General features: G+C 47.3%; 55 protein-coding genes (2 of these 55 running past the window's edge). 35 read left to right on the top strand and 20 right to left on the bottom strand.

Annotated features, from left to right (window positions below):
• The 3 genes from MHB43_RS30300 to MHB43_RS30290 all read left to right on the top strand — a co-directional run.
• On the top strand, positions 1-1,081 hold the 3' portion of the coding sequence (locus MHB43_RS30300) for an adenine deaminase (RefSeq protein WP_405130975.1). It extends 659 nt beyond the left edge of the window; only the last 1,081 of its 1,740 coding nucleotides appear in the window; its start codon lies off the left edge, out of view; its stop codon occupies positions 1,079-1,081.
• Between the two features lie 129 nt (positions 1,082-1,210).
• Positions 1,211-1,531 (top strand): transposase, encoded by a 321-nt coding sequence (locus tag MHB43_RS30295; protein WP_405117721.1) that lies wholly within the window; start codon positions 1,211-1,213, stop codon positions 1,529-1,531.
• Positions 1,528-2,391, top strand: a complete 864-nt coding sequence (locus MHB43_RS30290; protein WP_405132428.1) for an IS3 family transposase — start codon at positions 1,528-1,530, stop codon at positions 2,389-2,391. The genes MHB43_RS30295 and MHB43_RS30290 overlap by 4 nt, the downstream gene beginning before the upstream one ends.
• Before the next feature lie 88 nt (positions 2,392-2,479).
• On the opposite strand, the gene MHB43_RS30285 is transcribed toward MHB43_RS30290, so the two are convergent.
• The 3 genes from MHB43_RS30285 to MHB43_RS30275 all read right to left on the bottom strand — a co-directional run bounded on the left by MHB43_RS30285 (position 2,480) and on the right by MHB43_RS30275 (position 3,630).
• Positions 2,480-2,668 (bottom strand): hypothetical protein, encoded by a 189-nt coding sequence (locus MHB43_RS30285; protein WP_145149558.1) that lies wholly within the window; start codon positions 2,666-2,668, stop codon positions 2,480-2,482.
• Between the two features lie 115 nt (positions 2,669-2,783).
• Complete coding sequence (locus MHB43_RS30280) at positions 2,784-3,215, bottom strand: SMI1/KNR4 family protein (protein ID WP_133386174.1); 432 nt, start codon at positions 3,213-3,215, stop codon at positions 2,784-2,786.
• A gap of 151 nt (positions 3,216-3,366) precedes the next feature.
• Entirely contained in the window at positions 3,367-3,630 is a 264-nt protein-coding gene (locus tag MHB43_RS30275; RefSeq protein WP_051447285.1) for a hypothetical protein, read from the bottom strand.
• A gap of 288 nt (positions 3,631-3,918) precedes the next feature.
• On the opposite strand from MHB43_RS30275, the gene MHB43_RS30270 reads away from it, so the two are divergent.
• The 3 genes from MHB43_RS30270 (at position 3,919) to MHB43_RS30260 (ending at position 6,859) form a co-directional block, all read left to right on the top strand.
• Positions 3,919-4,656, top strand: a complete 738-nt coding sequence (locus tag MHB43_RS30270) for an HAD family hydrolase (RefSeq protein ID WP_221825608.1) — start codon at positions 3,919-3,921, stop codon at positions 4,654-4,656.
• Between the two features lie 384 nt (positions 4,657-5,040).
• Complete coding sequence (locus MHB43_RS30265) at positions 5,041-5,520, top strand: Dps family protein (RefSeq protein WP_405130974.1); 480 nt, start codon at positions 5,041-5,043, stop codon at positions 5,518-5,520.
• Positions 5,521-5,647: 127 nt separating this feature from the next.
• Positions 5,648-6,859 carry a nitric oxide synthase oxygenase gene (locus MHB43_RS30260; protein WP_405130973.1) on the top strand — a complete coding sequence of 404 codons (1,212 nt, stop codon included), beginning with the start codon at positions 5,648-5,650 and terminating at the stop codon, positions 6,857-6,859.
• A 48-nt stretch (positions 6,860-6,907) separates the two neighbouring features.
• Here the strand turns inward: MHB43_RS30260 and MHB43_RS30255 are convergent, their stop codons facing one another.
• Positions 6,908-8,263, bottom strand: a complete 1,356-nt coding sequence (locus MHB43_RS30255) for an MFS transporter (protein WP_405130972.1) — start codon at positions 8,261-8,263, stop codon at positions 6,908-6,910.
• A 255-nt stretch (positions 8,264-8,518) separates the two neighbouring features.
• Here MHB43_RS30255 and MHB43_RS30250 point away from each other — a divergent pair, with 255 nt between their 5' ends.
• Genes MHB43_RS30250 through MHB43_RS30235 form a run of 4 tightly spaced genes read left to right on the top strand, consistent with a single transcriptional unit; the run spans position 8,519 to position 12,305 of the window.
• On the top strand, positions 8,519-9,628 hold the full coding sequence (locus MHB43_RS30250) for an ABC transporter ATP-binding protein (RefSeq protein ID WP_036612848.1): 1,110 nt from the start codon (positions 8,519-8,521) through the stop codon (positions 9,626-9,628).
• Entirely contained in the window at positions 9,618-10,451 is an 834-nt protein-coding gene (locus MHB43_RS30245) for an ABC transporter permease (RefSeq protein WP_074092623.1), read from the top strand. Before MHB43_RS30250 ends, MHB43_RS30245 begins: the two co-directional genes overlap by 11 nt.
• Complete coding sequence (locus MHB43_RS30240; RefSeq protein WP_062836831.1) at positions 10,426-11,235, top strand: ABC transporter permease; 810 nt, start codon at positions 10,426-10,428, stop codon at positions 11,233-11,235. The genes MHB43_RS30245 and MHB43_RS30240 overlap by 26 nt, the downstream gene beginning before the upstream one ends.
• On the top strand, positions 11,232-12,305 hold the full coding sequence (locus tag MHB43_RS30235; RefSeq protein WP_036667861.1) for a PotD/PotF family extracellular solute-binding protein: 1,074 nt from the start codon (positions 11,232-11,234) through the stop codon (positions 12,303-12,305). Before MHB43_RS30240 ends, MHB43_RS30235 begins: the two co-directional genes overlap by 4 nt.
• Before the next feature lie 299 nt (positions 12,306-12,604).
• Here the strand turns inward: MHB43_RS30235 and MHB43_RS30230 are convergent, their stop codons facing one another.
• The 6 genes from MHB43_RS30230 to MHB43_RS30205 form a co-directional block, all read right to left on the bottom strand.
• Positions 12,605-13,105 (bottom strand): hypothetical protein, encoded by a 501-nt coding sequence (locus tag MHB43_RS30230; protein ID WP_405130971.1) that lies wholly within the window; start codon positions 13,103-13,105, stop codon positions 12,605-12,607.
• Between the two features lie 250 nt (positions 13,106-13,355).
• The gene (locus tag MHB43_RS30225; protein WP_405130970.1) at positions 13,356-14,252 is read right to left on the bottom strand and encodes an Abi family protein; all 897 of its coding nucleotides are present in this window, start codon (positions 14,250-14,252) and stop codon (positions 13,356-13,358) included.
• Between the two features lie 172 nt (positions 14,253-14,424).
• Complete coding sequence (locus MHB43_RS30220; RefSeq protein ID WP_091036009.1) at positions 14,425-15,426, bottom strand: cation diffusion facilitator family transporter; 1,002 nt, start codon at positions 15,424-15,426, stop codon at positions 14,425-14,427.
• A gap of 143 nt (positions 15,427-15,569) precedes the next feature.
• Complete coding sequence (locus MHB43_RS30215) at positions 15,570-16,166, bottom strand: SMI1/KNR4 family protein (RefSeq protein WP_405130969.1); 597 nt, start codon at positions 16,164-16,166, stop codon at positions 15,570-15,572.
• A 321-nt stretch (positions 16,167-16,487) separates the two neighbouring features.
• Positions 16,488-17,258 carry a DODA-type extradiol aromatic ring-opening family dioxygenase gene (locus tag MHB43_RS30210; protein ID WP_405130968.1) on the bottom strand — a complete coding sequence of 257 codons (771 nt, stop codon included), beginning with the start codon at positions 17,256-17,258 and terminating at the stop codon, positions 16,488-16,490.
• Positions 17,258-17,932, bottom strand: coding sequence for an alpha/beta hydrolase (locus MHB43_RS30205; protein WP_405130967.1), 675 nt, complete (start codon positions 17,930-17,932; stop codon positions 17,258-17,260). Before MHB43_RS30205 ends, MHB43_RS30210 begins: the two co-directional genes overlap by 1 nt.
• Before the next feature lie 228 nt (positions 17,933-18,160).
• On the opposite strand from MHB43_RS30205, the gene MHB43_RS30200 reads away from it, so the two are divergent.
• A complete protein-coding gene (locus MHB43_RS30200; protein WP_405130966.1) occupies positions 18,161-18,526 on the top strand; it encodes a glyoxalase superfamily protein in 366 nt (121 codons plus the stop codon).
• 67 nt (positions 18,527-18,593) lie between these two features.
• Positions 18,594-19,133 (top strand): helix-turn-helix domain-containing protein, encoded by a 540-nt coding sequence (locus MHB43_RS30195; protein ID WP_405130965.1) that lies wholly within the window; start codon positions 18,594-18,596, stop codon positions 19,131-19,133.
• A gap of 291 nt (positions 19,134-19,424) precedes the next feature.
• Here MHB43_RS30195 and MHB43_RS30190 read toward each other — a convergent pair whose 3' ends face one another.
• From MHB43_RS30190 to MHB43_RS30170, 5 genes are all read right to left on the bottom strand, one after another.
• A complete protein-coding gene (locus MHB43_RS30190) occupies positions 19,425-20,144 on the bottom strand; it encodes a 3-ketoacyl-ACP reductase (RefSeq protein WP_405130964.1) in 720 nt (239 codons plus the stop codon).
• 78 nt (positions 20,145-20,222) lie between these two features.
• Positions 20,223-21,122: a DUF4097 family beta strand repeat-containing protein gene (locus MHB43_RS30185; protein WP_405130963.1), complete on the bottom strand. Its 900-nt coding sequence runs from the start codon at positions 21,120-21,122 to the stop codon at positions 20,223-20,225.
• Positions 21,119-21,712: an HAAS signaling domain-containing protein gene (locus MHB43_RS30180; RefSeq protein ID WP_405130962.1), complete on the bottom strand. Its 594-nt coding sequence runs from the start codon at positions 21,710-21,712 to the stop codon at positions 21,119-21,121. Before MHB43_RS30180 ends, MHB43_RS30185 begins: the two co-directional genes overlap by 4 nt.
• Positions 21,705-22,034, bottom strand: coding sequence for a PadR family transcriptional regulator (locus MHB43_RS30175; protein WP_036667851.1), 330 nt, complete (start codon positions 22,032-22,034; stop codon positions 21,705-21,707). The genes MHB43_RS30180 and MHB43_RS30175 overlap by 8 nt, the downstream gene beginning before the upstream one ends.
• A gap of 298 nt (positions 22,035-22,332) precedes the next feature.
• Positions 22,333-23,877, bottom strand: coding sequence for an FAD-dependent oxidoreductase (locus MHB43_RS30170; RefSeq protein WP_405130961.1), 1,545 nt, complete (start codon positions 23,875-23,877; stop codon positions 22,333-22,335).
• 369 nt (positions 23,878-24,246) lie between these two features.
• Between MHB43_RS30170 and MHB43_RS30165 the strand changes: the two genes are divergently transcribed.
• Positions 24,247-27,069 carry a glycoside hydrolase family 3 C-terminal domain-containing protein gene (locus MHB43_RS30165; protein WP_405130960.1) on the top strand — a complete coding sequence of 941 codons (2,823 nt, stop codon included), beginning with the start codon at positions 24,247-24,249 and terminating at the stop codon, positions 27,067-27,069.
• Between the two features lie 73 nt (positions 27,070-27,142).
• Here MHB43_RS30165 and MHB43_RS30160 read toward each other — a convergent pair whose 3' ends face one another.
• From MHB43_RS30160 to MHB43_RS30150, 3 genes are all read right to left on the bottom strand, one after another.
• Positions 27,143-27,982, bottom strand: coding sequence for a methyl-accepting chemotaxis protein (locus tag MHB43_RS30160; protein ID WP_405130959.1), 840 nt, complete (start codon positions 27,980-27,982; stop codon positions 27,143-27,145).
• A gap of 216 nt (positions 27,983-28,198) precedes the next feature.
• Positions 28,199-28,708, bottom strand: a complete 510-nt coding sequence (gene nrdG, locus MHB43_RS30155; protein ID WP_405130958.1) for an anaerobic ribonucleoside-triphosphate reductase activating protein — start codon at positions 28,706-28,708, stop codon at positions 28,199-28,201.
• Entirely contained in the window at positions 28,705-30,666 is a 1,962-nt protein-coding gene (locus MHB43_RS30150; protein ID WP_405130957.1) for an anaerobic ribonucleoside triphosphate reductase, read from the bottom strand. Before MHB43_RS30150 ends, nrdG begins: the two co-directional genes overlap by 4 nt.
• A 481-nt stretch (positions 30,667-31,147) precedes the next feature.
• Here MHB43_RS30150 and MHB43_RS30145 point away from each other — a divergent pair, with 481 nt between their 5' ends.
• Both MHB43_RS30145 and MHB43_RS30140 read left to right on the top strand, forming a co-directional pair.
• Positions 31,148-32,785, top strand: a complete 1,638-nt coding sequence (locus tag MHB43_RS30145; RefSeq protein ID WP_221825564.1) for a histidine kinase dimerization/phospho-acceptor domain-containing protein — start codon at positions 31,148-31,150, stop codon at positions 32,783-32,785.
• 155 nt (positions 32,786-32,940) lie between these two features.
• Positions 32,941-33,879, top strand: a complete 939-nt coding sequence (locus tag MHB43_RS30140; RefSeq protein WP_405130956.1) for an aldo/keto reductase family protein — start codon at positions 32,941-32,943, stop codon at positions 33,877-33,879.
• Between the two features lie 141 nt (positions 33,880-34,020).
• Here MHB43_RS30140 and MHB43_RS30135 read toward each other — a convergent pair whose 3' ends face one another.
• On the bottom strand, positions 34,021-35,133 hold the full coding sequence (locus tag MHB43_RS30135) for a GGDEF domain-containing protein (RefSeq protein ID WP_405130955.1): 1,113 nt from the start codon (positions 35,131-35,133) through the stop codon (positions 34,021-34,023).
• Between the two features lie 272 nt (positions 35,134-35,405).
• On the opposite strand from MHB43_RS30135, the gene MHB43_RS30130 reads away from it, so the two are divergent.
• The 20 genes from MHB43_RS30130 to MHB43_RS30035 all read left to right on the top strand — a co-directional run bounded on the left by MHB43_RS30130 (position 35,406) and on the right by MHB43_RS30035 (position 56,430).
• Entirely contained in the window at positions 35,406-35,801 is a 396-nt protein-coding gene (locus tag MHB43_RS30130; RefSeq protein ID WP_036612807.1) for a Fur family transcriptional regulator, read from the top strand.
• The gene (locus tag MHB43_RS30125; protein ID WP_150365790.1) at positions 35,777-36,583 is read left to right on the top strand and encodes a winged-helix domain-containing protein; all 807 of its coding nucleotides are present in this window, start codon (positions 35,777-35,779) and stop codon (positions 36,581-36,583) included. The genes MHB43_RS30130 and MHB43_RS30125 overlap by 25 nt, the downstream gene beginning before the upstream one ends.
• 252 nt (positions 36,584-36,835) lie before the next feature.
• Positions 36,836-38,299, top strand: a complete 1,464-nt coding sequence (locus tag MHB43_RS30120; RefSeq protein ID WP_313771530.1) for a catalase — start codon at positions 36,836-36,838, stop codon at positions 38,297-38,299.
• Between the two features lie 209 nt (positions 38,300-38,508).
• The gene (locus tag MHB43_RS30115) at positions 38,509-38,925 is read left to right on the top strand and encodes a BlaI/MecI/CopY family transcriptional regulator (RefSeq protein WP_221825553.1); all 417 of its coding nucleotides are present in this window, start codon (positions 38,509-38,511) and stop codon (positions 38,923-38,925) included.
• Position 38,926: 1 nt separating this feature from the next.
• Complete coding sequence (locus MHB43_RS30110; RefSeq protein WP_221825552.1) at positions 38,927-39,787, top strand: M56 family metallopeptidase; 861 nt, start codon at positions 38,927-38,929, stop codon at positions 39,785-39,787.
• 49 nt (positions 39,788-39,836) lie between these two features.
• Entirely contained in the window at positions 39,837-40,250 is a 414-nt protein-coding gene (locus MHB43_RS30105; RefSeq protein ID WP_221825551.1) for a DoxX family protein, read from the top strand.
• A gap of 297 nt (positions 40,251-40,547) precedes the next feature.
• A complete protein-coding gene (locus MHB43_RS30100) occupies positions 40,548-41,249 on the top strand; it encodes a pirin family protein (protein ID WP_405130954.1) in 702 nt (233 codons plus the stop codon).
• A gap of 44 nt (positions 41,250-41,293) precedes the next feature.
• Entirely contained in the window at positions 41,294-41,629 is a 336-nt protein-coding gene (locus MHB43_RS30095; RefSeq protein WP_076209715.1) for a hypothetical protein, read from the top strand.
• A 175-nt stretch (positions 41,630-41,804) separates the two neighbouring features.
• Positions 41,805-43,397 (top strand): spore germination protein, encoded by a 1,593-nt coding sequence (locus MHB43_RS30090; RefSeq protein WP_221825548.1) that lies wholly within the window; start codon positions 41,805-41,807, stop codon positions 43,395-43,397.
• A 4-nt stretch (positions 43,398-43,401) separates the two neighbouring features.
• Positions 43,402-44,601: a Ger(x)C family spore germination protein gene (locus tag MHB43_RS30085; RefSeq protein ID WP_237177311.1), complete on the top strand. Its 1,200-nt coding sequence runs from the start codon at positions 43,402-43,404 to the stop codon at positions 44,599-44,601.
• Complete coding sequence (locus MHB43_RS30080; RefSeq protein ID WP_221825544.1) at positions 44,594-44,815, top strand: hypothetical protein; 222 nt, start codon at positions 44,594-44,596, stop codon at positions 44,813-44,815. The genes MHB43_RS30085 and MHB43_RS30080 overlap by 8 nt, the downstream gene beginning before the upstream one ends.
• A 33-nt stretch (positions 44,816-44,848) precedes the next feature.
• Positions 44,849-46,051: an endospore germination permease gene (locus MHB43_RS30075; RefSeq protein ID WP_339180128.1), complete on the top strand. Its 1,203-nt coding sequence runs from the start codon at positions 44,849-44,851 to the stop codon at positions 46,049-46,051.
• Between the two features lie 130 nt (positions 46,052-46,181).
• Positions 46,182-47,012, top strand: coding sequence for a uroporphyrinogen-III synthase (locus MHB43_RS30070; protein WP_339180125.1), 831 nt, complete (start codon positions 46,182-46,184; stop codon positions 47,010-47,012).
• A 206-nt stretch (positions 47,013-47,218) separates the two neighbouring features.
• A complete protein-coding gene (locus MHB43_RS30065) occupies positions 47,219-48,718 on the top strand; it encodes a cobyrinate a,c-diamide synthase (protein ID WP_339180122.1) in 1,500 nt (499 codons plus the stop codon).
• Positions 48,719-48,896: 178 nt separating this feature from the next.
• Positions 48,897-49,619, top strand: a complete 723-nt coding sequence (locus MHB43_RS30060; RefSeq protein WP_339180119.1) for an SDR family oxidoreductase — start codon at positions 48,897-48,899, stop codon at positions 49,617-49,619.
• A gap of 42 nt (positions 49,620-49,661) precedes the next feature.
• A complete protein-coding gene (locus MHB43_RS30055; RefSeq protein WP_076209723.1) occupies positions 49,662-50,300 on the top strand; it encodes a ThuA domain-containing protein in 639 nt (212 codons plus the stop codon).
• A 72-nt stretch (positions 50,301-50,372) separates the two neighbouring features.
• Positions 50,373-50,753 carry a phasin family protein gene (locus MHB43_RS30050; protein WP_076209724.1) on the top strand — a complete coding sequence of 127 codons (381 nt, stop codon included), beginning with the start codon at positions 50,373-50,375 and terminating at the stop codon, positions 50,751-50,753.
• Entirely contained in the window at positions 50,754-52,424 is a 1,671-nt protein-coding gene (locus MHB43_RS30045) for an ABC1 kinase family protein (RefSeq protein WP_405130953.1), read from the top strand.
• Positions 52,425-52,940: 516 nt separating this feature from the next.
• On the top strand, positions 52,941-54,392 hold the full coding sequence (locus tag MHB43_RS30040) for a SulP family inorganic anion transporter (RefSeq protein ID WP_221825538.1): 1,452 nt from the start codon (positions 52,941-52,943) through the stop codon (positions 54,390-54,392).
• 430 nt (positions 54,393-54,822) lie between these two features.
• The gene (locus MHB43_RS30035; protein ID WP_237177322.1) at positions 54,823-56,430 is read left to right on the top strand and encodes a DEAD/DEAH box helicase; all 1,608 of its coding nucleotides are present in this window, start codon (positions 54,823-54,825) and stop codon (positions 56,428-56,430) included.
• A gap of 490 nt (positions 56,431-56,920) precedes the next feature.
• Here MHB43_RS30035 and MHB43_RS30030 read toward each other — a convergent pair whose 3' ends face one another.
• Positions 56,921-57,671 carry the 3' portion of a hypothetical protein gene (locus MHB43_RS30030; RefSeq protein WP_405130952.1) on the bottom strand. Its footprint extends 176 nt past the window's final position, so the window shows 751 of its 927 coding nt (coding positions 177-927); its start codon lies beyond the right edge, outside the window; it ends in the stop codon at positions 56,921-56,923.

The following is a 57,671-nucleotide window of genomic DNA, read 5'->3' as shown; positions in this document are numbered from 1 at the left end:
ATTACAGGCGCGGATTGCGGCAGGTATGTTTATTGAAATTCAAGAGAAATCAATGACCCCGGAAGTCATGGAGTACCTGATTCAACATGATGTGGCGCAGCATTTCTGCTTCGTAACAGATGATGTAATGCCGGATTCACTGGTGGAGCGTGGTCATCTGGATCATATCGTACGCAAGGCAATTCAGATGGGGATGCGTCCGGAAGACGCGATTTATGCAGCAACATCAACCCCTGCTTCCCGGATGAAAATGACCGATCGTGGCAGCGTTGCCCCAGGCAAAGTGGCCGATTATGTGTTGTTATCTAACCTGGAGGAGCTCGCTATTGATCAGGTGTACAAAAACGGCCGCAAAGCTTATGACGATTACGAACCGTATAAGCAGGAACGCATAACCGGGCAGTTCCCACCTCACTTCTATAAGAGTGTACAGTTGGAGAAGCTGGGCGTAGCGGATTTTGCAATTCAGTTGTCAGACCCAAAAGTCAGTGGATCAGGGGTTGATCTCGCTGGTGAAGGTGAGTACCAATGCCGTGTCATGATGGTCAAGGATGGTTCTACTTTTGTGGAAGAGCATATTGCATCGGTTCAGTCCTCAGATGGCGAATTGCAGTGGGAAGAAAGTGGATATGCGCAGATCGCGACCTTTGAACGTTATGGCGTGAACGGCAATCGTGCACGTGGCCTGATCGGTGGAGACACCATCAAACGCGGCGCCATTGCAACGACATATTCACACGACAATCACAACCTGCTGGTTGTAGGACGTAATCGTGAAGATATGATATTGGCAGCTAACACGGTAATTTCGAGCCAGGGTGGGTTCTGTGTGGTGGAAGATGGCAAGGTGCTGTCCCATCTGGAACTTCCTGTAGGTGGCATTTTGACGGAAGAACCACTTGCAGTGGTTTCCCATCAAGTGAAGGAATTGAGAGCAGCGATGTTGTCTCTTGGATATGTGCATTACAACCCAATCATGTCGATCAGCACCCATTCCCTTGCGGTAAGTCCCGCGTTGAAGATTACGGACCATGGCTTGATTGATGTGAATGCAGGTAAGGTTGTATCGTTGATTGTATAGTTTGAAGACACATATGTCGTGATGCACATGAAAAAACACCCTATTTGGTATTATCCCCTTTAAGTAGACACTTGAAAAAGCCTTCATGTTATCATGAGGGTTCAAGTGACACTTGGAGGGGATATTTTTATGGCAAAAAAAGGACAAACATTTCAGACGTATACCGAAGAATTTAAATTGAATGCGGTTAGATCCTATGTCGAAGGGTCTTCAAGTTATAAAGTGGTAGCTGAACGCGAAGGAATTCGAAACTGTTCACAACTGAAGGTGTGGGTGAAAAAGTGGAAAAACGGGGAATCGTTCGATGAGCGAAAAAACAATGTTCCGAATCCAATGAAAGGACGTCCCCGTACTGCCTTTAGCAGTGTAGAAGAAGAACGTGACTACCTTCAAGCACAGGTGGATTATTTAAAAAAGCGGTATCCAAATCTAGTAAAGGAGAAGCGCTGAGCCAACGGGAGAACTACGATATCATAGACGAATTGCGCTGCTCGCATAGCATTACACGCCTATTATCGATTACAGGAATACCCCGTTCCAGTTATTACAAATGGCGAGCAACACAGCCGCAGCGAGACGCAAGACAAGACCGTGATCGTGAGATCAAAGAACACATGATGGCTATTCATTTTGCAAACCGAGAGTTTGGTTATCCTCGCATGACAACGGCGCTCTGGGAGGCTGGTCTGAACGTTAATCACAAGAAAGTATGGCGAATCATGCGGGAACTATCGATCCAATCGGTCATTCGTAAGAAGCGGAAGAAGTCCAGCTATACGCCATCTGTGATTTATCCGAATCGCCTGAAGCGCAAATTTCATGCCACAGCCCCCCAGCAAAAAATGGTGACGGATATTACTTATATTTCGGATGGAAACACATTCGTTTATCTGTCTGTCATTCAAGACTTGTTCAACAACGAAATTGTAGCTTGGCAATTATCTAAACGGAACGATGTTCAGCTCGTATTGGATACGGTGGAACAATGGACACAAAAAAGAGACGTTTCGGAAGCCGTGCTCCATTCGGATCAAGGCTTCCAATACACGTCTCAGGCGTACAACACACGATTAGAAGCATTCGGCGTGAAGGGCAGCCACTCTCGCAAAGCAACCTGCCTGGATAACGCATGCATCGAATCCTTCTTTTCGCATCTCAAGACAGAGAAGCTGTACCTTAACCAGTGTAATTCAGAAGCAGAGATTCGACAAGCCGTGGAAGATTACATGTACCATTACAACTACCGACGATTTCAAGCCAAACTCAAACAGCGCGCACCGATTGAATATCGATGCGCACTGGCAGCATAGCTTTTTTCATCTGTCTACTTGACAGGGGTATGACCAATTTCACAATTGTGAGCTAGGGTGTTTTTGTCTGTGCTTATTGGAATTATTATTATTTTAGCAACTTCTCTGGGTTCTTCACTTTAATGGAAACAACTTCGCCACAATCCAGACAAACCGTGTACATTTTTTCCACACCGAGAGTCATTTTCTTATCCAATGGACGAAGGTTGATGTAATCCGATGCTTCTACGAAAGATGTTCCTCCGCAATCATGACATTTCTTTTCTGATGTACTCATAAGTTCATTCCACCTTTTATTCATTTGTAATGTGTTCATTAATATAATATTCATTAAATGGAAATACAAAATTATCTAATTATTCATCGTAGATTAGGGTCCGTTAGTCCGTAAATTAAATTTTTATTTTGCCTTCTAAAGTCCACTCCAAATATTTGGACACTGAAGGTGCGACCCATTTTCGGCTGTCATTTTCATGATTCCACACAAACACGTCATCTCTACACGTTCCATCCCCTGTCACAGGAAAAGCAAATAAATCCCCAATCCCACTTTCCCCGAAGAAGAGCAGGTGATCAAAGGGCATGTAGTAATCTTGGGAGTGGTCATCCCGATAATGTCTGTTTTCATTCTTAATTCGATCTTCTGACCAGATAAGTCCCAAATCGTAAATAGCTCTGACTCCATTGGTTTCGAGCAATATTTCTTTTAATTCACGAGGGAGCGTAACCTGTAAGGAGTCTTCCATCTTTGCAATGTCATCACCAGATGCAGGGGGACTGAACGTATACTCCTTCGAAATGCTATGAAGATGCTCTTTCCACATGAATAAAGGCCTCCTCGATATATTCTAACTGTCAGTAACGAATGAAACGGTATGTAATTGATTGAAAAAAGAAGTCCTTCTTAACTTAAAAGGCTACTGTTTTTGATGTAGCGCAGTAATGTTATGTAAGGACTACTCTTCTAACTCCAGTTTACCAAGTTAGCCAACCGCTCGTTCGTTTATAGTTGTGCAGAAGATCGTATTGCTCGTGGTGCATGAGACGCTTCATTTTGGTTCTATACAGACGATAATCATGTTTACGATCGGGTTTACTTTCTTTGTTGTAATGCGTGCTCTTGATTCCTTTACGGTGATCTTTCAGCTTTTCTTTTCTTGGATCAATGAACTTCTTGTTGTGTCTCTGTGCAAAAGCTGTTTCATTTTCCCATGATTGAATCTCTTCCTGTGTGAACATCTTCATCCCCGTTGTACCGGGCTAGATTTTGGCTTGAGTAGCCAGTGCCTTGAGCACAACTAATAGGAGAAGAATTTTGGGTTGAACATCGTCATCACCTCAGATTTAATCATCCTTATTTTAACATATAAAGCCGTCCGATCAATTCTGGTCTAAGCGTTATTATGGGTACTGTTCTGGAGTAGAGATGATCACGCAACAAATCCCTTTTGGACGAGGCATAGGAATACATATATAGTAGTAAGAAAAGAGTGTTTGGACGCAAAAGCAGGAGGATAGACAACCATTATGAGTGAAATAGATAATGCTAAAACCATATTTTTCGACGTGGATGATACGTTATATGATCACTTGCAGCCACTTTGTGGCGCGTTGCAGGACGTTCTCGGCCTGCCCGATGAGTTCCCTTATGCTGAGGCCTATCATCGTTTTCGTTATTATAGTGACTGGCTGTCTGCACAAGAAGATCTGTCCGCTGTACCAGAAGCGGATGCAGTAGAGCGAATGCGCCGTCGGAGGTTTGAGTTGACGATGGAAGAGTTCGGACTCCCCCTACAATCGGGACAGGCTGAAGAACTACAAGCACAGTATCTGAGCAGACAGTTTGAGATTGTACCTTTTGAAGGAGCGTATGAGCTGATCAGAAGGCTTCAGGCAGAAGGCCATACCGTTGGTCTAATCACCAATGGAGAAGGAGAGCATCAGCGCCGCAAGCTTGAAGCACTGGATGTGCTTAGTCTCGTGGACGAGCATCTGGTCTTCATCTCCGGTACAACTGGTTATGCAAAGCCGGATCGCAGGTTGTTTGAATATGTGAGTAAGCATTCCGGGACAGATGCCCGTTCCAGCTATTACATTGGCGACTCGTGGCGTAATGATGTGGTAGGTGCGGTCGATGCGGGGTGGACAGTCATCTGGTTCAACCATCGGGAGGCGCTGCCGGAGTCCGATCATCAACCTCATTTTGTAGCACGGAGCTATGAAGAGATCAGTCGTATCCTGACTTTTGAGTTTGTTAAGCAATAAAATTGTACAGGTGGGTTCATGCAGTCCTATCATCTCGCTGAGATGAAGGGCTGTTTTTACGTTATTTGAACTGTGAGAATATTCGCAGTATGTGAGCGTAATTAAAGGTATAAATAAAAAGTGGGATCTGGTGCAGGCAGTACTACACACCCTCATTAATCAGCCGTGTGGGCAGTGTAACTCCACTTTTTATAATGATATAGGATGAAGCTGTACTTCATGGAATCTTCATGTACAAGACAGTGCAAATGCCTTCCCAAACAGGATATGCGGTGTTATAATTAAAACAAGATTTAGATTAAGTCTAAATTAAAACTAACGAATCAAAGTAGTCCATAACAATCAATCAAATTCTATTTTTATATTCGAGAGGGGATAAATTCCATGAGCACAATCCAAACTAGAAACAACACTTTTGCTAACAACGCCACAGCACTTCAAGAGGTCCTGAACCGTCAGATCGCAGGTTGGTCCGTACTGTACACGAAACTGCATAACTTCCACTGGTATGTCCAAGGGCCACATTTCTTCACATTGCATGCCAAATTCGAAGAGCTGTACAACTTGGCTACGGCAAATATGGACGAAGTTGCAGAACGTTTGCTTGCTATTGGTGGACGTCCGGTGGCTACAATGACTGAACAACTGCGTCTGTCTCCGATTGAAGAGGTACAAGGCCAGTTGTCTGCTGAGCGTATGGTAGAGTCGGTGGTTGATGATCTGCGCACGATGGTGGAAGTGATTGGCCAAGGCATTCACGAAGCAGGAGAAGCGGAAGATAATGCAACCGAAGATATGCTAATTGGATTCACCGCTGCACTGGATAAAGAAGTCTGGATGTTAAACGCATTTCTGGGCAAATAAGCAAAGTCACCCTACATCCTGACAACGATATGTAGAGTCCGTGAACAAAGTGTCCGTTCGCTTACAAATCCGGTGTGCTTGCCGTATAATGATGGCATTCAAGATGTACAGAATGGTGGAATGAACGATGCGGTCAGACCTGGAACAATTGCAGGAAGAAGCTGAACGGTTTATATATACATGTTATGAAGAGCTGGGCCATTCGCGTGAAGACGCGCAGGTCCGGCTTGCTGTCGTTATGGGCGAGATCGAAGTAACGGGTACCTATGTGCATACCACAGAAGAATTGGAGCAAGGTTGTAAAATGGCATGGCGGAACAGCAACCGCTGCATCGGGCGGCTGTTCTGGGATAAATTGCGAATCGTGGACGCACGCCATGCCGATACAGCAGGAACGGCAGCGGATGCTGTGCTGAATCATATTCATGTGGCATCCAACGGTGGCAAAGTGATTCCGATGATTACCATCCTTCCACCGGATGGGCCGAATGGAACTCCGGTACGTCTCTGGAATCATCAGCTTATTCGTTATGCGGGATATGAGACAGAGCAAGGCATTGTTGGAGATCCTGCTTCGGTGGAATTGACCAAGGCGGCCATGTCACTTGGCTGGCAGGGGGCAGGTAGCTCCTATGATGTGTTACCGCTCATAATTCAGGTGCAAGGACAAGCTCCAGAGTGGTATGTTATACCCGAAGAAGAGATTGTGGAAATTCTTATCGAACACCCGGAACGAGCGGAGCTTGCGGAGCTTGGCATGCGCTGGTACGGTGTGCCGATGATTGCCGATATGCGTCTGGAGATTGGTGGCATATCCTACCCGGCAGCACCGTTCAATGGTTGGTATATGGGTACCGAGATCGGCGCCCGTAATCTGGCAGACACGTTTCGGTATAACAAGCTGCCTGCAGTGGCGGCAGCATTTGGATTGAATACGTCGAGTGAAACGACCTTGTGGAAGGACCGTGCGTTGGTAGAGCTGAATGTGGCTGTGCTGCATTCGTTCAAAAAAGCAGGCGTGAGCATTGTGGATCACCACACGGCAGCAGCGCAATTTGCTATGTTTGAACAGCGGGAAGAGAAGGCTGGGCGTGAACTGACCGGGGATTGGGTGTGGCTGATTCCGCCAGTGTCTCCGGCGACAACGCATATTTTCCACAGCTCCTATCGCAATGAGATCGTGAAGCCGAACTTTTTCCATCAGGATCAGGCGTATACCCTGAAAGATGGCGTGGCATCTGCCGCAGAGCCGCGAAGCAGCGAGCAGCAGAATGCACAGATAGAGAATCACCAGCCACAGGCCGGAGATGCACCAATGAAATGCCCGTTTGCACATTAATTGTGCAGGCGGGTTATTTTTTGTGATCCTTTTTTATAAAACGAAGAACTACGCCTCTTTCAATCGATACCGACTGCGCATCACGGCCTGAACTATAATGGCAGCAGCAATCAGCACCAGGTTGAACACAAACACGGAGTAAAGCGATCCAACTTCCGTAAGCAACGCAGCAACCAGTGGAGATACGATGGAGCCGATCTCGGCCGCAGAGACAATTTTGCCTATGACAGAACTTCGACTCTCGTCTGGGATGTGATCACCAATATGGGCAAAGAACGAATCCATGTAACATGCACCGCCAACCCCGCCAATGAGCATGCCAACGTAGACCCATAGATGGGAGGACGTGCTTAGAAATACAGCAACTTCGATTCCAATCAGGAACATGCCGAGCATGCAAAGCAACAGGCGATCGCCCATCCGGTCAGAGAGATAACCAACAAAGGGAGCAGCGGCAAGCGTAGAAATCCCGGAGACGGTGAAGGCGAGACTGGTGGCAAATGGGTCCCAATGCATGATGTGAGCTGCATACAGTGCGAAATAGGTGAGGAATACCGCGTAGGCGCTCATCTCCAGAAAATGTACCGTGCCGTAACCGATAAGCTGCTGCCGCTGTGTGAGCCTTGTAGACAAACCTTGAGTATGCTTTGCGTCAGACGGTGATGAAGATAAAGGAGGTTCAGTGGATGCAGCAAAAGGGTGGGATTCACTGATGGTGGAATCTACAACAACGTTATCCGTGGAGAGTGGCGAATGTGATGATTTGTCGATAGGTTCTTGTGTCACTGTAGCCGAAGGATCCTCTATTAGATGATCACTTAACGTATCCCCAGATCCATGATTGGCTCTAGCTTGTGTCGTCGTCTTCATCCCCATCGCAGCGACCACGGCCATCAGACAACATACGGTAACGAGCAAAAAAGGAACCGATAGCGGCCAATGCAAAGCCAGCCAGCCACTTATGACGGGACCGAGTACCATACCGCCGCCCTCACTGCTACTGATATATCCATTGTATAGGCCGCGGTTGTCTACATTGCCCCCATCCCCGATGATGGAACGTACGACCACGGTAAGGCCCGTGGAAGCGAGCCCCTGTAGAAGTCGGAGCAGGCCGAATAACACCACAGCTTTAGACAGCGCGAAGCCACCCATACAGACTGCCAGCAGGATCAGCATCAGGACGAGCGCATTTTTCCCTCCGAGTTTTTTATAAATTGCCGCTGCAGGAATGCCACCAATTACTTTCCCCACATAAAAAAGTGCAAAAATAACCCCCATCATCCAGCCGGACAGGCCGAATTCCTCAATAAACAAAGGAAACAGGGGCAGGATCATGAATCCGCCCATCTGACTTAGGAAACAAATGGTCATTAGTAAAGGCAGGTTACGACGAATTTCCAAGAGCCAAGACTCCTCTCACACATAAAATGGAATCCCTAATATGCTTTATTTTCCAAATGAATGCGTAGATATCGACATATACCCGTAATGTATGCAGGATTTATGAAAATAAGAAGAAATGACACGTGGTGTTTACATCAAAACCATTGCGGATATACCTGAATCATATATAATAGATGGGTTATCAATAAGGAAACATGGACGAAAGTGTACAGACTTAAGATGTACCTCAAGTATAAGGGGGCGATGTGAAGCATGTCAGAACAACAACCGATTATCCGCTTCGAAGCGGTGACTCAGCAATACGATCAGGATGAAGCCGTATTGAAGGCAGTCAGCTTTGAGATTGAGCGGGGTAAATTTTATACGCTTCTTGGCCCGTCAGGGTGCGGGAAAACAACGATATTGCGGCTGATTGCCGGCTTTGCGGAGCCGACACAGGGCAGTATTTATTTTAACGGGGCGCTCATCAACCGAGTGCCTGCCCACCAACGGCAGGTGAATACCGTATTTCAGGATTACGCGTTATTTCCACATTTGAATGTATTTGAGAACGTAGCTTTTGGTTTGCGGATCAAAAAGATGAAAACAGCTGAAATTCGCAGCAAAGTGTTGGAAGCCCTCAAATTCGTCAATCTGTCCGGTTATGAAAACCGTGAAATTGGTGAAATGTCTGGCGGACAACGGCAACGTGTTGCGATTGCACGCGCCATTGTGAACGAACCTGAAATTCTCCTGCTGGACGAGCCTTTGTCAGCACTCGATCTGAAGCTGCGGACCGAAATGCAGTACGAGTTGCGGGAGCTGCAACAGCGACTGGGTATTACGTTTATCTTTGTTACGCATGATCAGGAAGAGGCTCTAGCGATGTCGGACGAGATCTTTGTCCTGAATGGCGGCGTGATTCAACAGAGCGGTACACCGAATGATATCTATGATGAGCCGATTAACCGCTTTGTGGCGGACTTTATCGGGGAATCGAACATTGTATCGGGCAAAATGAAGCAGGACTTTGTGGTGGAATTCGCTGGCGCACAGCACGAGTGTGTCGATCAGGGTCTCCAGCGGGACGAGCCGGTAGAGATTGTCATTCGTCCAGAGGATCTGGAGATTACAACGGAAGACCAAGGCAAGCTCAAGGTTAATGTGGACTCCCAGTTATTCCGTGGGGTGCATTACGAGATATCCACGTACGACGATGCGGGCAATGAGTGGCTTGTTCATTCAACCAAGAAAGCCGTTGTAGGCGCGCGGATTGGACTCTATTTTGACCCGGAAGCGGTACACGTCATGCGCTTTAACGAGACCGAGGAAGAGTTCGATAAACGACTCGAAGCCTATCAAGAGGCCGCTCATGCAGACTAAGGCCAGCACACGCAATGCGTATCTGATTCCATATGTATTATGGATGGTGTTGTTCGTTGTGGCGCCGGTTCTGCTGGTCATCTATTACTCGTTCTTCGACGTTGAAGGGAACTTCACGTTTGGCAACTACGCCCGGTTCTTCACACCGGTGTACTTGCAGATGACGCTCAGTTCGTTCTGGTATGCATTTCTGATTACGGCCTTCTCGCTGCTGATCTCCTACCCGACGGCGTATATGCTGACCCGGACGAAGCACAAGCAGCTATGGTTGCTGCTGATTATTCTGCCAAGCTGGATCAATCTCTTGTTAAAAGCGTACGCCTTCATCGGCCTGTTTGGAACGTACGGTCTGACCAACTCCCTGCTTGAAGTGGTGGGTATTGGCACACAGCAGATTCTGTTCACCGACTTCAGCTTTATCTTTGTCTCGGTGTACATCTTCATTCCATTCATGATCCTGCCGATCTTCAATGCGCTGGAAGAAATGAATCCATCGTTGATCTATGCGGCGCGCGATCTGGGAGCCTCATCGTGGCTGACATTCCGCCGGGTTATCTTTCCACTGACGATTAGTGGAGTAAAATCAGGCTGTCAGGCTGTATTTATTCCTGCGCTGTCTCTGTTCATGATTACCCGCCTCATTGCGGGAAACCGTGTGATTACGCTGGGAACAGCGATTGAACAGCATTTTCTCGTCACCCAGGACTGGGGGATGGGTTCTACGATTGCCGTCTTTTTGATTATTGCGATGGCGATTATTATGTTCCTGACTGGATCAGGCAAGAAGGAGGTGCGTAATGGGAAGAAACGGAAAGTTGTCTAACGTCTATCTAGCCGTTGTATTCGCCATATTGTACGCTCCGATTGCGTATCTGATCTTCTATTCCTTCAATAGTGGCGGCCATATGCGCAGCTTCGAAGGATTCACGCTTGAATGGTACAGAGAGGTGTTCGCCGATACTCGGCTGCTCATCATTGTGCTTAACACATTTATCATAGCGTTGCTGTCATCAGCGATCTCCACGATCCTTGGTGTAGCAGGAGCACTGGCGATCTACCATGTGCGTCGCAAACGGACCAAAAATACGCTGCTGTCACTCAATAACGTGCTCATCGTGAGTCCCGATGTCATCATTGGTGCGTCATTCCTGATTCTGTTCACCATGATTGGCATCAAACTGGGCTTCACTTCGGTCCTGTTGTCTCATATCGCATTCAGTGTACCAATCGTTGTAATCATGGTACTGCCGAAGCTGCAGGAGATGAGCCCAACACTGATGGATGCGGCACGCGATCTGGGCGCTGGTTCATGGCAGATTCTGACGCGTGTGGTGCTGCCATACGTGAAACCGGGTATTTTTGCCGGATTCTTCATGGCATTGACGTACTCGCTCGATGATTTTGCAGTAACATTCTTTGTCACGGGTAATGGATACTCCACACTCTCTGTAGAAATATACTCCAGAGCAAGGCAGGGTGTATCGTTGTCAATCAACGCGCTATCAACCCTCTTGTTCCTGCTCACGGTGCTGCTGGTGGTTGGATATTACTTCATTAACCGCCGTGCAACACGGATACCACCCGGAGGAAAGGGGCTGCGTCCATGAAGCAACTGGTACGGACATTTGCGATTGTTTTTGTGGCCGCGTTTGCCCTGATGATCCTGGCTTCGTATCTGAATAAGAGTCAGGGTTATTCTGGCGGCAACACGCTGACCATCTATAACTGGGGCGATTATATCGACCCAGATCTGCTCAAGGAATTTGAGGACGAGACTGGCATTAAGGTTATCTATCAGACGTTTGACTCCAATGAAGCGATGCTGACCAAGATTGAGCAGGGCGGTACTACGTTCGATGTGGCGATTCCTTCCGAATATGCGATTAGCAAAATGAAAGAGGAAGACCTGCTCGTTCCAATTGATCACAGCAAATTGACTAACCTGAGCAACATCGATCCGCGGTTCTTGGACTTGTCCTTTGACGAAGGCAACAAGTACTCGATCCCTTATTTCTGGGGAACAGTGGGGGTTGTGTTCAATCCCGAACTGGTGGATGGGTTGACGTTTGATAGCTGGAATGACCTGTGGGACCCACGTCTGAAAAATCAAATCCTGCTCCTTGACGGTGCACGCGAAGTCATTGGTATGGGTCTCAACAGTCTCGGGTATTCCCTGAACGATACCAACGAAGATCATCTGCAAGAAGCGCTGAAGAAGCTGTCTACATTGACACCTAACGTGAGAGCGATTGTCGGAGACGAGATCAAGATGTTACTCGCGAATGAGGAAGCAGCCGTTGGACTTGTATGGTCTGGAGATGCGTCCGAGATTATGGATGAGAACGACAAGCTGGATTATATGGTGCCGGAAGAAGGCTCGAACCTCTGGTTCGATAACATGGTTATCCCGAAGACGGCAAGTAATATTGAAGGAGCACACCAGTTTATCAACTTCATGCTGGACCCGGATCATGCCGCTCGCAATGCGGAGTATGTCGGATATTCCACACCAAACGCCGAGGCACTTAAGCTACTGCCAGAGGACATATCGGAGGATGAGCGCTTTTATCCAGACGAGACACTGACAGGTAAGCTGGAGGTCTACGATAATCTGGGCAAAAAAATGCTCTCGCATTATAACGACCTGTTCCTGGAGTTTAAAATGCACAGCAAATAACCGCCAATAGCGTATGTACAGTTCGTTAGATTTGCAAAAAAACAAAAAGGGTTGCTGCTCGTCATTTCAATTGAATGACAAGCAGTAACCCTTTTTTTGTTACCCGCTTCAGAGCAAAAAGCTCAGGTTATTTTTTCGTGCACACGTTAACGGAGGGGACAGAACAAACGAAGGAAGCCAAGCGGTCGCCTTTATCAACGGATTTTCCCATTGCTAGATGGGATTCAAAAAAATCCGGGGATAACAGCGATCCGAAGTTGTTCTGTCACCGCAGTGATCAAGTGGGAACGAATAAAGGGTTACATGCGCTTTTTGCGACCCACCATGATCCACGCCCCACCCATAATCAACACAATCGCCACGAAAGGCTGGATAAAGCTCAAGCTGCTCAGCATCGTGCCAATCGACATTACAGCGAAGAACAGCAGCGATATCACTGTTAGAATGTTGATGGGGATCAGCAACCATTTGTTCCGACCACCGAACCAGTACAATTCGAACAAACCAACAGCAACAGCCAGAATGAAGCCCGGCCACATTGTACTCCAGTTGTTAAACAGCATGGCAATCTGACACACGATACCAACCGTGAGCAACAACCCACCGGGAACCAGCAGTCCTACCCCTCTGCCAATCATGGAGAAGTACAGCCAGTGGAAGAAAAGCCCGAGTGGAATCACGAATAACGTGGGCCAGAAGTTCGCAAAGATCGTACCCGGACCGAGTGAACCTCCCTGGTTCAGAATCAGGTACACGCCCAGCAAAATGAGAACAGGCGCAAGGATCGTACGTTTAGCCATAATATCTCTCCTTCTCAATACAAGATCAATTTCCGAACGGTTGTATGTAGAGCAATACTTTCGTTACTCACAGCATACCATGAACTGGAAAAGTCTATCCTCCGTCTTTGGAGTTAAAGTGAACCTAGACCAAAGTCTAGGTTCGAAAGATACTCAGCCGCTTTTTCATGCAAACAATCCGTGCCAAACGGTGGTGAACAAGTTACACAGAAAAATGTGATTTAGGCTTGCATGTTGCAAGAGAGAATTATCATTGCTTTCGTAGCAGATGCTCCCAGTTTGTAGGGAATCCCAAAAGGGATATATCAACTATAGTGTAAGCTTCGATTAATGAGGAAAGCTCAGTCACCCAACTATCCCAGATTGTTCTATCCTTTATCAGGTACTTCGCATTGTAGATAGCTCCAAAAAGAAAGGCTTTGTCTAAGCCTAATAATTCATCATTTCGTGTGTATCTTATGGTAACAGGGATTCTATAATTAAAAAGTCTGCTGTAGTGAGCACATCTATTCCTAAAAACAGTTAAGACGTGGAACCAGTTCTCGAGTTCCCTATAACTTATGTTTCGAGAAGGGTAGTATTCTCGATCAATAGATTTCTTGTCAGACGTTTTTAAATTTTTATAGAGTGAGGACATCATAGAAATTGTACTCACTTCAAAGGCCGCCCAGATAGGATATCTATCTTGGTAATTCTCTCTATGATGAGCAATAAGCACTTCTTTGTGCTGTTTTTGAATGCATTTTTGCAAATCCTCCATAAAGCGTTGGTGAAATTGAATTTTAGAAAAATTAGCGGCATTCGTATATCCAAGAGCACCATACTTGTGGGCGAGCTTGTATGAAATTTGTGATCTTAAGGCAATCTCGATGTACTCGACAATCTTCATAAAGTGATTTCTAAGGGCTGCATCATACAAATAATGCTTATACACTTTGTTGAAAGTTGTTCCTTCAATGTAGTTGTCCGAGGTATCCTGTTTAAAAGTTAAGGCATATGCAGTAAACCTGTAATAGTGAATGCGTTTCAGGATTGTAATTGCTTCTACATCATTTTCAATTGTCATTTTTCGGTTTTTAAACTTTTCGAGCTGTTCTTCATATGTAGTAGGCGCTTTCATTTCACGTAGCTGAACATCATCTGGCAAGGAAAATACCCCCATAACGCAAAAATGTCTCGCCCTGTTCCACATGCATAAGCAGAGGTGCGGGCGAGATCTGTTATTAATAATATACGATTCGTTGACTGTTTAATCAACAGTTAAACTTAAATTGAGCAACTACTGAATGGTAAAGCTGAGTCATCCAAAACGGAGCTTGTTATTTCACCACATCCGAATGTTTCTTGCCCCAGCTGTTCACACCGTCATCCTCAATAATGGAGATGGCAGCGTCGGCGATGTCGGGGTTTGTCATCAGTTTCTCCTGAATACGGAACTTGATGTCATCTGCATCGGCAAGACTGAGTCCTTTGGTCAACTCAATCAGACCTTCCACATGATAATAACGGCCTTCCTGAATGATACGCATCATCTGAATATCGGCAACGTGCGTGTCTGCGAGAATGGTTTGGGACACTTTGTCCTCAATATCCTGCGGAGCCGCAACACCGATCAATCCGATCATATTATCGTAACCGACACGGAATGCTACAGCGATCATCAAGCAACCAATAATCGTTGTCACAATGCCATCGAGCAATGCAAAATTGGTCAATGCAATGACTACAACGGAGATCAAGGCGAGTGTCGCACCGAGTACTGCTACAACATCTTCGTAGAATACGAGACGGGTTGGTGGCGCAGCACGGCCTACGTTTTTGATGGCAGCAGGGACCAAGGCAAATCCGGCGGCTTTGGGTGCGCGCGCTTCTTTGAGGATTTCCTTCATGGCTTTGATCAGAATGGCCCCGTCAATGACAATGTTCAGAACAAGCACTCCGATGTTAATCCAGAGACCGCCGGTATGACCAACAGGATGCTGCAACAGATGGATGCCTTCATGGATCGTTTCATACGCCATAATGGTAACAACAATCACGGCAATCATGCAGAAAATGTTGATGACCCGTCCGAATCCGGTTGGGAAGCGGCGTGTAGGTTTTTTCTCGGACAACACACTTCCAACAAAGACAAACCCTTGGTTAATGGCATCAGCGAGTGAATGCATCGCCGAAGCGAACATGGCGCCACTGCCACTGAATAGGAAAGCTCCCCCTTTGCACACAGCAAGTACGGCATTACCTGCCATTGCTACGGCGGAGGATGTGTTTCCTTTTTTGACGAGAGACATAAAGCTCTCAGACTTCGGTTGTTCAGCCACTTCGTATGTTCCTCCCAGATCAATGTATTAGGTGTAGAAAAGGCAGTTTATCTATACAGCATGTGCATTTCCACTAAATGTTATTATAACCGCTTTGACATATCCCAGTATTATGCAAAAAAGGTCATATCATCATGTGCATCTCAGTACTCAATGGCCTCCAAGGCACGTAAATTCCGGTTAGACTGTTCCAAAAGTTCCGTGAATGTCCCAGCGACATAATATACAAAATCCGGGTCATGCACGTACATAATAATCTGTCCAACCGTTCCTTGCTCTGTCGGATCAAAGTCGAACATCAGATACAGTGAGCCACCTCCAAGCATGCCAAACGTGATCCATTTCTTTTGAAAAAGGTAGGGTTTGATTCGGGGATCAAGCTCACGGATTTCTTCATCGGTCAAATAATCATCCATGCGGTTCTCCACCAGCGTGGACTGCTCCTTTTGAATCTTTTCCAGGGATAACAGGTAAAATGGTTCGGACTCTCGTCCTTCCTCAAGGCTTGGATACAAGACGTGAAAGCCATAACCACTCCCATTTTTACGTTTATAAAACGCACGAAAATCAGCAGGTAATCGAATACCGTGTTCCTGCTCGAATGCGTCGAGCTGCTCATCCGTCACGCCTTCAAACTCGCGATATGCCTCCAAGAGTTCCCGGTTTTCCTCATCCTGTACCTTCTCCTCCAGCAACATATCCAGTTCATCCATCAATTCATATATACGCTGTTCTGGCATCCAATTCCCTCCGTATGAGCTATTCAGATAATATGGTGAGTGATATGCGAGCAAACTGTGCCTGATTCACCTCATATTATAGTTATAATCCAGAAAAGCACACAAGAAACCGGAGTCCTTGCTTACATACTACAATGGTCTCATTATTCAAAGTCGGTTGTTGCATATCAGCACACCTGGCTCCATTCCAATCGATTACGTACAACCATCATGAAAGTCACTCCTAACAACAAATAAGCGTGGGTTACAGGGGTAATCCCTGTAACCCACGCTTATTATTTATCTACTATATAAATGAAACTAATCTTTTACATAGTCCTCTTATTCAAACTTCCAACAGGACAAGCTCAGGTTGCCATACTGATAGGTTTTGAATAGGAGCGTTGCCCGCTTGTTCTGGTCTCCCGCACCCATGGCGAGTAACAGCGGTACAAAATGCTCCGGCGTAGGCACGGCGGCCTTAGCTGAAGGTGCCAGTTTATCATAGGAGAAGAGAGACTCCGTATCCCAACTCACCAGCTTGTCATGCAGCCAGTTGTCGAACTCTGATGCCCACGGGTCAACGCCGTCACTTTCCCAGTTCAATCGACGCAGATTGTGGACGGTTCCGCCGCTACCAATGACAAGAATGTCTTGCTCACGCAAGGAAGCGAGTGCCTGTCCAACCTGATATTGCTGCTCACCTGTCAGATAGCGATTCACGGATAAGGCAACTACGGGAATATCCGCATCCGGGTAGAGCAGGCGTAGAACAACCCAAGCGCCGTGATCCAGGCCACGAACGTCATCTGTCTGTACCGAAATGCCTGCTTCTGTGAATAAACGCTCCACCTCGGCTGTGGTCTCTGCCTGTCCTTGAGCCGGATACTTGATCTGGTACAGCTCTGGCTGGAAACCGCCGAAATCATAAATGGTCTCATAGTTGGCTACCGAGGATACAAGCTGAGTTGTGGATTCCCAGTGAGCAGAGAAGAATACGATTGCTTTGGGTTTCGGCAGTTCTTCTCCAAGTTTTTGCACAAACTCAGTGTACGCATTCTCCTCCAAAGCCAGTGAAGGGGCACCGTGAGCAATAAACAGAGATGGCATCATTATGAATTCAGTCCTTTCGGGTCCTCGGTAGTCAGATTTGCATCTGTCCGAAGCCAGTGTTGAAATTGTTGATATAGATCGGGGGTCACCTGATGCCCACCATTATAAGGTACATATGTGACGTGATTGGTATGTTGACGGAAGAAATGGGCGTTATCTTCGCCCAGTTGCAGCGGGAATAGATGATCCTGATCCCCATGCGAGATGAACACAGACAGCTCCGAATCGGGTTGCAGCGTGTATTCGTCTTTCACAAATTGCGGGATGTACCCACTCATCGCTACAATGCCTTTAATTTCATCTCCCATCACCAGCGATAGGGTCATCGCCATAATGGCGCCCTGGCTAAATCCGGCGATATAACGCCGCGTGGGATCAATAGTATATTTGGCGGAAAGATCAACAATCAACTGTTGCAGTCCCAGCACGGAGGCATCATACAGTTCACGGATGGGGTTGCCAATGCTTTTAATCTGAAAATAAGCATAACCACTACCCTGAACGATAGGCCCACGGATAGCAACAATAATAAAATCAGACTGCATAGGCTCCATTAAACGAAGCATATCCTGTTCATCTGATCCCATCCCATGTAAGGCGAAAATCACGGGATAACGCTGATCTGGATTGTAATGAGACGGTAATCGGACTTCATGTATATAAGGAGAATTCATTGAAAACACCACCTGAAGAGGAATGAGTTAAATATATCGTTCTGACAAATAAGTTCACCAATATGAAATAAATATTCTTATTTATGAACAAAATTTATCATGGTTTCATTGTAGGGTCAATACTTTTTTTGTATGATGAATATATGTTGTTTATAAAAAGTCTTGAATGGTTCTACAATAAATACCGCTGCGCATGGTTCATATCTTATTCCCGAGGACGTGATCAGGATGTTAAAAAGTATCGTGCCTATTTTGAGAATATTTGATGAAAATAAAGCTAGAGAGTTCTACCTGGAATACCTGGGTTTCCAATTGGATTGGGAACATCGATTTGAGCAAAATATGCCCTTATATATGCAGATTTCGCTTGATTCCATCGTGATTCATCTGTCTGAACATCATGGAGATTGTACACCTGGAGCTGCCTTGCGCGTGGAAACGGATAACTTGGATACATTCCATGGTGCACTTCGTCAGAAAGAGTACAAACATGCGAGACCCGGTATAGAGGAGACCCCTTGGAAATCAAGAGAAATGACCGTGACAGATCCGTTTGGCAATCGGATTATATTTTTGGAGGCACGTGCTGAATAGATAACCAGAAGTAGCTAAGCTTACGTCTGATGTTTTATATAGATCAATAGAAGGGGAGGGACGCAATATGGATATTGGCTTGGCTATTCGTACGATCCGCAAGCAGAAACAGATTACGATCATGCAGATGTGCGAGGGCACGGGGTTGTCCAAAGGTTTTATTAGTAACGTGGAAAATAACAAAACGTCACCTTCCATTGCTACGCTTGAAAGTATTGCGGATTATCTGGAAGTGCCACTTCCCTATTTGCTGCTTACACCGGAGCAGCGGATGAATGTGGTACGTAAGAACGAGCGCAAGGAGACGACAGCCGGAAGCGGACAGATCAAGGTGCAGCAGCTTACAGCCAAAGGTGCGATGCATATGTCCATTGTGGAGTTACCGCCAGGTGCTTCAACCGGGGTGAGCAAACATGCCGGGGAGGAAAGCCATCTGGTGTTGCAGGGCAAGATTCGTGCGGAGCAATGCGAAGATGTGGAGGTTCTTGATGTGGGTGATTCGTTTACCTGGAATGCAATAGTGCCTCATGAAGTGACCAATATCGGTGAGGAACCTGCGGTGGTGCTCATTGCGGTGTCCAAAGAATTGGGTCTGGATCATTTATAGAATAAAAAAGGACGACTCCCAAGTCATGAACATGCGAACCTGCATACATGTACAATGGGAAACGTCCTTTTATTTTCTAACGAAATGAGCGAGCCCTATTAGATGATTTTAAGCAGATATCGAGATGTAACGAATCTCAGACGCTTTATTTCACTGCTGTGTGTGTAATTTGGCTACATTCCACAGACTTGTGGCGAAATAACGTCGCTATGATTCGTTACGTTTCTCAATTCCTGCAAAAGGGAACAATAAGGTGCGAGAGATTCCTTAGAAAGGTCAGAGGGCCTCTGTCTACTGTGGATTAGTCGTCCAGATGCCTGCTGCTTTGACAAAGACACGGTCGGACAGCTTGAGCGTTGCGAGTGCAAGTTCAGCTACATCTTCCGCTTGCATCATGCGATCTTCGTCGCCAATTTTCAGTCCGGCATTGGTCGCAAGCTCCGTATTAACGGTGCTTGGAGTCAGTGCTGTCACACGAATGTTGGACTTGCGCACTTCTTGCATCAGAGATTCGGTCATGCCGAGTAGTGCAAACTTGGACGCACAGTATGCCGAACCTGTAGCGAATCCGCGCTCACCTGCAGTGGAAGCAATATTGATAATGCTGCCGCTACTTTCCTTGATCATGCTCGGAAGGACAGCACGAGTCACGTAGTATGTACCCATGACATTAACATGCAGGATGCGCTCCCACTCTTCCGGTTCCATCTCCATGAACGTTCCGAACTTTCCGATCCCTGCATTATTGATCAGGATATCCACCGCGCCGAGTTCCATCTCGATGGCTGCTACAGCGGCTTCTGCCTGCGTACGATCCGAGATATCTGCTACAGCACTGGTTACTTTCACACCGTATTCTTGACTAAGAGACTGTTGAAGAGCCTGAAGATCGGCAGCAGTACGTGCGATAAGGCCAAGGTGCACACCTTCTTTGGCAAGTGCCTCAGCAATCGCACGTCCGATACCTTTACCAGCACCTGTGATGATAGCTGTTTTATTTTTAAGTTCCATGTGGGTAATTCCTCCTTAGAAATGGACTAGCATTCAATTATACTATTATTACCCACAGTTCGGAAATTGGCTTCATCACTATTTGGTAATCTCGATGCTGCCAGAAGAAGTACGGGCCTTGATCACTTCCCGGCTCACCATTGGCGATTCAGGTACATCTACACTTCCGGAAGTAGCCTTAGCGTCATAGATTCCGTCAAAATCAGGGGCAGCTTGAATGAAAATATCTCCTGATGTTCCGGATGCATTAATCGGTGCAGAATGGGACTGCTCAATATGGATGCTTCCCGAAGTGAATTGAACATCGGCTGCGCCGTTTAATTCAGTGATCTCAATATCACCTGATTCGATCTCACTGTTTACATGACCTATTACCTGATCAACAGTGAGGCTTCCCGATGTCTGTTTCACGGTCATGTCTCCATCAATCATGGAAGCGGTAATGTCACCCGAAGTTAGATCCAGCTCAATACGTGGTACCTTGATGTTTTCCAGACGTATGGAACCTGAGGTGTTATTCAGCTCAAGCTGCTTGGCACTCAGATCTGTCAGATCCCAGTCACTTGAAGAAGAATCCAGCTTAACCTCATTTAATTGGTGCCCTTCAGGCAGGGCCACAGTTATTGTGGAGTCTTGATCATTCCAATACAGGGTGAAAAATTGTAATCGTTCACGTTCTGTCTGAGACAGTTGGAATGTGCCGTTGGATAAATTGGCTTGTTCGAAGCTTTTGACTACGGCAGAGTCCCATTTGCCATCCACTTCGATATAACCATTCGAATCCGGGCTTACAATAAATTCAATATCTGCACTGAAATTAGCATTCATGATAATGTTCTGCAATTCATCTGCTTTGAAATCCCATCGTTTAGAATAATGCTCCCGTTCATCCCCGAACTGAACGCCATAGATGGATGTTCCAAGTAAACCTATTCCGATACATATCACGGCGAGCGCAAGCCATTTTTTGGTACTCATGCGGAAACATCTCCTTTCATCGTGTTTTTATTCCATCTAATATATTGAAGAGTGACGATTTTGAAGGCTCTAAAGACATACTTCGATGCGATGGCAAACAAAATGCCGACACCGAAAGCGCCAATCGCAACGAAAATTTCCGGTTTATCGAGTTGGCCCAGGAATACAAAGTCCACAACTGCTGCTACAGGAGCCACTACCAGCAAGGAAAGGCTGGCAATAACAAGCCATACCGACCACATCATGAGACCAAGGGGGATGCCAAGGATCAGATTCAGGAATAACAGGCCGATGGCGGTGAAAAATTTGCGAGTGGCGCTGGTGCTGTTTCTGGGTGACCGCATCTCGCGATACGTCGGTGCATAGAACGCATCTGAACCCGGCATATGAATGTCATAACGATCACCGAGTGCTTCCTTGGCGATTTCTTCCGGCTGTCCGAGTTCCCGAGCGATCTCTTCTTCCAGCCTGCCTTCTCGTAGTCCAAGCTCGAAATGTTGATCATAGTCGGCTAGTAACTCAGCCCTTTCGAACGGGTCCATCGGCCGTAGATGAACTTCCATGGCTTTCATAAATTGTTGTCTATTCATTGGGGATTCCTTCCTCAATCAGATTTGCGACATTGCGCACAAATTCATTCCATTCTGTTGTCAGTGCCGTCATGTAGTCGCGACCTGTATCGGATAGTCGGTAATACTTGCGCGGCGGTCCTTCGCTTGATTCTTGCAGGTAGGTGGTGCAGTAACCGTCATTCACAAGCCGGCGAAGCAAGGGATACAGCGCACCTTCAGCAACTTCGATATGTTTGGAGACCGCCTGAGCCAGTTCGTAGCCATACCGATCCTGGCGGTTAATTAATACCAGGACGCACAGCTCTAATACTCCTTTTTTGAACTGGATGTTCACATTCACACAGGTTCCTCCTTCGTAGCTTCATTTATCGCTAGTGTATATTGTTCAGTAGTGGTGAAGTCATCATAGCATCCAGTACTGTTTAATGCAAGATAGTGACTTTAAAATAGTTCCGTATCACGATTTATCGATCATAAGTTCGTTTAATGCGAATGCTTAGCCGAGGCTGTCTGTTTAGCTATATAATTCAGCATACGCAAAAACCGGATCGGTTGCTTCCGTCTGAAGGCGGATTCCGATCCGGTCTGTGAGATGAACTTTGGTTTCTTTGGTTTACAGGTGAATCGCTAAATGTCGGTTATTCTTGTGCATCCAGAACTTTAAGGTCTTCCACAGCAGGGCCCTCAATCACATGGCCTGCATAATTGAAGCGGGAACCATGGCATGGGCAATCCCACGAACGCTCGCCCTCGTTCCATTCGACTTCGCACCCCAGGTGGGTGCAGGTGGTATCCACCAGAAACAGCTTGCCACTGTTGTCCTTATAGGCGCCAGCACGTTTGCCATTATGACGAACGACGGCTCCTTCGTCTTCGCCAATATCGCTAACGTTTTTGTGCACAATGCCCACTTTACCGGAGATTAATTCCTTGGCTACATTCATATTTTCCACAATAAAGTGTTTCATGCCAGGATCAGCTTTGAATCTTGCCGGATCGAATATGGCAGCATGAGGGTTGTCACGTCCAGTGATGCGATCCGCAAGAATGTGTCCTGCCATCGTACCAGTCGTCATACCCCATTTGGCAAACCCGGTCGCCACATAGACACGTTCATGTCTTCCGGTAATCGGTCCGATGTAGGGCACCTTGTCAATGGATATTAGATCCTGGGCTGACCAGCGAAAAGGAATGTTGCGGATGCCAAATGTCTCCGCTGCGAACTGCTCCAGGCGTTCATAATGACCAAAGGTGCAGATACCTTGTCCGGTTTTATGATTTTCGCCGCCAAAGAGGATAAGTTCCGTACCGTCATGTAAGACGGTACGCAAGGAGCGGGACGGTGTATCGTCCGAGATGTACATGCCGCCGGCATAGGGTTTCTCCGGTTCGACTAATACGGCGTAGGATCGTTCCGCATGTAACCGCGTGAAATAGAATCCGGGATCATAGACAGGGAAATGAGAAGCTACAACAACATGTTCTGCTGTTACAGATGGGCCATCGCCATAGGTTCGTACATGCAGAGAAGCATCTTCCTCTACATCTGTAACTGTCGTATGCTCATAGATCTGTACCCCTTGTTTCACAGCGGAATCGAGCAAGTAGTGCAGGTAGGCCAGCGGATCAAAGCGTGCCTGACCCGGCATGCGAATACCTGCCCTTGCGGGAACAGGAATAGGGAGTGGGTCTACCCACTCACCAGGGATGTTGAGTTTGCCATAGGCGGTCAGCTCGATCTCCAGTTTTTTGATGTTTTCCTCCGATTGAATGTAGACGTAGGCATCTTCCTCTGCCCACTGGCAATCAATCTGTTTTTCCTTCACCAGATTGCGCATCCACTTCGCGGCATCGGCATTACCTTCATAGTACATTCGAGCCTGTTCTTGTCCGAAATGATGCATAATTTCATCAAATATGACACCATGCTGGGCAGATACCTTGGCCGTGGTATGGCCGGTCGTGCCATCCAATACTTTTCCAGCTTCCAGCACGACTACACGCATACCCGTCTGCGCGAGCAGATAGGCTGTAGTGATCCCAGCAATACCGGCACCAATAATCGCTACATCAGCGGTGATATCTTCGGTCAGTTTTGGATAGGCATCGAATTGATGCGTAGCACGCCACAGCGATTCGGGGACCGGGGGCAGACCCGTCTTGGGCTGCTGATTGTCGCTCATTTTTTTTCCTCCTTGATTATCTTCAATCTATCGAATGGGATGTTGTTCAGCGCACATCGTTGTACTCTTATTCATGATTGCCAGACTATGCCAGGAAAAAACGGTGTTGTTTAGATTTTGCAGAGGGGATGTTCACAATTTCCTGCATAGAACCTCTGTTTTTTTTGTTAAACATGCTATATGATAGGATTACCGAAATCGTTTTAGGTTTTGAAAAGGAGATCAGGTGTTACACCTGTAAACGTTGATTGTAAAAGGATTAATCTATCTATTGGAAGAAAGATTTCATCCGAATTAATCCCCGTTTTTTCTTGATATATGTATTCGCTATCATTTTAATTAACTACCGATAACCAAAGGAGATTCTATATGACCACCAACCTAACGAAATATCCGTTTCAAGATACAGCACTAGAGTTAGACACCCGTGTGAAGGACCTTGTATCCCGCTTGACGGAAGATGAAAAAATTGAATCCATGCTGCAATATCAACCGGCAGTAGACCGTTTGGGTGTACCTGCATACAAACACGGAACAGAAGCTGCCCACGGCTTGGCCTGGCTTGGAGAAGCAACATCTTTCCCACAACCGGTGGGGCTGGCATGCACATGGGATGCGGATTTGATGAAAGAGATTGGCTCCGTGCTTGGAGACGAGGCACGTGTATTTTATAAACGCAATCCGGCAGTGAACGGTCTTACGCTGTGGGCACCTACAGTAGATATGGAACGTGACCCGCGCTGGGGACGGAATGAAGAGGCGTATGGTGAAGATCCGGAACTGACAGCCGAGCTGACAACAGCATTGGTCAAAGGAATTCAGGGCGACCATCCGAAGTATTACAAAGCGGTCGCTACCTTGAAGCATTTTCTTGCGAATAATAACGAAGTGGATCGCGGAAGCGGTTCGTCCAGCATTGATCCGCGCAACATGCGTGAATACTATCTGAAGGCGTTTGAGAAGCCATTTAAAGAAGGCGGCGCACAGTCCATGATGACAGCGTACAACTCCATTAATGGTACACCAGCGTTGTTGCATCCATTTGTGAACGAGATTGTCAAAGGCGAATGGGGCATGGATGGTTTTATTGTCAGTGATGCAGGCGACGTAATGGGTATCAAAAACGATCATAAATACTATGATTCCCATACACCGGGTACGGTAGAATCTGTGAAGGCCGGAATTGATAGCATCACCGATGATGCTGAGCTGTCCAAACAGGCACTGCGTGAAGGATTGGAACAAGGTACGCTCACGATGGATGACATCGACAAGGCGTTGTTTAATACGTTCCGTGTGCGTTTCCGTCTGGGTGAGTTCGATCCGGAAGAGGGCAACCCGTATGCTTCTATCGGTGAAGAGTCAATGATGACGGAGAAAGCAAAAGAACTGTCGCTCAGAGCCGCAAGAGAACAAGTGGTATTGCTCAAAAACGAGAAAGGCACATTGCCGCTAGACAAAACAAAAGCTGGTAAAGTGGCTGTGATTGGTCAATTGGGCGGAACGGTCTATCGTGACTGGTATGCAGGCACCATGCCGTATAACGTATCCCCGCTTGAAGCGATTCGTGGCAAAGTAGGCAGCGATAACGTATCGTTCAAGGATGGAAATGATCGTATTACGTTAACTTCCGTAGCCAATGGGAAGAAAATTGGACTGGCAGAAGGTGAAAAATCACCTGTGATTGCTTCGGGAGAAGCGGAAACGTTCATGGTGTCCAACTGGGGCTTCGGAAGTTATACATTACAGGCGGAAAGCAACGGCAAATATCTGACCACAGATGAAGAGACCGTAACGGCTTCCGCTGATGAAGTGTACGGCTGGTTTGTGAAGGAAGTATTCCACCTGTTGCCACAACAGGACGGAAGTGTAGGTCTAACCACTTGGAATGGCAAAACGGTGACTGCACCTAATGGTGGAAACGATGCATTTGCAGTGTCCGAAGACCTGAAAACCTTTGGCGCCACAGAGACATTCAAGCAGGATATTATTGTGAATGGACTTGAGGAAGCAGTAGCAGCTGCCAAGGCTGCGGAAACGGCAATTGTCTTTGTGGGTAATAATCCGCTTGTAAATGGTAAAGAAGAAATTGACCGTCCAAGTCTGGATCTGGCCGAATCCCAGCAACGTCTGGTTGAGGCGGTCTATGCCGCGAACCCGAACACGGTAGTTGTCATCGTGGGTAGTTATCCGTTCACATCGAATTGGGTTCAGGAGAACATCCCGGCGGTATTGTATACTTCACACGCAGGACAGGAACTGGGTAACGCAGTAGCAGACGTACTCTATGGCGACTATGCGCCTGCCGGACGTTTGAACATGACATGGGTACAATCAGCAGATCAACTGACCGACATCAAGGATTACGATATCATTCAATCCGGTCGGACATATCAATATTTTGAAGGTAATGTATTGTATCCGTTTGGACATGGTCTGACGTATGCAACGTTTAAATACAGCAATTTGGAACTTAGCCCAACTCAAGTGGGTACAGAGGGCAGCGTTACGGTAACTGTAGATGTAACCAATACCGGTTCAATTGCCAGTGACGAGGTTGTACAGTTGTACGTTCGTGCAGGCAAATCCCGGGTGAAACGTCCATTCAAAACGTTAAAAGGATTCCATCGTCTTCATATCGAAGCGGGAGCTACAGCAAAAGTCAGCTTCACCTTGCCTGTTCAGGAACTGGCCATCTGGGATGTAACTCGTGATCGGTATGTCGTGGAAAGTGGAACTTACTCTATTATGGTTGCCAAGTCATCCTCTGATGTTCAGCTGGTTGCAGGCTTGACGGTAGAAGGAGAGACAATCCCTGCTCGTAATCTGGCTGTGGCGACTCGTGCCGAGAATTATGATGCTTACCTGGGTGTTGATCTGGATGAGAGTAAAGAGGGCGGAAGTGCTGTCCATGTAGTTGGAGAGCAGGGATGGATTGCCTTCAAGGATGCCGATCTGGGTAGTGGGGTAGCAGCAATTGAAGCTCGTGTATCCGCAGAACAAGCAGGCGCTGTGTTGGAATTGCGACTCGGCTCTCCGGAGGGTACGCTCGCAGGACGTGTGGAACTGGCACAAGGTGAAGCCCAGCAGTGGTCTACCGTGAAGGCGGAACTCACAGGTGCAGCAGGTAAGCAGGATGTATACATTGTGCTGTCAGCAGGTGTACGCATCAGTCACTTCGAGATTCGTTAAGTCATATAGCTAATGATAAAGCCTCCGAATACATTCGGAGGCTTTAGTTTGTTGTTTGCTATTAAACGTATCTTTATTTACCGTCAAACGTAATCATTTTTTGCACAAATTGCTTCAATTGTTTGTTGGTTTCATTCAGTTGCTCAATTGTGTTCATAAAATTATTTACGAGTTCAGCCTGCTCTTGGGAGCTTGCCGTGATCTCCCCAAGTTCATTCTCCATGCCTTGAATGGATTGCCGAACTGAGAGAAGAGACTCTTCAATACGTGCCGTCGCTTCTTTGGTATCCACAGACAGTTTGCGAATTTCTTTGGCAACAACGCCAAAACCTGCACCTGCTTCACCTACACGAGCAGCTTCAATAGCTGCATTCAAGCCGAGCAGATTGGTTTGCTCGGAGATTTCACGAATGAAACTGGCGACCTGAGTGACATTGCCTGATTTCTGTACGGCTTGTTTGGAATTATTCCGGATCTCTTCGGTTGTGGCACTGAGTTCCTCGGAATGTGCAGCTACATGCTGTACACTGTCAATTAACTGGTTGGTCAGATTTTCGGTAGCATCCATGAGTTGTTGCAGCTGGTCCTGGTCATCCATACTGTAGAGCAGGTTAAACAGGGCGATGATTTCACCTTGTTCATTTTTAATGGGAATGAAAGCTACGTCAAAAGGAACACCGAACAAATCTTTAGGGTAGTGATCGAATCGTTTGACTGTACCGCCGTTGAGATTAGCAAAATTTCGATTTCCATCCAATAGAGGGTCGCCGGGTTGATAATTCAATTGCTTTAACGATTCGCCTGCTGAGAAATACAGGAATTTCTCATGATCAATAACGGACAGAGTTACATCTTGACGAATCGTATCTCGAAAGAAAGGCATACATGTAATTAATGCTTGAACAATATCCATATAAAAGATGATTCCTCCCTGGTTACCTTATGTAAGCGGTTAAATTTTAAATGCTAACTTAATAACTACCTATATAATATATCGTCATGCAATAGAGAAGGAAATAGAGAGAATGGATAAAACCTATTTCTTAAAGCAGACTGTTATACGCCAACAAGACACCAGTCCCCTGGGGACCCGTGCCTTGTTAGTTGTTGAGGGGAATAAAACCAATGTTTACCGCATACTGAGCTGCATTGTAACGATGGTTCGAGTGGCTAGTGTTGCACGGACATCAATCAAACGCTGGTTCCGGCTGCCGCGGAAAGGAAGAGAGACATCACGCTCCGCTTCAATATATCGACCGTCAATAATCACATCGCACAACCGGGCAAGCTCCGCTCTCGCAGGGTGGGTAATCAATTCTTCATATTCGAATCCCGTGTAAGCCCATACCGTCAGATCAGGACGTGCAGCGCGGAGCTGCTGAACCCAAGACGTACATTCTGCTGCCGAGAAAAAGGGATCACCGCCACACAACGTAACGCCATCCAGCAATGGATGGGTCGTCACTTCATGCAGAATCTGCTGCTGCCGCTCCTCTGTAAAGGGCTCACCCGCTCGAAAGCTCCATGAATCCGGACTGAAGCAGCCCGGACAGGCGTGACGACATCCGCTGATGAACAACACGGCGCGCAGGCCTGTCCCTTCATTCACCGATTCCGGGATGTAACCATACAGATTCACCGGTGCTTCACCCGATCCCGCACTTCGGCCTGCTTCGCAGCATTGAAGCGTACTTTGTAATCTCCAGTCAGATAACCCGTTACGCGGCGTAAACGCTGGAAATGCACATGGTTCTCGTGGGCTTCGCAGCCTGGGCATACATCTCCAATGACCCCTTCATAACCACATGCAGGGCAGCGATCGATCGGGTGATTAATGGAGAAATACCCGATATCCTGTGCCAGTGCATATTGCACGATCCGCAGGAAAGCTGCGGTGTTGGCTCGAACGTTCCCGTCAAGCTCCACATAGGAGATTGCACCCGCATTACATAACGTATGGAACGGGGCCTCCAGTTCAATCTTCCGATAAGCTGGAAGAGTATAGTATACCGGGATATGGAATGAGTTCGTATAATACTCCCGATCATTAACTCCAGGAATGAGGCCATAACGCTCTCTGTCGATCTTCGTGAATTTGCCGGACAACCCTTCAGCAGGCGTGGCAAACAGGGTGATGTTCAGGTTATGCTGCTCGCTCATCCGATCACAGAATTCTCGCATGGTCCGAATAATGTTCAATGCTTCACGATGTACATGAGTGTCCTGCCCATGATGACGCCCATAGAGAGCTGTCATACATTCCGCAAGACCGATAAAACCAAGAGATAATGTTCCATGCTTCAAAAGATCGGCAACCGGCTCGTTCGGGCCAAGCTGTTCCCCACCTTCCCATACTCCCTCCCGCATCATGAAGTCCGATGCCTTGGCAGGCTGTGCTGTCTGAATCCGGTACCGGTGCAGCAGGCCGGAAGCGGCATTATGCATAACCGACTCCAAAGCAGTATAGAATCCGGCCCGGTCAGCGACAGCTCTGGCACCTTGGCAGATGCCAAACCGGATGCCCAGTTTCACGAGGTTAATGGTGTTGAAGGACAGATTACCTTTACCACTTTGACGATTGCGACCAAATCGGTCAGCCAGTGTACGTGTGCGGCATCCCATGGTGGCGATGATCGTATCCGGATCTTCCGGATGATAGAAAGGCAGATTGAAAGAGGCATCCACATTGACAAAGTTGGGATACATCCGCCGGGATGAACAGGTGACTGCGAGGCGGAACAAATCATAGTTCGGCTCTCCTTGAGCCTGATTGATCCCCTGTTTGCACTGGAAAATATGTTGAGGGAACACGGGAGTCTCCCCGTTGCCCAGGCCACGGATGGTTGCTTCCAGCAACGAGCGTGATACCAACCGACCTTCTGCTGATGTACATAATCCATAGTTCAGTGAAGTGAATGGAATCTGGCCACCTGCACGACTGCTCATCGTATTCAGGTTATGAATCAGCGATTCAGCAGCTTGTCCTGTCTCCAGTTCAGTCTCTTCATAGGCGAAGGCATACGCCTGCGGGCACTGATTCTTCGCTTCGATGCTGTCCAGATGAAGCTGTTCATCCTCGAGCAGGGCATGCTCACCAAAGAGTCGTTGTCCTTTGCGGTAATGTTTGCGGAACGATCGCTGTACATAGGGAGCCAGATCCCAGTCGATTTTATTGGCTGACACACCGCCATATTGACTGTTCTGCTGGGATTGGAAGATGATCGCAACCAGAGCCATTGCAGACATGATTGTCTGAGGTGTGCGAACCGATCCGTTGCCTGTATTGAAACCCGCAGCAAGAAGACGGTCAAACGGGATAAAGATGCAGTTGGTCGTTCCAAGTGCATACTGGTCCAGATCGTGTACATACAGATCCCCATTCTCCACAGCTTGGGCAAGCTCTTCCGGCAACACATGACGCAGAGCATGCCACTTGGCTGTCTCCGAACCGAGCCTGCTCATCTTGCCGCTGAAGGAGTCTCCGTTCAGATTGGCATTTTCCCTCAGCGTATCGGCGTCTTCTGCGCCAATAATTCGTCTTCCCAGGTCGGATAATAGATCGGATGCCGGTGGAGTGGCATACTCAAGCATGTTCATGTAAGGTTCCTCCTAAAATGATTGAATATCATTCAATTTCCGTATAACACTATATGTAGATTCGTCTTATCCATTTATAAACTATATGTGGTTTTTTGGGTGTGATAATGGTCACATAGTTCACAGGACAAAGTGGACTTTCCTTTAATTGCTGTGGATAAAGGTTCCCAAAGTTTGAGTAGAAGCGTATAATTTCTAGTTATCCTGCAAGGATAATATCCGAAGTTGGACAAGATGGACTTTAATCAATCTGAAAAGGCGTTTTGCCATAATTTTTCGTTTGTTAATCCATCCGTTTAAGAACTGTTTTGACCGCAAATGGGCAATAAACAGGAAGTATGATTCTCTTATACAGCTACGGTGTTAATCATATAAGTATAGATTGTGACAGCTATTCGGATTTTTTGATGAACCCTTGTACGTGATTACACAATTATGATCTACAGATTAGATAGTGCAGCTAAGATAAAAGGGGTGGATCATGGGGACGGCAGAAGGCATTACGAGAGGCTTCTATGAAGATATAAAGGAAGCTGCGGCCCATATTGTAGACGTACTAAGTGGTATATTGAAGGTTAATACCATCTTTGTTGCTACGAATGACGGTTTGACGAATGTCATTCTTGAGGCGTTCAATCGCAAGGAAGAATTGATTGTAAAAGGTAGCGAACTTCCATTTGAAGATTCTTACTGCAGCTTGGTATTAAAAGATAAACATGAGAACCTTACAATCCAGAATACATGTGAACATCCGATGACAAGATTCATGGATGTCACGAGTGGGCTCGGCAATCGTTTCTTCGTGGGCGTGCCCATCATGCGAAGATCTGGCGAAACATTCGGGACCATCTGTCTGATGGATAATCCTGATTATGTAATCAGTGAAACCGACATGAAGACGCTGAAGGCGATGGCCGTATTCCTTGGCTATGTTGTGGACCTGGAGAGCACATTGCATCTTCAGGAGCGTAAATTGAGTGATTCGGAACAAATGCAACAGCAACTCCAGGCAGAGAAAGAACGAGCTGAATCGGAGGCCATGACCAAATCACAGATGCTCAAGCTGATGAGTCATGAGATTCGCAATCCGTTGAACGGCATTTTGGGACTGACTGATCTGATGCGTACACCGGATATGCCTGAGGAGCAGTCAGAATATGTGAATATGATTGAGACGAGCGGCAATATTCTGCTTACTTTGTTGAACAATATGATGAATTTCAACATCAATGAGGCAGGTAAAACGGTTATACATGATGATCCTTTCGATCTGGTAGGTACAATTGAGAATACGGTCTATCTTTATGCGGGAATTGCGGCTGGCAAGAACATTGAGCTGGGATTGAATCTGGAGCTGAATGTGTCGCAAGTATTCGTTGGTGATGAGATCAAGATCGGACAGCTGCTTGCACATGTCATTCAATACGCTCTCGATTCAACGCGTGAGGGCTCCGTCCTGATCACGGCAGTGGTGAACGGAGAAGACACCGAAGAGACGGGTACACTTCTGCTCAAGGTGAATTACACAGGTCAGACGTTATCGGATAAGAAGATGCAAACCTTTAACAGCCAAGAAGAGAAGTTGAATATCCAAAAACTGATTGGAAGTAATCTGGGTCTGGCTGTAAGCCAGAATCTTGCCATTCTCATGCATGGCCGTATTCAGGTGAGCAGTGTGAAGGAAAATGAGACGGAATTCAACATATCCCTTCCGTTACGCAGATACTGGGAGTTACCTCAACTCGCAAGTGTTCAGCAACGGTTAAAAGGGAAAAAGGTGTTACTTGCCAAGGACCCTGACATTTTGCAAGGCGTCTCTTCCCTGATGCGTAGGTGGGAGATGGATGTACACATGACCTCGAATCTGACATTAGCGCATGATTGGATCAACGAAGGATTCATGCCTGATGTAGCCGTTGTGGATATGGGATTACTGGAAGGCGGCGCGGTTGATTTTGTACAAGAACTGAAACAGCGACTGGAGGATCTGCCCGTCATTGTTCTTGTTCCTTATGGTATACACATTGAATTGCATGAAGCAGAAGCCTTTGATGCTGTCCTGACGAAGCCAGTCAGACAGGCTGATCTGTTGAATGCATTGAGTATTACTTTGCCTTAAATCATGATCAGAAGACAAATCTTTATTCGGCGCACCTGTTATGGGTGCGTTTCTTTTCATTTTCCATTTTCTGAGGCAAAGCCCTTTTATTCCGAGCTGGTTACGTTACAATAGAAAGTGAACTTCATCTTTATAACCACAGAGGAGGATGTACATTGGATTATCGCAGATTAGGTGGAAGCGGACTGAAAGTAAGCGAGATCAGCCTGGGAAGCTGGTTGACGTACGGAGGGTATGTGGAACGTGAAAATGCGGTGAAATCAATTGAAACTGCATTTGATGAAGGCATTAACTTTTTTGATACTGCCAATGTATATGAACGGGGTGCAGCAGAAGAACTGCTTGGACAGACGCTCAAAGCGTACTCCCGGGACTCTTATGTACTTGCAACCAAAGTATTTGGCAAAATGGGTGATGGTCCGAATGACCAGGGGTTGTCTCGCAAACATATCAAGGAGCAATGTGAAGCCAGCTTGAAGCGCCTGGGCGTTGAATATGTGGATATCTATTACTGTCATCGTTATCATACCGAAACACCAATCCAAGAAACACTCCGCGCGCTTGATGATCTTGTACGTCAAGGCAAAGTGTTATATGTAGGCGTCAGCCAGTGGACTGCAGCTCAGATGGAAGATGCGTTAGGTACAGCAGATCGTCTGCTCCTCGATCATATCGTGGTTAATCAACCGGTGTACAACATGTTTGACCGTTATATCGAAAATGAGATTATTCCGCTCGGCGAGCGCAAAGGCATTGGACAAGTTGTATACTCCCCGCTTGCTCAAGGTCTATTGACCGGGAAATATACGTCCGTTTCCGATATCCCAGAGAATAGCCGTGCTGCCAAGCTAGGATGGGACGAAGGAAAGATCAATGCGGATCGTATCGGGAAAGTTCGTCAGCTGATTGAAGTGGCGGACAAGCTGGATCTGAAGGTTGGCCAACTGGCCCTTGCCTGGATTCTGCGCCAGAACAATGTATCCAGTGCACTTGTAGGGGCGAGTCGTCCCGAGCAGGTAAAAGAGAACGCAGCTGCATCTGGTGTGAAGCTGGATGCTGCCATTATCGAGGAGATTGAGAGCATCCTTGCTTGATCTCCTGTCAGCACACAAGCTGAGATGATATGTGATGATCCATAAAAAGAGGGATGTCCTGTGCGCCTGAATAGGCGAACGAGACATCCCTTTTTTGGGAGAACGGTGAAAGGTTAGTTTATTTACCGGTTAGATATTACTTTAAAGTGTTAGAGGCAAGGAACGAAAAGTTAAGGCACACACACGGTTACGCCCTGTATTCTTCGCTTCATATAACGCACGATCGGCCTGTTCGAAGAAATCGTCATCGTCATGATCATCACAATGATCGGGATACACGGCTACACCAATGGAGATGGTTAGACGTGTGGTGTGCCCGTCGGGTAGAGCAAAATGGTATTTCTCTACAGCCTGTCGTATAGATTCGGCGGTAGCCACGGCCTGACGGTGTCCACAGTCGAGCAAGAGAATGGCGAATTCTTCCCCACCGTTTCGTGATACGATATCAGCAGAACGTGCATGCTCAACGAGCAGTTGTCCAAGTTGCTTCAGGACCGCATCGCCGGCGGAATGACCATAGGTGTCGTTCACCTTTTTGAATCGGTCAATATCAATGGCAAGCAAGGAAAGCTTCTGTTGGTAATCCCGCGCACGCTGGAGTTCCAGTTGAAGTGATTTTTCGAACTGTCGTCGATTGCTCAGGTTGGTAAGATGATCGGTAGATGCTCTTTTTTCCAATAGAAATAACATTTCATTGGATTTATTGATGAGTTCTGCGATGAAATAGATAAATAATCCACCGGCAAAGGAAATGGTCATTTGTAACGGATAGATCTTCATTAATGAATTCATGCTGTCCGTGTTCAACATAAGGATGATAAAGATTAACGTAATGCCGAGCAGATTCATCGTAATGATTTTGGTCAGTCTGGACCAGGAAGCATAGGCGAAGTATACACCGGACAGTCCAATCAGAGTCATGACAAATCCTGCATCTATGGCAGAGGAAGATATGCCAAACATCAAAATCCGAAGGACCGAGATCATGAGTCCCGTAACGATCGAAGCCAGTCCTCCCAGATATACCGCTGCGGTAACGATGGCCAGATGCCGTAGATCTACAATTGTAGTCTCGTTCAAAGGGAAGGAGTAGTTCATGAGTACTGTGCCATATATACCGAATAATAAGCCGCCGATCAACTGAACACGTAACGAGGGAAAAGGCAATCGGATACTATAGAACTTCGCGATGATCCCGGACACATACATAAACGTAATCATGACACAGATATTAATGAAAAAAGTGCTAAACAACCGACATTCCCCCTTTTTACGCACATCCCTATATTTTATCTGAAAAGCGGTGCTGTAGCGAACTATATTATCCCAAATTTATGAGGGGATTGCTGGGAAAGATGTTTTATTTGCATATACAGGATGTTAGGGTGATATTGACTTCAATATGCAATGAGATTTATACTTAATCTAAATCAAAATGTATTCCTTCTTTTTGGGAAGACCATCATAAGTAGAAGATCAGTGTCTGATTTCATATAAAATGGATCAATAATAAAGGAGAAATGGTTGTGAGAACTTTAAATCTGACGATACAACGGCAAGCGGTATATGATGTGGTGCGCCATTCAGAGGATCACCCGACAGCTGCAGATGTCATGAATCGACTCGTAGAACAAGGATATAATCTGGCCTATGGTACGGTGTATAATTCTCTTCGTTATCTGACGGACAAAGAATTGATACGGGAACTTAAACTCGGAGAGACAGCAAGCCGATACGATGCCCGTATGGATGATCATCAGCACATCATGTGTGAAGTGTGCGGCAAAGTGGATGAGGTAATGACAGAGGTTCCTCCACAATGGATGAAACAGGTAGCTGAAGAAACCGGATATGCAATCGATCATGCTCATGTGGTCTTTGGAGGTGTCTGCGGGGAATGCAGAAACAAACGGATCAAGTAAAAATAAAACTGCCTGGCCGCCGTTTACCCCTTAGGGTTAAACCAGCCTTGTCCGACTCGGCACCTCTTGTTGACAATTGTCCTGTTACACGGCGTGTTATTCTGATCAGCCCGATGCCGGGGCAGGTTCATGAACTGGTAAAAGCCTTAACGGATAGCTGCTTTGATGTACTGGTCTTTCATCGCTGGGAACCAGATCTGCATGAGCGTCTTGTCTTTGATCTGTTGATCTATGACCTGTCTGTTGCCGGAACGATCGATGCATTTGCCGGCATTAGCAGCCGATTGAATCGTGAGGCTGAGCATACAACCCCTTGTCTGTATCTGGTTGGTGAGAAGATGATCGGCAGTGCGAGTGGACCGATGCTTCAGGAGGAATTGCTGGTGTGGCCTGCACGCCCGCAGGAAGCACTTTACCGGGTGCAGCGTATGATTGGTAACAGTCCTGCTCTGCCCAACCGTGGTTTTTTGCCTGAGGAAGGGCACCGTATCGGATTTAAGGATCTGTGGCTCGACCGTGAACGGATGAGTGTACAGCGCGATAATAACCGGATTCATCTAACCAAGACCGAATATGATCTGTTACTCAAGCTGATTGATGCCAAAGGTGCAGTCATTTCCCGTGAGGAGATGCTCAGCGATATCTGGGAGACGGACTTTACGGGTGGAAGCAATGTGGTCGATGTTCATATCAAAAGCTTGCGTAAAAAATTGGGCGATAACGCATCTTCGCCGCAATATATTGTCACTGTAAGAGGAGTGGGCTACCGCCTGGCGGATTAGTCCGCTTTTTTTTTGCCTAATGGATATAGTAAATCCGGATCACTTCCTTAAAAGCAAGTTCATAGTTCATTCATGAAGTGTTGGAGAACCTCATCTTAATCTCATGTGAACCTCATGCAAGAGCAGAGAGGGACATGTTAGAATCAATTTAACAGTTAGATCAAGTCTAAATGTATATTTAAACCGAAGCCGAATATGATTTTAATAGTAGATATATAACAGCCGTGAGACCCATTAGAGGAGGACGACATGATGACAGAACGTATGACTACGAATCAGGGAGCACCTGTAGGTGACAACCAGAATTCCCGCACAGCAGGCAGAAGAGGGCCAACACTGCTTGAAGACTACCATCTCATTGAGAAAATAGCCCACTTTGACCGTGAACGTATTCCCGAAAGAGTCGTACATGCGAGAGGTGCCGGAGCTCATGGTGTATTCACGCTGGAGCAAAGTATGAAGGCTTATACAACAGCGGACTTCCTGCAAGATCCGGGTACGGAGACCGATGTGCTGGTGCGGTTTTCGACCGTTATTCATGGTACGGGATCACCAGAGACCGCAAGAGATCCGCGTGGATTCGCCGTCAAATTCTACACACGTGAAGGCAACTATGATATCGTAGGCAACCATCTGCCCGTTTTCTTCATTCGTGATGCGATAAAGTTCCCTGACATGGTTCACTCCCTGAAGCCAGCTCCGGATACCAACATTCAGGACCCAGCTCGCTATTGGGACTTTATGACCCTCTCGCCGGAATCAACCCATATGATGACCTGGTTATTCTCTGACCTGGGTACACCGGCAAGTTATCGGGAGATGGATGGATTCGGCGTACATGCTTTCAAATGGATCAATGCACAGGGACAGGTCCACTATGTGAAGTATAAGTGGGAGTCTGCCCAAGGGGTCCGAGGCTTCTCTCGTCAGGAAGCTGCCGAAGTACAGGGCCAAGACTTTAACCATGCTACCCGTGATCTGCGTGAACATATCAAGAACGGGCAATACCCGCAGTGGAAGCTTCAAGTGCAACTGTTGAAGCCTGAACAGATGGATGATTTTGCTTTTGATCCACTCGACCCTACGAAGACCTGGCCTGAGGATGTACTCCCGTTCCATACGGTAGGAACCATGACCCTGAATCGTAATCCGCAAAACTTCTTTGCTGAAGTGGAGCAGGCTGCGTTTTCTCCTAGTGCGGTTGTACCTGGAATTGAGCCTTCCGAAGACAAATTGCTGCAAGGACGCCTATTCTCCTACCCAGATACACAGCGGCACCGGCTTGGAACGAACTATTTACAAATTCCGGTGAATTGCCCGTACGCACCCGTTCGTAATCATCAGCGTGATGGACTCATGAATGTGAATCAGGACCCATCCCCGGTGAACTATGAACCCAACAGTTCCGGGAACAGCCCGCAGGAAGATCCGGCATACCGGGACAGTCAGGTTCCGTTGCAAGGACACGTTACAAGAGAGAAAATCGAGAAGACGGATGATTATACGCAGGCAGGGGAGCTTTTCCGTTCATTCACTCCTGTAGAGCAGCAGCATTTGCTGGATAATCTGATCAATGACCTTAAGGGCGTATCTGTTGATATTCAAATGCGTGCCCTGTGCCACTTCTTCCGGGCGGATGGACAGCTTGGCGGACGTTTGGCTCATGGACTCGGCGTGGATATTTCTGCACATATGCCGTCACAGGATGGAAAATAAATTGCAGTTTGAACTTATACTCACAACATCATACTGACTGATATTCGTTGAAGACCGGGAAAACCGTGAACGTGCGGAATTTCCCGGTCTTTAACCTTTTTTACTGCAATGGAAAACAAATTTACAAATCATTTACATAAAATAGCTGACATAGAGGTTGACTTCTCATTTGTTGGCACTACAATGGGTAGTGTGAGGGGTGTCAGAAAATGAGAATACACAATTTCAAAGTGGGTGAGCGTGGGCTCAACCGATTTTTCGGTCCGCTGGAGGCCAAGATCATGGACATTTTATGGGCTCGTCCTGGCAGCAGCATCCGTGAAGTGCAGACCGCACTTGAACAAGACAAAGACGTCAATTTTAATACAGTCATGACCGTGATGAACCGGCTCGTAGACAAGGGACTTCTCGGAAAGTCACAAAAGGGCAGAACATCTTTGTACCAACCGGTACAGAGTAAGGAGGAGTTTATGAACGACCAATCCAAGGAACTGTCACATGAGTTGGTGGATGAATTCGGAGCTTTGGCATTGAATCATATGCTGGATGCGCTGGATGAAGCAGATGCGGGTCTGATTGAACGCTTGGAACAGAAGATCAAACAATGGAAAAAGGATACCGATTAAGATGTGGAAGACCCGCTCGAAACTTTTGTTTACCGTCGGGTTTGGCATTCCGTTACTCGTGTTCATGCAGATGTTCATGTACGCGATGTACAAAATTTTTGGCTGGGATATCCCGTTTAACCTGCTCTGGCTCTGTAATCATTGGATGAGTCGACTGGGTTGGTTATCCGTGGGACATTTCCTGCTGGCACTGGTATTGCTGACATTTGCGGGAACAGGTTGGTTGCTAATGGTGCGTATGATGAAAACCAGAGCAGCCGTACGTAAGCTCCGCTCCATGGAGGTGCGTGCATTGTCTCGCGAACTGGAGTCCAAGTATCACCATCTTGGACAGCCAGGATTCATTGTAGTGGACAAGCATTCTCCGGTTGCATTTACAATTGGTCTATGGAGACCTTGCATCGTACTCTCCACGGGGCTTCTGACGATGCTGGATGCAGAAGAGGAGACAGCAGTGGTGTACCACGAAGTCCATCATCTGTGGCACCGTGACCCACTGAAAACGACACTGTTATCGGTATTTGCAATCATGATGCCGTATATTCCCGTATTGAAGCATACTTCGAAACATTACAATATCGTTAGAGAAATTCTGGCAGACAATGAGGCCATTGAGCGTACAGGCAATGTGGCAGGCATTGGCAGTGCTTTGCTCAAGCTGCTCCGCGCTTGTCCTGAACCTTGGGGGGCCACAGAACTGACCGTTCAATCCTCATTTGCGGATACGTCGGTGAATGTCCGAATTTCACGTCTGCTGGACCCGGAACAGGACGTGACGTTGAGGTTGCCACGTTATGCTGTTCTCATGTCGGCTACTGTTTTTCTATTGCTGTCTATCTTGTTTGTTTGGTCGATCGGATAGATTAATTTGGCTAAAGTGAAGTCGAATATAATGAGAAAGGAAGATGAACATGAATAATAAAAGTGTAGAGATTGGATTACTTTTCTCAAGGATTATGATTGGTTTGATCTTTGTATTGCACGGCTGGAGTAAATTCGAAGGTGGAATCAGCGGTACGGTAGGTTTTTTCGAAAGTATTGGTATTCCCGGATTTCTTGCATCCGTTGTAGCCATCATTGAGTTGGTAGGTGGTGCAGCGATGATTCTGGGTCTGGGAACACGTGTGTTTGCTGCCCTGTTTGCCATCGTGATGGTTGGCGTTCTGTTTACAGCCAAAGTGGGTGAGCCGTTCCTGAGTGGTACCGAGTTAGATTACCTGCTACTGGCGGGTTCCGTGACACTGCTCTTCACAGGAAGCCGCTTCCTGGCCGTGGATTATCTGTTCTCCAGACAGGGGAACGGTCGCCAGAATGTGAGTGCTTGAATGGACTAACGATTGCTACAAATAATGAAATGCAGGATTAGTCCTGTAACGAGGTTCTTTATTGGCCAGGCCGGTTCGGGAATTGATTTGCGAACCGGGCTGATCAGTAGAGAACTTTTTTTAAAATATAGGAAAGTATATCATTTCGCCATTCTTTATCTATATTTCTTCGGAATGAAACACGCTGAGCCGCGAGAGGACGGCGACAGCCGTTTCACCTTGTTTGGACGACATGCCTTTGGTTTGGTACAATGAGAATAAGTATGCTACTAAGAAAAAATAAGGAGGATGCATTTTATGATTAACGTCATTCCATCCGATGCCCGCTCCAGCTTCGATCGAGGCTGGCTCCGTGGTAGTCACAGCTTTTCTTTCGGAGAATACCAAGACCCGGAGAATACGGCGTTTGGACCGATGCGGGTAGCGAACGACGATGTGATCGCGCCTGGTCGCGGTTTTGGAGTTCACCCGCATAGTGATATGGAGATTGTATCGATCGTACTGAACGGCAAGTTGCGACATGAAGATAACCTTGGGAATGTAGCCGTTACAGGCTTTGGCGGTATCCAGCGGATGTCAGCAGGCAGTGGCATGATTCATACCGAACATAATGCATCCGATACCGAAGAAGTACGTTTGCTTCAACTCTGGTTCATGCCACAGACCAAAGGGTTGGAGCCCTCCTATGAGACGACATCATTTGATCCAGCGGCATTGGCAGGAGCACTCGTGCCGATTGTATCCCCAGATGGGGGACCAAGAGTTGCGACCATTCATCAGGATATGACGATCTACCTTGGCCGATTAGCCAAAGACGAAACGTTAACCTTTAATCAGGATGCAGGCCGCAGAATGTACATTTTCTCCATCGAAGGCAAGCTGGGATTGGATGGAGAGTACCTGTTGAACGAAGGCGACACGGCTCGTGTGGAACAGCGGGATTCAATCGAACTGCAAGGAAACGAAGATACGTTCTATATGATTATTGATTTGCCGTAGATGACTGATGAAATGAACTCCAAGATGAAGGAGGATATACACGTATGGCGCAACAGGAATGGTTTATGGTTAAACATGCGGTGACCGGGCGAGGATTAGCTAATAGCAAAACAGATTCCCTGTCCTATCGGTTCCAACAGGAGGGTACAGGCTTCATATTTACCGTTACGGGTCTGGACGAGCAGATGGTGGAACAGATTATGGAGCTTAGACAGGAACTGAACGTATTTCGCTTCGTCCAACGCAAGGATCAGCCCCTTTTGAAACACTGGTACTACGTAGATGGTGAACGGGTTGTGTACGATAGGGAGAGTCACACGCTAAGCATCTATGCGAAGTCGGAGATTCGTTATGTGCCTGAAGATTATTTTGCGGATTAACGTGTAAGTAACGATAGAACTTGGAACATCCCAGAGGTCTCTGTTAAATACAGAGGCCTTTTTTGCTGTCTGAAAACTCAGAGGATTTAATCGTAATTTTGCAAAAAAGACCACATAATTCCCTGCTGTCTGGCACAAGCTACCTTGTATAAAAACAAGAACGGAGGGGCGGCATATGGCGGACAAAACATCTGGTAAAGACAAGTCCCGGCAATCGGGAAGAACTTCAGAAAAAAAACATATCCCTTTGGGACTGCCGTCCCCGCCTTTTCTGCGGCAGCCGATTAGTGCAGTACATGAAACTCAGATTCAAGCGGTGAAGGAGATATTCTCCGATTGCTCGGATGTGGTTTTTCGCAACGTCATGATTACGCCTGAAGTGAAAGGACTTCTCGTCTATATCGAAGGCATTGTTAATTCGGCTGATATCCAGGAACACATGCTGCGTCCGATTATTCGAGGGCTGGTGCAGCAGCGTACAGATGAACCTGATGTTCCTTTGGATGATACACGTGTTGAGCTGACACAGGTGAAGCGAGTGGATACCTGGGCTGCTGCGACAGAAGGGGTGCTGGCATCCTCCGCACTTCTGGTGGTCGATGGAAGTAGCGAAGCCTGGATGTTCAATGTCAAAGGCGGCGTCAGACGTGGTGTGGAGGAACCGCAGACAGAATCCGTGATTCGGGGACCGCGGGAGGGATTTACCGAGACGCTCCGTGTAAATACGGCCTTATTGCGGTTCAAGCTGAAAACACCCTCTCTCAAGATCGTGAGTATGACCCTTGGCACAGATACCAAGACCGATATCGTTCTAACCTATCTGGAGGATATAGCTGATCCTAAAACGATTCAGGATGTCAAGAAACGTCTGGAAAAAATAAAAATCGACGGCATCCTGGAGAGTGGGTATATCGAGGAGTTAATTGAGGATCATCCGTATTCTCCTTTTCCACAAATGCACTACTCGGAGCGTCCGGATACGGTAGCAGGCAATCTGTTGGAAGGGCGGTTTGCCATTATGGTAGATGGTACTCCCTTTGCGTTGATTGCTCCAGTCACAATGTGGCAGATGCTGCAAGCCAGCGAGGATTATTACGAACGATTCTTCATCAGTAATCTGGTGCGTTGGATTCGATTTTTGTTCGTAGCCATCGCTCTATTTCTGCCAGCGCTTTACATCGCTATTACGACATTTCATCAGGACATGCTGCCAACCACTTTGATACTGAGTATTGCCGGGGCGCGGGAAGCCATCCCTTTTCCGGCACTGGTAGAGGCTCTTATCATGGAGCTTTCCTTCGAGGCACTTCGTGAAGCAGGAGTCAGGTTACCGAAAACGGTAGGGCAGGCCGTCAGTATCTTGGGTGCGCTTGTAATTGGGCAGGCAGCCGTTCAGGCAGGGATTGTATCTGCACCAATGGTTATTATCGTATCCATGACAGGTATCGCTTCCTTTACGATTCCGCGGTTTAATTTTGCGATTACCGTTCGTCTATTGCGTTTTCCAATCATGTTACTGGCTGGCATGTTCGGACTGTATGGCATCGTGATCGGTCTGGTCCTGATTTCGGTGCATCTGACCCAGATGACCTCATTTGGTGTGCCTTATCTGTCGGGTCTTAGCCCATACAGCAAAACGGATACCAAGGATATTCTCATTCGTGTGCCGTGGTGGAAAATGATCAATCGTCCATCTACCGTCCATGATAACCATAAACGGATGAATGAGAAGATCAATGGTTCCCCCGAAGCAGAGGAAGGGTGGTAAACCCATGCAATTTATGTATAAATACCGGGCAGTTATAGCCCTGTTGTTATGTACCTCTCTCATTTCAGGTTGCTGGGATCGAGAGGAAATAAATGATGTTGCCTTTGTAATTGGTATCGCTGTGGATAAGGAGGAACAAAACTACAGATCCAGTCTGCAGATTGCTCTTCCAGGACAATCTGGTTCTTCGGGTAGTGAAGGAGGAGGAGGGGGCACAAGTGGTGATAAATCCTGGTTCATATTGTCCAATACAGCCAAAACCTTTCACGGAACATCTCTTGAAGGGCAAAAGGCGCTCTCACGCAGAATATATTACGCTCATCGGCGTACTCTGCTAATCGGTGAGGATTTGGCGAGGGAGGGCGTTGCCCCTATGCTGGATTTGATGACACGTTATCCGCTCAATCGTTTCTCAGCGTTGCCGGTTGTGACAAGAGGAGAAGCATATAAGGTCATGGATACTGATGCACCCATAGAAAAATTTCCATCTGAGATGGTACGGGAATTGTGTTTTTTAAATATGCGAAATCCCCGCTCGCTCAAGACGTTTATAGATTCCATTCTTAGCGAAGGCGTAGATCCTTTTCTGCCCATAGCTTCGGTCGTTGACACTGTGCCCAAAAACTGGAAGGACCCCAAAACGAACATCAAGATGGATGGATTGGCCATTTTCAAGAAAGACAAGCTGGTAGGCATGATCGATAAAGCACCAGCAGATGCACTAATTCTGGCCATGGGTGAGGCCAATGCACCAGAGGTTATGGTCGAGGCTCCAGGGGGAGAAGGAGATATATTCATTAAACTGAACGAGAACAATTCTTCGCTGCATCCCAGTGTCAAGAATGACAAGGTTAAGGTAAACATTCAATTATACGCCAAGGGAGTTATCGTCGATAACGAATCGAATTACGGTGACCGGCGGGAGGATGAGATATTAAAGATAAATGACGCCATCCACAAGAAAATAAAGTCAGATATTGAGGAAGGCATCCGATTGGTCCAGCAGAAGTATCGTGCCGATATTCTTGGAATCGGTCGATCTATCCATCAGCACCTGCCGGCCGAATGGGACAAGATGAAGGATCGATGGGAAGTCATTTATCCTGAAGTTGAGGTAACCGTTATTCCCCATGTCATTATTGAAAATGTAGGAGTGATCAACAAACCGATCGGTGTCGTGGAGGAGGAGGTCGTACATGATTAAACCGCTTTTGTTTACCTATCTGGGCATGGCAATTGTGGTCATCTTGATGGATTTCAGACATATGAAGCAGGCAGCAGCCATTAATCGCTGGATATCCTATGGTCTGATTGCATTGGGAACGGTCATTTGGTTCTATGTCACTCACTTGAGTAAGACGCTTTATGTCACAGTATGGATAAGCCACGTTATTCAGCGATTTTTACCTTTACCATAGATTGCAGATTAACTGACGGAAAGGAGGTATTGTATGAATCAGAGTGTGACCCATCGGCAGGTTGTGCTGCTCGTGCTGATACTCAGTATTACAGGTACGCTGATTCAGCCCCACGCTCAGGCCATTTTCTACGCGGAGCAGCATGCTTATCTCTCGTATGTGCCCGTTGTTTTTGTGATGATAATATCTCTATGGTTAATAAGTCGGGTCCAGCGACGATTTCCCAATCAGGATCTGTTCGAATCCATTGTTCAGCGATTCCCGTTTTTGGGGAGAGTAATGGGATTTCTGTACATTCTATTTTTTTTCTTCGTGTTTGCAAGAGACATCCGACTATCAGGTGACTATATAAGTATAACGCTACTGGAGAACACACCCATTTCCATCATTGTATTATCTCTGGTGATCATGGGCGTCTTTATCGTTCGAGGCGGACTCGGTTCCTTAATCGGAATGGCGGAATTGTATGTTATGCTGTTTCTGCTGATCTCGTTGATTATACCTTTCATGCTTATTCAGCAGGTAAATATGGATAATCTCATGCCGTATTTTCATGTTGATGTTGCAGGAGTAGGCAAGGGGAGTTGGTACATATTTTCGTTTTATGGAGAGATGATTGCATTGCCGTTTGTCATCAAGGGTAGTGATTTTCGTTTCAAGTCGGTTCTATGGGGAATTATCATCTCTGCACTCCTAATGATGCTTATCCTTGTGGAGACGATAACTGCGATCGGAGTCCCTATTGCTTCCAGACTCGTATACCCATCCTATGAACTGGCAAGGCAGCTGCAAATCAGTGATTTTCTGGACCGGTTTGACCTTGCGCTGGCAGCAGCAACCATGCCAACCATGATTACGAAGATTGCATTTGATCTATACTTTGTCTGCTGGGGACTGAAGCGGATGATTCCGAAAGTGTCGGGAAAGATGATGACAGGCCCGGTGGCCTTGGTTGGATTCGTATGTGCTTTCTGGTTCTTCCGAAACGCGATTCAGCTTAATCGTTTTACCCGGGAATGGACATGGATTGCTATTGTTTTCGAAGCGCTGTTCCCCATTGTGCTGTTCCTTTTTCTTCGTCCTCGCAAAAAGGATAAAAAAGAATCTACCCAACAGAGAACGGGAGACCAGTCAAAGAAAGAGAAGCATGAGCCGGAACAAAAATCGGCTGATTCGGAGAAGGACGGAGAGAAAAGGCGGAAAGATTCTCATGGTGGGGAACTCCAGCCTTCCTGATGCATTCCATCAAAAATCCTTATAGATGAACGGGCAAAAAGAGAGAAAGCACAGTTCCCCTTCACAGAAGTACCCTGTATACTGTAGTCAGACTGATGAACATTCGGCTGAACTAACGGGGGGAACATGAATGGCTCAACATTTGGCAGGTGTGCGTGTAGCATTGACAGGACCACGAAAATCGAAAGAAATGTCCGTACTGGTTGAAAAAATGGGTGGAATCCCGCTTGTGCGACCGGCACAGGGGACCGTATTTCTGGATGACCGGAGTATCAGGGACGGGCTGGTATCCTGGATCTCAGACCCGCCAGACTGGGCGGTGTTAACTACGGGTATGGGATTGGATGCATTGTTTGAAATGGCTGAGGATATGGAAGTGGCAGGCCAATTGTTGGATGTATTATCGGAATCCTCAATTGCGGCAAGGGGATACAAGACGGTGAATGCGCTCAAAAAGCGCAAGTTAACACCACTGGTACGAGATGATGACGGTAGCACGGACGGGCTCATTCGAGAATTCGCCCCACATGATCTCGCAGGGAAAAAGGTGATGTTGCAGCTTCATGGGGAGACAGCTCCCAAACTTGTCGCATGGTTGGAAGAACAAGGCGCACTCGTCAGACAAGTGCTTCCTTACCGCCATGTACCGCCAGAAGAGACAGAGCTGGAACAGTTACTGAATGAAATTCTAAATTTCGAAGTAGATGCTGTTGCGTTCACAAGTGGACCGCAGGTCAGATTTCTGACCCAATATGCAGCCTCCCAGGACAAGCTTGAGCCGATGCTTGCAGCCTTCAGACAAGGTGTAATTCCTGCGTCTGTAGGTAAAGTTACAGCAAACTCCATGCGAGAAGAAGGCATTGAGGCACTGGTCATTCCGGAGGAAGAGAAGATGGGAGCACTCATCGTTGAGCTTGGACGTTACTTTGCAGCAGGGCGTGGGGCTAAGATTAGAGATTAGTGGCCTGCTTTTAGATCAGTTCGACAAAAAGCTTTTGGCGTCGCTTCATGAATAAAGAGTGTGCATTAAGCTTAACCGCATCGCTATATGATGCGGTTTTGTTTAGATTATAGAATTTATACATTACAACTAAAACACCAATGTACATCCTTGATAGTGCTTCGATCAGAAGCTTTTCTTATCTCGAAGAAAAGGTGGAAATGACGATGACCATTGCAGATCGTAACGCCAGGCCTCGACTGATCATTGCAGGCACCGGGAGTGGTGCAGGAAAAACGACAGTAACCTTGGGGCTGATGAGAGCACTCGCTCAGCGTGGCTTGAGTGTACAAGGGTTCAAGTGCGGCCCGGATTATATTGATCCGACATATCATACCGCAGTCACGGGCAGACCGTCACGTAATCTGGATGCATGGATGACATCGCCTGAGTATGTGAGAGATACGTTCGAGAAGGCATCGGCAGGACATGATATATCCATTATCGAAGGCGTTATGGGCCTCTACGATGGCAAAGATCCGCTTAGCAATACAGGCTCAACTGCAGAGATTGCTCTGGTCACGCAGACCCCTGTGATCCTGGTCGTGGATGTACGAAGCATGGCTCGCAGTGCGGCCGCGATTGTACTGGGTTTTCAACATTTGGAGCCTGAATTAAATATTGCGGGAGTGATCGTTAACCGGTGTGGAAGTGCAGGTCATTACACCATTGTGAAAAAAGCCATTGAGCAGATGTGCGGCATTCCGGTGGTTGGCTGGCTGCAGCGGGACGAGGACATGTCCATCCCTGAGAGACATCTGGGACTGGTGCCTGCCATTGAGCGCGGTGAACTGGAGCCATTATTCCAACGTGCAGCCGATGTGTTAATGGAAGGCACTGATCTGGATCTTCTGCTGGAGCTGGCAGCAAGCGCCCCGTCGCTTCAACAAGAAAAAGGGAGTCTTGCCGCTACTACCCACGCGGATTCGGATAATGCTGAATCAGGCTCGAATTACGATTCGCAATTCGATTCAGTGATCCACGTTAATAATCGACATGTATCATATGCGGTACAGCCTGTCATTGCCGTTGCGCGCGATGCGGCATTTAATTTCTATTATCCCGATAATCTGGAATTGCTCGAAGCAGCCGGGGCGCGATTACAATACTTTAGTCCGCTCGCTGGCGAAGGTATTCCAACAGATGTGGATGGCATCTATTTGGGCGGCGGGTTTCCAGAGGAGTTTGCAGCAGAGATTGCCGGTAACCAAGGGTTCTTGGAAGGACTTCGACAGGCAGCACAATCCAACATGCCTTTATTCGCAGAATGTGGTGGTTACATGGTGCTCGGGGAAACGTTGACCGACCGTGAGGGCGTTACTTTCGATATGGCGGGCATTATCCCCGCACAGGTGCAGATGCAGAAGAAGCGAGCTGCGCTTGGCTATCGTGAAGCGAGTAGCGTTCAGGATTCCTTTTTGCTGAAAAAGGGTGAAGTGCTACGGGGTCATGAATTTCATTATTCCACGATGACCTATCGTGATGAAGCAACGATTCCTTATGCGTATGAGACCAAGGGGTTGCGCGGCCTGAAGCAAGAAGGGTATGCGGCAGGCAACATCGTGGCGGGGTATACGCACGTTCATCTGGGCTCTTACCCGGCAGCCGCTCAAAGATGGGTGGAACATTGTTTAGCCTATCGGCAGGAGCGATATATGCAGAGATAATAGCAGCTTTTTATAGCTCAAATAGATAGCTGAATTCAATAAGCAAAATGGCTCTAATCTCGCTTTTGCCTCCTGAGTCTTTGGTCGTGAAGTTGGCGATCCCATTCTGAATTAAAGGTTTTCAGATGAATATGTGGAATGAATAAAAGACAGAATCATTATGCGAGGGAGGGACATCATGATGAGAACCGTATGTGTAACGGGAGCTGCCCGGGGATTGGGATTGGCTTTGACGGCACAGATGCTGAAGAGAGGGTATCTCGTGTATGCGGCCGGTCTGAACGTGGAGGATTCCGAGGGAATTCGTATGCTTGCAGAAGGATATCCTGACCATCTGCAAGCCATCGAACTGGATATCGCGGACGACCTGTCGGTAGCTTTGTTCACGGAGACGTTGAAGCTGGATACGAATCATTTGGATATGCTGATCAATAATGCGGCTATACTAGGGAGTATTACGGATCATATCCGCGGGCCGTTGAATATGGCGGAGATGGCTGAAGTATTTAATGTGAACACCTTAGGTACACTGCGTGTGACTCATTCCCTGTTGCCCCTCCTTCTTCAAGGGCAGGTCAAGCTGATTGTTGATATCTCTTCCGAGGCTGGAAGTATAGAGCAATGCAGTCGGGATGGGTGGTATGCCTATTGTATGTCCAAAGCTGCTTTGAACATGCAGGCCCGTCTTGTGCACAATGGTCTGAAGGATGAAGGCGGACAAGTGATGCTTGTGCATCCCGGTTGGGTACAGAGTTATATGAGGGGCGAATTGGATGTTTCTGCGGATCTCACACCCGAGCAATCTGCACAGCATATCGCAGTACTTATCGACCGCCATGAACAGTTTAAAGGAGATCAACCCGCATATGTGGACTACAAGGGCGAGAAGCTCCCCTGGTAGTTGATTGATACAGTGAGGTGAACAAGAAAGGAGATTGATTGAATGGATCATCGTAAAAAAGCATTACTACTTGGCGATTATACACATCCGGATTGGCACCCGCTTCAAGGTGTGGATGCGGAGATTAGCCGAATTTTCCATGATACTATGACTGTGCAGTGCAGTGAGAATCGGAATATGCTGCTGCAAGAAAATATAACCGGGTTTGATGTATGTATCTCATACATGGACGATTGGAAGGGGAAAGTCTCTCCACAGCAGACAGCAGGTTTGTTGTCCTATGTAAGTAATGGAGGGGGACTGGTCATTATACATAACGGCATTTCGCTCCAAAATCGTTATGAGCTCAAACAGATGATCGGTGCCAAGTTCCTGCATCACCCAGCGTATGCACCACTTGAATTCACTGTAACCGCCGAAAGCCATCCCGTGACGGAGGGCATTTCGAGTTTCACAATGGAAGAAGAGCCGTATCAGTTCGAATTTGGTTCATTTGCTGAAACGAAAATATTGCTGGAATATCAATCCGAAGATGGACCAAAACCTGCGGTTTGGGCTCATCGATATGGTGTTGGACGTATTGTGTATCTGATGCCGGGTCACCATGTGCCGTCTTTTGCACACGAAACGTACCGTAAATTACTTCTGCAAGCAGGCAAATGGGCTGCACGTTACGTCTGATCGGACACGCAACTTTGCATGCAGAGTATAAGGGGTATAATATAGAGATCAACGAAGAGGAGGATGACAAAAATGAGCGATTTGTTCAAAAAGGCGATCTCGTTAGGGCTTGGTCTTACTGTTGTAAGCAAAGAAAAGATTGAGAAAACCGTGGATGATTTGGTCAAGCGCGGGGAACTTGCGCCCGGTGAATCCAAAGCTTTGGTTGAACGTCTGCTGGAACGGGGCGATGAAGAGCAGGGTCAGTTCAAGAGAATGATTCAGGAGCAGGTCAAGCGAGTGCTTCAGGAAGCTGGTGTGGCATCCGAAAGTGATGTAACCAGTCTGGAACAGCGCGTTGCTGTCCTGGAGAAAAAACTTGCCGAACTGGGCCAATCACCACAGCTCCACCCTGATGAATCCCCGGCTCCACTTGAAGTTCCTCCTCCTCTCAAAGGAAACGAGATCGAGTAGATGGCAGTGCGAATCAAACATGTCGGCAGATACCGTGAAATTGCCATGGCGCTAGTGCGTCATGGCTTCGGTTATATGGTCGAGGAGCTGGGTTTGTTCCAGCTGTTGGCTCTGCCCAGACGGTGGATGTCGCGTGAAGCACACACCACCAAAACGTTGAGTGAACGCATCAGGCTTGTGCTGCAGGAGCTGGGGCCAGCTTTCGTCAAGCTGGGGCAACTCGCAAGTACAAGGGCAGATCTATTGCCTGAGTCTGTCATTCGTGAATTGGTGAAGTTGCAGGATCAGGTCCCGCCTTTCTCTTCCGAGACGGCACGGGGTATTTTGGAACAGGAATTGGATACACCGCTGGAGGAGATCTTTTCCCGGTTCGAGGATACCCCTGTAGCTGCGGCCAGCATTGGACAGGTGCATCTGGGCAAACTTCGAAGCGGTGAGTCGGTAGCCATCAAGATTCAGCGGCCGGGTATATCGCGTATTGTGCAGCGTGACCTGGATATTTTGCGTGAACTGACAGCCATGGCGGAGAAGCGGTGGGACTGGGTAAAACAATATCAGATTCCGCAAATGGTCGAAGAATATGCTCAGGCCCTGATGGCCGAGCTGGATTATACGGTCGAAGGCCGCAATACGGAAAAGATTGCACAGCAATACCAACAGGACAACAAGGTGAAAATCCCGGCAATTTACTGGAATCAGACTTCATCCCGTGTACTCACGATGGAGTATATCGAAGGTATCAAACTCAATGATCGTGAAGAACTGGTTAGACGCGGTCATGATCTGAATAACATTGCCGAGCGGCTGGTGGATTCATTATTGAATCAGATTTTTATTCAGGGTTTCTTTCACGCTGATCCACATCCGGGCAATCTGATGGTATTGAAGGATGGACGTCTTGCCTTTATAGACTTCGGTATGGTGGGCAGTCTGAGTGATGAGATGAAACAGCAGCTTGCTTCGCTTATTATTGGGTTAATGCGCAAAGATACGGACAGTATGATCCGGGCAATTGAGAAATTGGGCATGATGCCAGATGACATGGACCTGCGTGGGCTTCATGTGGATTTGGACAAGTTGCGTACCAAATATTATGATATTCCTTTTTCCAAGATTAGTGTGGGTCAGGCGCTAAATGACTTGTTCGGCGTAGCCCAGAGGCACCGGGTTGTCATGCCTGCCGATATTCTGCTGCTCGGTAAATCGTTGCTAACAATGGAAGGTGTCATCGAACATCTCGATCCTTCCCTGAGCATCGTAGATATGGCCGAGCCCTTTGGGCGGAAGCTGATCAAGGAACGTTTTAGCGCAGGAAGAATAAAGAATCGGTTGTTCCGCAGTGCGGCTGATATGGCCGAAAGTGTCATTGGTCTGCCAGGGCAGTTAAGGCAATTATCATCCATTATTAGCAAAGGCAAGTTGAGGCTGGAGATCAGTGTCCCTGAACTGGATGCACTCATGCGCAGAATGGACCAAATCAGTAATCGGCTGTCTTTCAGTATTGTGTTACTCGCTTTTTGTATCATCATGGTTGGTTTGATTATTGGTTCGTCGATCAGTCATCAGTCCACGATGCTGTGGGATATTCCGGTCATTGAGATTGGTTTCCTGGTGGCGATTCTGATGGTGGCTTTCCTGCTCTATTCGATATTCAAATCGGGAAGGTTCTAGCACTAGCATGACATTACAGAGTACCCGCAAAGAGACTTTCTCCAAAGGTCTTTGCGGGTTATTTTTTGTGAATAGAGAATTGGTGAGTAAATTATAGAAATATTAAGATAATAGAAGAAAAGGTTCTGTTTTTTCGCCTTAACTGTATTAGTACATATCCAGTCCTGTGACTATAATAATAGGTCAGTACATTAACGGACCCGGTTTTTCTGAGAGGGGAAAACCTATGATATCAGGATTAGCTCCTGATGTCGCACGAGTAAGACAACTGAGGGCAGTAATGGAATATCAGCGGTACACACTGGAACGGAAAAGACATGAGTGCTCATGAACCCGTCAAGGTTATACGGATGGGGAAGAATGGTGCAGCTCAGGCAAGAGCATAGACGAATGATGCGGAGCGGGATCCGTTGTTTTGTGCTGTCCTGGGTAGTTGGTTAGTGTGAACGTCTTCCGTTACTCTTCAGTAAGATTGTCCATTCTGAGGAATACACGTAGGAGGAACGGCAAGAACATATGAATACTTTAAAACAACAATGGTTTGGCAACATTCGCGGAGACGTGCTGGCAGGCATTACGGTAGCGCTGGCGTTAATTCCGGAAGCCATTGCGTTCTCCATCATTGCGGGTGTTGATCCGATGGTCGGGTTGTATGCTTCGATTACAATTGCAATTGTGATCTCGATAGCTGGTGGAAGACCAGGCATGATCTCGGCGGCAACAGGTGCCATGGCGGTACTGATGGTTGGACTTGTCAAGGATTATGGCGTGGAATACCTTTTTGCAGCAACGATATTAACAGGAATTATTCAGTTTCTACTGGGCATATTTAAGGTTGGACGGTTTATTACGTTTGTGCCTCATTCTGTTCTGACCGGATTCGTGAATGCACTGGCTATACTGATCTTTATGGCGCAGTTAACCCACTTCACGGGAGCGAATTGGATTATGTATGCGATGGTGGCGGGCACGCTGGCGATCGTTTATATTTTGCCACGGTTTTTCAAAGGCGTTCCAGCTCCACTGATTGCGATTATCGTGATGACGATTATTACCGTGGTGTTCCATCTGGACGTAAGAACAGTAGGCAATATGGGGAATATAACGAGCACTCTGCCGATGTTCCACTTGCCAAATATTGCATGGACTTGGGACACGCTGATGATTCTTTTGCCTTATTCATTCACCATGGCACTGGTTGGTTTGCTGGAATCCCTGCTGACGGCAACCATCGTGGATGAGATGACCGAGACCAAGAGCAGCAAGAACCGTGAGGTGCGTGGTCAGGGTATCGCGAATTTTGTGAACGGTTTGTTTGGCGGCATGGGCGGCTGTGCGATGATTGGGCAGTCGGTCATTAATGTGAAGTCTGGCGGACGTGGAAGATTGTCCACGTTTACTGCGGGTGCGTTTCTCGCGATCCTGTTGTTGCTTTTTAGCGGCGTGGTGAAACAGGTGCCGATGGGTGCGCTCGTCGGTGTAATGTTTATGGTGTGTATCGGAACATTCGACTGGAGTTCCATTAAAAATATTGCTCGTGTGCCTCGGGCGGAAGCCTTTGTCATGATCGTGACGGTGGCAATTGTGGTCTATACCCACGATCTGTCGATCGGGGTCATGGTAGGCGTTGTGCTCAGTGTGTTGCATTTTGGCTGGAAACAGACCAAGATTCGTGTTCAGGCGAGCCAGGAGCAAGGGCAGAAAGTATATCGGGTTCATGGACCGTTCTTCTTCGGTTCTTCGTCCCGGTTTGTGGACGAGTTCGATGCAGAAGCTGATCCGAAGGAAATCACGATTGATTTCGGAGGTTCACATATCTGGGACAATACTGCGGTTGTGGCTATTGGCAAAGTGAAGTTCAAATACGCGAAGCTGGGCAAAACTGTGCACCTGCGCGGGTTGAACGAAGAGAGCACTCGCATTCTTGAACGGAGTGGATTTGCCACAGCTGGAGGGCACGGCTCGTAACTTGGTTGCAACGAAGTAAACAACGAATAGATAACATAAAAAGATGCATTTTAATCAGCGGCGCACTTTTTCCGGATTTAATCGGGGAGAGGGCGTCGCTGTTTTTTTATTAGAGCCTGAGGCATGCTAGGTCATTTCCACATCATCAGCAACCTGAAGGCAGATCTAGAGTCACTTGGTTGATACAAGTCACGCTGATCTCGAGATTTTATGCTACAAGTTAGGGTGTAACGCTGTATCCCCTTTTGTTTTGCTTGACTAACGTGTAAACTACAGGGTATGGAGAAGAAGAGCAACGAGTGGATTGCTTTTTAAAAAATTCATTTCATAAACATGATTGATATAAGGAAAACTAGTCTTGATGGCAGATACTGATACTAAGGTCATTATGAAATGGACTTATCTAAATGAATATACAGAGGTGTAACGATTGGCAAACTTTGAACAACTGGGCATTCGCCCGGAATGGTGCGAGATCCTGAAACATCAGGGCATCGCCGTGCCGACTCCGGTACAGGAGCGTTCGATTCCGGTACTGCTGGGTGGACGCGATATTATCGCCGAGGCACAGACAGGAACAGGGAAAACGCTGGCATTTTTGCTGCCGATTATTCAGAAAATTAACGTATCCGACCGTTCGCCGCAAGCGTTGATTATTGCGCCTACGCGTGAGCTTGCGCTGCAAATTACGGAAGAAGCGAAGAAGCTTACTGCTAACGACGATAAATTGCACGTGCTTGCCGTATACGGCGGGCAGGATGTGGACAAGCAACTGCGTAAATTGCAGAACGGTACCCAGATCGTTATTGGTACACCGGGTCGTCTGCTGGATCACCTGCGCCGTGGCACGTTGAAGCTGGATAATGTAAAAAAACTGGTGCTGGATGAAGCCGACCAAATGTTGCACATGGGCTTCCTGGACGATGTGGAGACGATTCTTAGCGAGCTACCACATAAACGTCAGACAATGCTGTTCTCAGCAACGATGCCTAAGGGCATTCGTAACCTGGCGAAGACCTACATGAAAGATCCGGAAGATGTAAAGGTATCTTCTCAATCTGTTATTCCGATCAAACAAATTCGCCAGCAAGTGCTGGAATGCACGGATCGTGGTAAATTAGAAGCACTTCGCGGCATGATTGATACGTATCGCCCATACTTGGCGATTATTTTCTGTCGGACCAAGCGTCGTGCATCCAAGCTGAACCAAGATCTGCGTGAAGCAGGTTATGCAAGTGATGAACTTCATGGAGATCTGTCCCAATCCAAGCGTGAGAACGTAATGAAAGCGTTCCGCGATGCCAAACTGCAAGTGCTGGTTGCTACAGATGTAGCTGCACGTGGACTTGATGTTGAAGGCGTTACGCATGTATTTAACTACGATATGCCGCATGATGCGGAAAGTTATATTCACCGGATTGGTCGTACGGGCCGTGCAGGCGGTACAGGTCTTGCTGTAACGTTTGCAACAGAGCACGACAGACCGGAACTGGCACGTATTGAACAAGGGATCGACCAGAAGCTGTCCCGTATCCAGTGGACAAGCGAAGGTCCAATTGCTTCAACTGGAGCAGCTAGACGTTCCATCAACAGTCAAGGGGATGACGAACGTTCAGGCGGACGCTCTTCCGGAACTGGTAGTGCCCGTCGCGGTGCAGGCCGTAACGATCGCAGAGATGGCGGACGTGGGGGTCGTGGTTCCCGCGGCGGCGAAGGTGGCCGCAGTGAAGGTGGCCGCAGTGGTGGTCGTAGCGCTGGCCGCAGCAGCGACAGCAATCGTGGAGCAGCAGGTCAAGGTGGACGCGGTGCGGGTCGCAGTGGCGACGAGCGCAGCGCAGGTCGTGGTTCCGCGCGCAGCAGCGACAGCAGTCGCGGAGCAGCGGGCCAAAGCGGACGCGGTGCAGCTAGCAGCGGCTGGGCTGGCCGTAGTGCCGACAAGCGCACCTCCGGGCGCAGCAGCGAAGGCTCTCGCCGTCCGGAATCCGCAGGACGCGGACCGGCAAAGGGCGACCGTCGCGATTCTCGTCGCGGACGGTAAAGCCTTGGCGCAAGCGGCGATGCAGCCGCAATTGCGCAGGCACGATGCCATGCCACAGGGTTTGGCATGGCACATATGAGAGGGTTCGGGTACAGATGTACCGAACCTTCAGATCAAGGGTCGCGACGGAACCATGTCGCGGCCTTTTTCACCAGGACAGATGATCATTTCCGCTTATTCTTTTTGTCATCTGTGAGTGCCTGTTTGTGCGCCTGCTTGATCCATGGAAGATGCCATTTAGGTATTCCCCATCTAGTTTTTCTTTCTGTCCGTGTACTGCGCATAGCATTTGGCAGACTTCCATAAAATTCAAAACACCTCATCCTAGACCTAAGGATGGGGTGTTTTTGGATTAATTCTTATATCATTAGAATCATAACCTTCGATCTGTGGTGCTGACGCGCATGCAGGGATGGATGAAATTGCATTCGTCTATATACAGGGAGTGAGTTTGCACTAAACTACGTTTTTCTTTCTCAATATATCATCCCTACAGCTGAACATCTGCGTATTGATCCCGATATTTCTCGTTATACACCCGGCCTACTGACTCCGCCAGTCCCCCGCGTGCCTTGCTCGGATAGCGTTCAATCGTGTGATAAAGTCTCATGAATCGATCCTTGGGCATAAAGCGGGCGTAGCGGGTAATAAGACTAGGGAATAACTCAATATATTTGCTCTTGCGCACGGCAGCAGCAGCTACGGCTGTAAGAATCTGAATACCATTGTGGAGCTGTAAAATGTTCACTTCATAGGTTGCGATATAACGAATCGCATCTTCCCGGATCAAATCCGGCTTAAGTCGTGCGATCTCACCGATATATTCAGCCAGTAGCCGCTCGAAGCTGCGTAACAGCAAGGGCTTGAGCTGCAGATCCATATCACTGCGCAGGACAAAGGATTGTAACAGCGCAACCTGTTGCAGTCGAATCCGGTCATTGTAGACGAGTGAGCCGATCTCGCGGAGCATCTCATAGGCAAGTGCTTCATCCTGCTTTCGAGCTTCGGCGACCAGAGCCCAGTTGCGGTTAATACCCTGGCGGATGAGTTCCTCATCCTGTTGCAACGTGCGCTTCAACTCGCGCTGCTGCTCTACCTCGAACGAACGTTTCTGCATGAAGATCAGTAAGGCCAGAAGCAGCAGGGAAACGCTGGCTGCCGCCATGGTTTGATCTATGGTCTCACCGAAATAGGTTGCAGCTGCACCGAACAATATGGTAATGAACAGGTCGCGTGCAATT

This window comes from Paenibacillus sp. FSL H8-0317 (assembly GCF_045040685.1).
Taxonomy (GTDB): domain Bacteria; phylum Bacillota; class Bacilli; order Paenibacillales; family Paenibacillaceae; genus Paenibacillus.
This window is presented reverse-complemented; position numbering and strand designations above follow the sequence as displayed.

Excerpts from the sequence above, each read along its gene's own strand:
- MHB43_RS30285 (WP_145149558.1), bottom strand. The coding sequence starts at position 2,668 with ATGAGTACATCAGAAAAGAAATGTCATGATTGCGGAGGAACATCTTTC.
- MHB43_RS30275 (WP_051447285.1), bottom strand. The coding sequence starts at position 3,630 with ATGTTCACACAGGAAGAGATTCAATCATGGGAAAATGAAACAGCTTTT.
- MHB43_RS30230 (WP_405130971.1), bottom strand. The coding sequence starts at position 13,105 with ATGGCTAAACGTACGATCCTTGCGCCTGTTCTCATTTTGCTGGGCGTG.
- MHB43_RS30180 (WP_405130962.1), bottom strand. The coding sequence starts at position 21,712 with ATGAATAGACAACAATTTATGAAAGCCATGGAAGTTCATCTACGGCCG.
- MHB43_RS30170 (WP_405130961.1), bottom strand. The coding sequence starts at position 23,877 with ATGAGCGACAATCAGCAGCCCAAGACGGGTCTGCCCCCGGTCCCCGAA.
- MHB43_RS30160 (WP_405130959.1), bottom strand. The coding sequence starts at position 27,982 with ATGGATATTGTTCAAGCATTAATTACATGTATGCCTTTCTTTCGAGAT.
- MHB43_RS30245 (WP_074092623.1), top strand. The coding sequence starts at position 9,618 with ATGCAGACTAAGGCCAGCACACGCAATGCGTATCTGATTCCATATGTA.
- MHB43_RS30210 (WP_405130968.1), bottom strand. The coding sequence starts at position 17,258 with ATGATGCCATCTCTGTTTATTGCTCACGGTGCCCCTTCACTGGCTTTG.
- MHB43_RS30260 (WP_405130973.1), top strand. The coding sequence starts at position 5,648 with ATGCGGTCAGACCTGGAACAATTGCAGGAAGAAGCTGAACGGTTTATA.
- MHB43_RS30070 (WP_339180125.1), top strand. The coding sequence starts at position 46,182 with ATGGCTCAACATTTGGCAGGTGTGCGTGTAGCATTGACAGGACCACGA.
- MHB43_RS30250 (WP_036612848.1), top strand. The coding sequence starts at position 8,519 with ATGTCAGAACAACAACCGATTATCCGCTTCGAAGCGGTGACTCAGCAA.
- MHB43_RS30145 (WP_221825564.1), top strand. The coding sequence starts at position 31,148 with ATGGGGACGGCAGAAGGCATTACGAGAGGCTTCTATGAAGATATAAAG.
- MHB43_RS30115 (WP_221825553.1), top strand. The coding sequence starts at position 38,509 with ATGAGAATACACAATTTCAAAGTGGGTGAGCGTGGGCTCAACCGATTT.
- MHB43_RS30105 (WP_221825551.1), top strand. The coding sequence starts at position 39,837 with ATGAATAATAAAAGTGTAGAGATTGGATTACTTTTCTCAAGGATTATG.
- MHB43_RS30060 (WP_339180119.1), top strand. The coding sequence starts at position 48,897 with ATGATGAGAACCGTATGTGTAACGGGAGCTGCCCGGGGATTGGGATTG.
- MHB43_RS30120 (WP_313771530.1), top strand. The coding sequence starts at position 36,836 with ATGACAGAACGTATGACTACGAATCAGGGAGCACCTGTAGGTGACAAC.
- MHB43_RS30165 (WP_405130960.1), top strand. The coding sequence starts at position 24,247 with ATGACCACCAACCTAACGAAATATCCGTTTCAAGATACAGCACTAGAG.
- MHB43_RS30055 (WP_076209723.1), top strand. The coding sequence starts at position 49,662 with ATGGATCATCGTAAAAAAGCATTACTACTTGGCGATTATACACATCCG.
- MHB43_RS30100 (WP_405130954.1), top strand. The coding sequence starts at position 40,548 with ATGATTAACGTCATTCCATCCGATGCCCGCTCCAGCTTCGATCGAGGC.
- MHB43_RS30065 (WP_339180122.1), top strand. The coding sequence starts at position 47,219 with ATGACCATTGCAGATCGTAACGCCAGGCCTCGACTGATCATTGCAGGC.
- MHB43_RS30295 (WP_405117721.1), top strand. The coding sequence starts at position 1,211 with ATGGCAAAAAAAGGACAAACATTTCAGACGTATACCGAAGAATTTAAA.
- MHB43_RS30200 (WP_405130966.1), top strand. The coding sequence starts at position 18,161 with ATGTTAAAAAGTATCGTGCCTATTTTGAGAATATTTGATGAAAATAAA.
- MHB43_RS30190 (WP_405130964.1), bottom strand. The coding sequence starts at position 20,144 with ATGGAACTTAAAAATAAAACAGCTATCATCACAGGTGCTGGTAAAGGT.
- MHB43_RS30045 (WP_405130953.1), top strand. The coding sequence starts at position 50,754 with ATGGCAGTGCGAATCAAACATGTCGGCAGATACCGTGAAATTGCCATG.
- MHB43_RS30090 (WP_221825548.1), top strand. The coding sequence starts at position 41,805 with ATGGCGGACAAAACATCTGGTAAAGACAAGTCCCGGCAATCGGGAAGA.
- MHB43_RS30240 (WP_062836831.1), top strand. The coding sequence starts at position 10,426 with ATGGGAAGAAACGGAAAGTTGTCTAACGTCTATCTAGCCGTTGTATTC.
- MHB43_RS30265 (WP_405130974.1), top strand. The coding sequence starts at position 5,041 with ATGAGCACAATCCAAACTAGAAACAACACTTTTGCTAACAACGCCACA.
- MHB43_RS30075 (WP_339180128.1), top strand. The coding sequence starts at position 44,849 with ATGAATCAGAGTGTGACCCATCGGCAGGTTGTGCTGCTCGTGCTGATA.
- MHB43_RS30125 (WP_150365790.1), top strand. The coding sequence starts at position 35,777 with ATGCAGAAACAAACGGATCAAGTAAAAATAAAACTGCCTGGCCGCCGT.
- MHB43_RS30185 (WP_405130963.1), bottom strand. The coding sequence starts at position 21,122 with ATGAGTACCAAAAAATGGCTTGCGCTCGCCGTGATATGTATCGGAATA.
- MHB43_RS30280 (WP_133386174.1), bottom strand. The coding sequence starts at position 3,215 with ATGTGGAAAGAGCATCTTCATAGCATTTCGAAGGAGTATACGTTCAGT.
- MHB43_RS30150 (WP_405130957.1), bottom strand. The coding sequence starts at position 30,666 with ATGAACATGCTTGAGTATGCCACTCCACCGGCATCCGATCTATTATCC.
- MHB43_RS30270 (WP_221825608.1), top strand. The coding sequence starts at position 3,919 with ATGAGTGAAATAGATAATGCTAAAACCATATTTTTCGACGTGGATGAT.
- MHB43_RS30040 (WP_221825538.1), top strand. The coding sequence starts at position 52,941 with ATGAATACTTTAAAACAACAATGGTTTGGCAACATTCGCGGAGACGTG.
- MHB43_RS30215 (WP_405130969.1), bottom strand. The coding sequence starts at position 16,166 with ATGCCAGAACAGCGTATATATGAATTGATGGATGAACTGGATATGTTG.
- MHB43_RS30235 (WP_036667861.1), top strand. The coding sequence starts at position 11,232 with ATGAAGCAACTGGTACGGACATTTGCGATTGTTTTTGTGGCCGCGTTT.
- MHB43_RS30110 (WP_221825552.1), top strand. The coding sequence starts at position 38,927 with ATGTGGAAGACCCGCTCGAAACTTTTGTTTACCGTCGGGTTTGGCATT.
- MHB43_RS30195 (WP_405130965.1), top strand. The coding sequence starts at position 18,594 with ATGGATATTGGCTTGGCTATTCGTACGATCCGCAAGCAGAAACAGATT.
- MHB43_RS30085 (WP_237177311.1), top strand. The coding sequence starts at position 43,402 with ATGCAATTTATGTATAAATACCGGGCAGTTATAGCCCTGTTGTTATGT.
- MHB43_RS30205 (WP_405130967.1), bottom strand. The coding sequence starts at position 17,932 with ATGAATTCTCCTTATATACATGAAGTCCGATTACCGTCTCATTACAAT.
- MHB43_RS30080 (WP_221825544.1), top strand. The coding sequence starts at position 44,594 with ATGATTAAACCGCTTTTGTTTACCTATCTGGGCATGGCAATTGTGGTC.
- MHB43_RS30050 (WP_076209724.1), top strand. The coding sequence starts at position 50,373 with ATGAGCGATTTGTTCAAAAAGGCGATCTCGTTAGGGCTTGGTCTTACT.
- MHB43_RS30095 (WP_076209715.1), top strand. The coding sequence starts at position 41,294 with ATGGCGCAACAGGAATGGTTTATGGTTAAACATGCGGTGACCGGGCGA.